General features: G+C 72.7%; 52 protein-coding genes and 1 pseudogene (1 of these 53 running past the window's edge). 30 read left to right on the forward strand and 23 right to left on the reverse strand.

Annotated elements, in window-relative coordinates; genetic code table 11:
• Positions 1-106: 106 nt before the first annotated feature.
• Positions 107-457, reverse strand: a pseudogene (locus ACGF3H_RS13315) (YbjQ family protein); the annotation flags it as partial.
• Positions 458-590: 133 nt separating this feature from the next.
• Between ACGF3H_RS13315 and ACGF3H_RS13320 the strand changes: the two are divergent.
• The gene (locus ACGF3H_RS13320; protein ID WP_362490246.1) at positions 591-1,520 is read left to right on the forward strand and encodes a VTT domain-containing protein; all 930 of its coding nucleotides are present in this window, start codon (positions 591-593) and stop codon (positions 1,518-1,520) included.
• Positions 1,521-1,604: 84 nt separating this feature from the next.
• Here the strand turns inward: ACGF3H_RS13320 and ACGF3H_RS13325 are convergent, their stop codons facing one another.
• Together ACGF3H_RS13325 and ACGF3H_RS13330 are read right to left on the reverse strand one after the other, a co-directional pair.
• A complete protein-coding gene (locus ACGF3H_RS13325) occupies positions 1,605-3,317 on the reverse strand; it encodes a threonine/serine exporter family protein (protein WP_362490248.1) in 1,713 nt (570 codons plus the stop codon).
• A gap of 113 nt (positions 3,318-3,430) precedes the next feature.
• The gene (locus tag ACGF3H_RS13330; RefSeq protein WP_007452023.1) at positions 3,431-3,922 is read right to left on the reverse strand and encodes an inorganic diphosphatase; all 492 of its coding nucleotides are present in this window, start codon (positions 3,920-3,922) and stop codon (positions 3,431-3,433) included.
• A 79-nt stretch (positions 3,923-4,001) separates the two neighbouring features.
• Here ACGF3H_RS13330 and dacB point away from each other — a divergent pair, with 79 nt between their 5' ends.
• From dacB to folE, 6 genes are all read left to right on the forward strand, one after another.
• Positions 4,002-5,600: a D-alanyl-D-alanine carboxypeptidase/D-alanyl-D-alanine-endopeptidase gene (dacB, locus tag ACGF3H_RS13335; RefSeq protein WP_362490249.1), complete on the forward strand. Its 1,599-nt coding sequence runs from the start codon at positions 4,002-4,004 to the stop codon at positions 5,598-5,600.
• 108 nt (positions 5,601-5,708) lie between these two features.
• Positions 5,709-6,836, forward strand: coding sequence for a zinc-dependent metalloprotease (locus ACGF3H_RS13340; protein WP_362490252.1), 1,128 nt, complete (start codon positions 5,709-5,711; stop codon positions 6,834-6,836).
• 191 nt (positions 6,837-7,027) lie between these two features.
• Positions 7,028-8,074: a tRNA lysidine(34) synthetase TilS gene (gene tilS / locus ACGF3H_RS13345; RefSeq protein ID WP_362490255.1), complete on the forward strand. Its 1,047-nt coding sequence runs from the start codon at positions 7,028-7,030 to the stop codon at positions 8,072-8,074.
• 94 nt (positions 8,075-8,168) lie between these two features.
• Positions 8,169-8,708, forward strand: a complete 540-nt coding sequence (gene hpt / locus ACGF3H_RS13350) for a hypoxanthine phosphoribosyltransferase (protein ID WP_362490503.1) — start codon at positions 8,169-8,171, stop codon at positions 8,706-8,708.
• A gap of 174 nt (positions 8,709-8,882) precedes the next feature.
• The gene (gene ftsH / locus ACGF3H_RS13355) at positions 8,883-10,922 is read left to right on the forward strand and encodes an ATP-dependent zinc metalloprotease FtsH (RefSeq protein ID WP_362490505.1); all 2,040 of its coding nucleotides are present in this window, start codon (positions 8,883-8,885) and stop codon (positions 10,920-10,922) included.
• A gap of 121 nt (positions 10,923-11,043) precedes the next feature.
• The gene (gene folE / locus ACGF3H_RS13360; protein WP_362490258.1) at positions 11,044-11,649 is read left to right on the forward strand and encodes a GTP cyclohydrolase I FolE; all 606 of its coding nucleotides are present in this window, start codon (positions 11,044-11,046) and stop codon (positions 11,647-11,649) included.
• A 24-nt stretch (positions 11,650-11,673) separates the two neighbouring features.
• Here folE and ACGF3H_RS13365 read toward each other — a convergent pair whose 3' ends face one another.
• From ACGF3H_RS13365 to ACGF3H_RS13390, 6 genes are all read right to left on the reverse strand, one after another.
• On the reverse strand, positions 11,674-12,159 hold the full coding sequence (locus ACGF3H_RS13365) for a DUF3180 domain-containing protein (RefSeq protein WP_362490261.1): 486 nt from the start codon (positions 12,157-12,159) through the stop codon (positions 11,674-11,676).
• A gap of 102 nt (positions 12,160-12,261) precedes the next feature.
• Positions 12,262-12,873 carry a 2-amino-4-hydroxy-6-hydroxymethyldihydropteridine diphosphokinase gene (folK, locus tag ACGF3H_RS13370; RefSeq protein WP_359400411.1) on the reverse strand — a complete coding sequence of 204 codons (612 nt, stop codon included), beginning with the start codon at positions 12,871-12,873 and terminating at the stop codon, positions 12,262-12,264.
• Positions 12,870-13,229, reverse strand: coding sequence for a dihydroneopterin aldolase (gene folB, locus ACGF3H_RS13375; RefSeq protein WP_189229916.1), 360 nt, complete (start codon positions 13,227-13,229; stop codon positions 12,870-12,872). The genes folK and folB overlap by 4 nt, the downstream gene beginning before the upstream one ends.
• A gap of 237 nt (positions 13,230-13,466) precedes the next feature.
• Complete coding sequence (locus ACGF3H_RS13380) at positions 13,467-13,979, reverse strand: nuclear transport factor 2 family protein (protein WP_362490264.1); 513 nt, start codon at positions 13,977-13,979, stop codon at positions 13,467-13,469.
• A complete protein-coding gene (gene folP, locus ACGF3H_RS13385; protein ID WP_362490268.1) occupies positions 13,976-14,914 on the reverse strand; it encodes a dihydropteroate synthase in 939 nt (312 codons plus the stop codon). The genes ACGF3H_RS13380 and folP overlap by 4 nt, the downstream gene beginning before the upstream one ends.
• A 592-nt stretch (positions 14,915-15,506) precedes the next feature.
• On the reverse strand, positions 15,507-17,336 hold the full coding sequence (locus tag ACGF3H_RS13390; RefSeq protein ID WP_362490271.1) for a phosphatidylglycerol lysyltransferase domain-containing protein: 1,830 nt from the start codon (positions 17,334-17,336) through the stop codon (positions 15,507-15,509).
• A gap of 231 nt (positions 17,337-17,567) precedes the next feature.
• On the opposite strand from ACGF3H_RS13390, the gene ACGF3H_RS13395 reads away from it, so the two are divergent.
• Positions 17,568-18,689: an alpha/beta hydrolase-fold protein gene (locus ACGF3H_RS13395; RefSeq protein WP_362490273.1), complete on the forward strand. Its 1,122-nt coding sequence runs from the start codon at positions 17,568-17,570 to the stop codon at positions 18,687-18,689.
• Positions 18,690-18,868: 179 nt separating this feature from the next.
• The gene (locus ACGF3H_RS13400; RefSeq protein WP_362490275.1) at positions 18,869-20,104 is read left to right on the forward strand and encodes a hypothetical protein; all 1,236 of its coding nucleotides are present in this window, start codon (positions 18,869-18,871) and stop codon (positions 20,102-20,104) included.
• Between the two features lie 24 nt (positions 20,105-20,128).
• On the opposite strand, the gene ACGF3H_RS13405 is transcribed toward ACGF3H_RS13400, so the two are convergent.
• Both ACGF3H_RS13405 and ACGF3H_RS13410 read right to left on the reverse strand, forming a co-directional pair.
• Positions 20,129-21,454: a PH domain-containing protein gene (locus ACGF3H_RS13405; RefSeq protein WP_362490278.1), complete on the reverse strand. Its 1,326-nt coding sequence runs from the start codon at positions 21,452-21,454 to the stop codon at positions 20,129-20,131.
• Complete coding sequence (locus ACGF3H_RS13410; protein ID WP_362490281.1) at positions 21,451-22,002, reverse strand: PH domain-containing protein; 552 nt, start codon at positions 22,000-22,002, stop codon at positions 21,451-21,453. Before ACGF3H_RS13410 ends, ACGF3H_RS13405 begins: the two co-directional genes overlap by 4 nt.
• 31 nt (positions 22,003-22,033) lie before the next feature.
• Here ACGF3H_RS13410 and ACGF3H_RS13415 point away from each other — a divergent pair, with 31 nt between their 5' ends.
• The gene (locus ACGF3H_RS13415; RefSeq protein ID WP_362490284.1) at positions 22,034-23,185 is read left to right on the forward strand and encodes an NADH-quinone oxidoreductase subunit D; all 1,152 of its coding nucleotides are present in this window, start codon (positions 22,034-22,036) and stop codon (positions 23,183-23,185) included.
• Here ACGF3H_RS13415 and ACGF3H_RS13420 read toward each other — a convergent pair.
• The gene (locus ACGF3H_RS13420; protein WP_362490287.1) at positions 23,150-24,508 is read right to left on the reverse strand and encodes an SAM-dependent methyltransferase; all 1,359 of its coding nucleotides are present in this window, start codon (positions 24,506-24,508) and stop codon (positions 23,150-23,152) included. The two genes, ACGF3H_RS13415 and ACGF3H_RS13420, sit on opposite strands and share 36 nt — an antisense overlap.
• A 118-nt stretch (positions 24,509-24,626) precedes the next feature.
• On the opposite strand from ACGF3H_RS13420, the gene ACGF3H_RS13425 reads away from it, so the two are divergent.
• The 3 genes from ACGF3H_RS13425 (at position 24,627) to ACGF3H_RS13435 (ending at position 27,262) form a co-directional block, all read left to right on the forward strand.
• Positions 24,627-25,829, forward strand: a complete 1,203-nt coding sequence (locus ACGF3H_RS13425; protein WP_362490290.1) for a sensor histidine kinase — start codon at positions 24,627-24,629, stop codon at positions 25,827-25,829.
• Positions 25,830-25,912: 83 nt separating this feature from the next.
• Complete coding sequence (locus tag ACGF3H_RS13430; protein WP_359399550.1) at positions 25,913-26,587, forward strand: response regulator transcription factor; 675 nt, start codon at positions 25,913-25,915, stop codon at positions 26,585-26,587.
• Between the two features lie 42 nt (positions 26,588-26,629).
• Entirely contained in the window at positions 26,630-27,262 is a 633-nt protein-coding gene (locus tag ACGF3H_RS13435) for an AAA family ATPase (RefSeq protein ID WP_362490293.1), read from the forward strand.
• A gap of 19 nt (positions 27,263-27,281) precedes the next feature.
• Here the strand turns inward: ACGF3H_RS13435 and ACGF3H_RS13440 are convergent, their stop codons facing one another.
• Positions 27,282-28,388: a DUF5937 family protein gene (locus tag ACGF3H_RS13440; protein WP_362490296.1), complete on the reverse strand. Its 1,107-nt coding sequence runs from the start codon at positions 28,386-28,388 to the stop codon at positions 27,282-27,284.
• Positions 28,389-28,549: 161 nt separating this feature from the next.
• Between ACGF3H_RS13440 and ACGF3H_RS13445 the strand changes: the two genes are divergently transcribed.
• Positions 28,550-28,765 carry a hypothetical protein gene (locus tag ACGF3H_RS13445; RefSeq protein ID WP_362490299.1) on the forward strand — a complete coding sequence of 72 codons (216 nt, stop codon included), beginning with the start codon at positions 28,550-28,552 and terminating at the stop codon, positions 28,763-28,765.
• Positions 28,766-28,786: 21 nt separating this feature from the next.
• Here the strand turns inward: ACGF3H_RS13445 and ACGF3H_RS13450 are convergent, their stop codons facing one another.
• Positions 28,787-29,980, reverse strand: a complete 1,194-nt coding sequence (locus ACGF3H_RS13450) for a beta-eliminating lyase-related protein (protein WP_362490301.1) — start codon at positions 29,978-29,980, stop codon at positions 28,787-28,789.
• Between the two features lie 211 nt (positions 29,981-30,191).
• On the opposite strand from ACGF3H_RS13450, the gene ACGF3H_RS13455 reads away from it, so the two are divergent.
• The 10 genes from ACGF3H_RS13455 to ACGF3H_RS13500 all read left to right on the forward strand — a co-directional run bounded on the left by ACGF3H_RS13455 (position 30,192) and on the right by ACGF3H_RS13500 (position 38,905).
• A complete protein-coding gene (locus ACGF3H_RS13455; protein ID WP_362490304.1) occupies positions 30,192-31,157 on the forward strand; it encodes a DUF2520 domain-containing protein in 966 nt (321 codons plus the stop codon).
• Positions 31,154-32,146: a pantoate--beta-alanine ligase gene (panC, locus tag ACGF3H_RS13460; RefSeq protein ID WP_362490307.1), complete on the forward strand. Its 993-nt coding sequence runs from the start codon at positions 31,154-31,156 to the stop codon at positions 32,144-32,146. Before ACGF3H_RS13455 ends, panC begins: the two co-directional genes overlap by 4 nt.
• Positions 32,143-33,876 (forward strand): L-aspartate oxidase, encoded by a 1,734-nt coding sequence (locus ACGF3H_RS13465; RefSeq protein WP_362490310.1) that lies wholly within the window; start codon positions 32,143-32,145, stop codon positions 33,874-33,876. Before panC ends, ACGF3H_RS13465 begins: the two co-directional genes overlap by 4 nt.
• 5 nt (positions 33,877-33,881) lie before the next feature.
• Positions 33,882-34,862 (forward strand): carboxylating nicotinate-nucleotide diphosphorylase, encoded by a 981-nt coding sequence (gene nadC / locus ACGF3H_RS13470; protein WP_362490508.1) that lies wholly within the window; start codon positions 33,882-33,884, stop codon positions 34,860-34,862.
• Positions 34,863-34,866: 4 nt separating this feature from the next.
• On the forward strand, positions 34,867-35,664 hold the full coding sequence (locus ACGF3H_RS13475) for a type III pantothenate kinase (protein WP_189229900.1): 798 nt from the start codon (positions 34,867-34,869) through the stop codon (positions 35,662-35,664).
• Between the two features lie 645 nt (positions 35,665-36,309).
• Positions 36,310-36,942 (forward strand): hypothetical protein, encoded by a 633-nt coding sequence (locus tag ACGF3H_RS13480; protein WP_362490314.1) that lies wholly within the window; start codon positions 36,310-36,312, stop codon positions 36,940-36,942.
• Between the two features lie 23 nt (positions 36,943-36,965).
• Positions 36,966-37,145 carry a hypothetical protein gene (locus ACGF3H_RS13485; RefSeq protein ID WP_362490316.1) on the forward strand — a complete coding sequence of 60 codons (180 nt, stop codon included), beginning with the start codon at positions 36,966-36,968 and terminating at the stop codon, positions 37,143-37,145.
• Between the two features lie 182 nt (positions 37,146-37,327).
• Positions 37,328-37,726: a BlaI/MecI/CopY family transcriptional regulator gene (locus ACGF3H_RS13490; protein ID WP_362490319.1), complete on the forward strand. Its 399-nt coding sequence runs from the start codon at positions 37,328-37,330 to the stop codon at positions 37,724-37,726.
• A 9-nt stretch (positions 37,727-37,735) separates the two neighbouring features.
• On the forward strand, positions 37,736-38,245 hold the full coding sequence (locus tag ACGF3H_RS13495; RefSeq protein ID WP_362490322.1) for an amino-acid N-acetyltransferase: 510 nt from the start codon (positions 37,736-37,738) through the stop codon (positions 38,243-38,245).
• Between the two features lie 324 nt (positions 38,246-38,569).
• Positions 38,570-38,905, forward strand: coding sequence for an Lsr2 family protein (locus tag ACGF3H_RS13500; protein WP_359399530.1), 336 nt, complete (start codon positions 38,570-38,572; stop codon positions 38,903-38,905).
• Positions 38,906-38,970: 65 nt separating this feature from the next.
• Here ACGF3H_RS13500 and ACGF3H_RS13505 read toward each other — a convergent pair whose 3' ends face one another.
• Positions 38,971-39,570 carry an SCO3374 family protein gene (locus tag ACGF3H_RS13505; protein ID WP_362490325.1) on the reverse strand — a complete coding sequence of 200 codons (600 nt, stop codon included), beginning with the start codon at positions 39,568-39,570 and terminating at the stop codon, positions 38,971-38,973.
• 431 nt (positions 39,571-40,001) lie between these two features.
• Here ACGF3H_RS13505 and ACGF3H_RS13510 point away from each other — a divergent pair, with 431 nt between their 5' ends.
• A complete protein-coding gene (locus tag ACGF3H_RS13510; RefSeq protein WP_362490328.1) occupies positions 40,002-42,527 on the forward strand; it encodes an ATP-dependent Clp protease ATP-binding subunit in 2,526 nt (841 codons plus the stop codon).
• Between the two features lie 68 nt (positions 42,528-42,595).
• Here the strand turns inward: ACGF3H_RS13510 and ACGF3H_RS13515 are convergent, their stop codons facing one another.
• The gene (locus ACGF3H_RS13515) at positions 42,596-45,640 is read right to left on the reverse strand and encodes an NACHT domain-containing protein (protein WP_362490331.1); all 3,045 of its coding nucleotides are present in this window, start codon (positions 45,638-45,640) and stop codon (positions 42,596-42,598) included.
• Between the two features lie 47 nt (positions 45,641-45,687).
• On the reverse strand, positions 45,688-46,365 hold the full coding sequence (locus ACGF3H_RS13520; protein ID WP_362490333.1) for an HAD family acid phosphatase: 678 nt from the start codon (positions 46,363-46,365) through the stop codon (positions 45,688-45,690).
• Between the two features lie 545 nt (positions 46,366-46,910).
• Here ACGF3H_RS13520 and ACGF3H_RS13525 point away from each other — a divergent pair.
• Complete coding sequence (locus ACGF3H_RS13525; protein ID WP_362490336.1) at positions 46,911-47,582, forward strand: M23 family metallopeptidase; 672 nt, start codon at positions 46,911-46,913, stop codon at positions 47,580-47,582.
• Between the two features lie 62 nt (positions 47,583-47,644).
• On the opposite strand, the gene ACGF3H_RS13530 is transcribed toward ACGF3H_RS13525, so the two are convergent.
• Positions 47,645-48,244 (reverse strand): TetR/AcrR family transcriptional regulator, encoded by a 600-nt coding sequence (locus ACGF3H_RS13530; RefSeq protein WP_362490339.1) that lies wholly within the window; start codon positions 48,242-48,244, stop codon positions 47,645-47,647.
• 147 nt (positions 48,245-48,391) lie between these two features.
• Here ACGF3H_RS13530 and ACGF3H_RS13535 point away from each other — a divergent pair, with 147 nt between their 5' ends.
• From ACGF3H_RS13535 to ACGF3H_RS13545, 3 genes are all read left to right on the forward strand, one after another.
• On the forward strand, positions 48,392-49,987 hold the full coding sequence (locus ACGF3H_RS13535; RefSeq protein ID WP_362490340.1) for an MDR family MFS transporter: 1,596 nt from the start codon (positions 48,392-48,394) through the stop codon (positions 49,985-49,987).
• Between the two features lie 191 nt (positions 49,988-50,178).
• The gene (locus tag ACGF3H_RS13540; protein WP_362490343.1) at positions 50,179-51,018 is read left to right on the forward strand and encodes a helix-turn-helix transcriptional regulator; all 840 of its coding nucleotides are present in this window, start codon (positions 50,179-50,181) and stop codon (positions 51,016-51,018) included.
• Complete coding sequence (locus tag ACGF3H_RS13545) at positions 50,987-51,256, forward strand: DUF397 domain-containing protein (protein ID WP_362490346.1); 270 nt, start codon at positions 50,987-50,989, stop codon at positions 51,254-51,256. Before ACGF3H_RS13540 ends, ACGF3H_RS13545 begins: the two co-directional genes overlap by 32 nt.
• 19 nt (positions 51,257-51,275) lie before the next feature.
• Here the strand turns inward: ACGF3H_RS13545 and cseC are convergent, their stop codons facing one another.
• The 5 genes from cseC to ACGF3H_RS13570 all read right to left on the reverse strand — a co-directional run bounded on the left by cseC (position 51,276) and on the right by ACGF3H_RS13570 (position 55,991).
• Positions 51,276-52,643 (reverse strand): two-component system sensor histidine kinase CseC, encoded by a 1,368-nt coding sequence (cseC, locus tag ACGF3H_RS13550; protein ID WP_362490349.1) that lies wholly within the window; start codon positions 52,641-52,643, stop codon positions 51,276-51,278.
• Positions 52,644-52,650: 7 nt separating this feature from the next.
• Positions 52,651-53,355: a two-component system response regulator CseB gene (gene cseB / locus ACGF3H_RS13555; RefSeq protein ID WP_362490352.1), complete on the reverse strand. Its 705-nt coding sequence runs from the start codon at positions 53,353-53,355 to the stop codon at positions 52,651-52,653.
• 157 nt (positions 53,356-53,512) lie between these two features.
• Complete coding sequence (locus ACGF3H_RS13560) at positions 53,513-54,178, reverse strand: hypothetical protein (RefSeq protein WP_393590353.1); 666 nt, start codon at positions 54,176-54,178, stop codon at positions 53,513-53,515.
• Positions 54,166-54,705, reverse strand: a complete 540-nt coding sequence (locus tag ACGF3H_RS13565; protein ID WP_161166322.1) for a SigE family RNA polymerase sigma factor — start codon at positions 54,703-54,705, stop codon at positions 54,166-54,168. The genes ACGF3H_RS13560 and ACGF3H_RS13565 overlap by 13 nt, the downstream gene beginning before the upstream one ends.
• A 305-nt stretch (positions 54,706-55,010) precedes the next feature.
• The gene (locus ACGF3H_RS13570) at positions 55,011-55,991 is read right to left on the reverse strand and encodes an A/G-specific adenine glycosylase (protein ID WP_362490357.1); all 981 of its coding nucleotides are present in this window, start codon (positions 55,989-55,991) and stop codon (positions 55,011-55,013) included.
• Positions 55,992-56,109: 118 nt separating this feature from the next.
• Between ACGF3H_RS13570 and ACGF3H_RS13575 the strand changes: the two genes are divergently transcribed.
• A protein-coding gene (locus ACGF3H_RS13575) for a histidine kinase (RefSeq protein ID WP_362490360.1) crosses the window boundary here: on the forward strand, positions 56,110-56,407 show its 5' portion. 1,592 nt of this gene lie beyond the right edge of the window; only the first 298 of its 1,890 coding nucleotides appear in the window; its start codon is at positions 56,110-56,112; the stop codon falls past the right edge of the window.

The raw sequence follows: 56,407 nt of genomic DNA on the forward strand, positions 1-56,407 counted from the left end.
GGGGGGGGGGCGCGGCGGGGGGGGGGTGGGGGCGGGGCCCCCCCCCCCCCCCCCCCCCCCCCCCGGGGGGGGGGGGGGGGGGGGGGGCGCCCCCCCCCCCCCCCCCCACCACCGCCGTCCCGTACGCGCACACCTCGGTGCCCACGTCCGCGGCCTCGGTCACGTCGAAGCGGAACGACAGCACCGCGTTGGCGCCACGCGCGCGTGCCTGCTCCACGAGCCGCTCCATGGCCTGGTTGCGGGTCTCGACGAGGGTCTTGGTGAGCCCGCGCAGCTCACCGCCGACCAGTGACTTCAGCCCGGCACCGATCTGGCTCCCCAGGTGCCGGGAGCGTACGGTCAGTCCGAAGACCTCCCCGAGCACCTCCTGCACACGGTGTCCGGGCAGGTCGTTCGTGGTCACGACGAGTACGTCGGGCTGAGGGCCCTGTCCGCCGCCGTATTCTTCAATGCCCATGGTTCACAGGGTTCCCCGGCCGGGCGCACAGCGCACCCCTGGGACGTCCGTGGAACCTGGGCCCCGACGGCCGCGTTGATACGTTGGGGCAGCCAAGCCCCAGCCCGCCCCCCAGTGCAGGAGCCACAATCCCGTGACCACGCTTGCGCTCGGCCCCGAGTGGCTGAGCCCGGACTACCTGATCGAGACCTTCAGTCTGGCCGGCATCCTGCTGATCGTCTTCGCCGAGTCCGGTCTCTTCGCGTTCCTGCCCGGCGACTCGCTGCTGTTCACGGCGGGCCTGTTCGTCGCCCAGGGGCAGTACATCAGTCAGCCGCTGTGGCTGGTGTGCGCCCTGATCGTGGCCGCCGCCGTCCTCGGTGACCAAGTGGGCTACATGATCGGCAAGTTCTTCGGTCCCAAGCTCTTCAGCCGGCCCAACTCCAGACTCTTCAAGCAGGAGAACCTGGAGAAGGCCCACGAGTTCATGGAGAAGTACGGCCCCAAGGCGATCGTCCTGGCCCGCTTCGTGCCGATCGTGCGCACCTTCGCCCCCATCGTGGCGGGCGCCGGCCGTATGAAGTACCGCACGTTCCTCACGTTCAACGTCATCGGCGGTGTGGCCTGGGGCACGGGCGTCACCCTCGCGGGCTACTGGCTCGGCCAGATCGAGTTGATCCGCACCAACGTCGAGGCGATCCTCGTCCTGATCGTCCTGGTCTCGGTCGTCCCGATCGGCATCGAGTACCTGCGCGAGCGCGGGAAGAAGAAGCGCGCCGCGGCGGCCGAGCCGGTGCGTCCGGCGGCCCAGCAGCAGCACCGACAGCCGCAGTACCCGGCCATGGACGACGCGACGACCCAGCTCCGCCGCGTCGACCCGTACCAGCAGCCCCAGCAGCCCCAGCAGCCGCAGTACGACCAGGGCTACGGGAACCAGCCCTACGGCGACCAGGGCCAGGGCTACGGCAACGAGGGCTACGGCAACCAGCAGCAGCCGTACGCCCAGCAGTACCCGCAGACCTACGGACAGCAGCCCTACGGCGAGCAGCAGGGCGGCCAGTACCCGTACGACCAGGGCCACTGAAGCTCCCCGCAGGGGCGCGGGGCACTGCGCGAGACGCCATGACGGACCCGCACTCGCCGCCGCCCCCCCGCCCCGCTGGGCGCCCTAGAAACCCCGGGTCCGTTTGGCCGCCCGCCTGCCGGCGGCACTCGCCGCGCCCGGCACCTTGAGGAACAGCCGCGAGATCTCGCCACCGAGGTTCACCCCGATGGCGATGGCCATGGCGAGCGCCACCGCCTTCGACAGCGACAGCAGCCCCGCGTCCACCTCGCTCTGCGCGATCGCCAGCAGCCCGAAGTACGTCGCCGAACCGGGCAGCAGCGGCCCGATCGCCGCGGTCGTGTACGGCAGGGCCGACGCGAACCGGTACCGGGACATCAGCTGCCCGAACAGGCCCACCAGCCCCGCCGCCGCGGCCGTGGAGGCCACCGGCGAGATCCCACCGGTGTAGTGCATGGCGCCGTACACGCACCAGGCGACGCCGCCGTTCAGGGTCACCGCCAGCACCGTCGCCCGCTCCTGCTGGAGCAGGATCGCGAAGGCCAGCGACAGCAGCATCGACGCGCAGATCTGCACGACCGGCTGGTCGCCCGTGCCCAGCGCGGCGTCCGGGTTCAGCTCGGCGCCCAGCTGGACGCCGAAGTACAGCACCACCAGCACTCCGGCGACGATGCTGACGAAGAAGTACATGACCTCCAGCAGACGCGCGGCGGCGGTGATGTAGAAGCCGGTCAGACCGTCCTGCACGCCCGCGACCAGCGCCCGCCCCGGGAGCAGGGCGAACAGGCCACCGGTGATGACCGCGGACGCCTTTACGTCGACGTGGGTCAGCGTCAGCGCGATCCCTATCGCGGCCGGCGGCATCGCGGCCACCGCGAACTGGTAGAACTCCGGCAGTCCGCGCCCCGCGCACAGCCATGCCAGCCGGTCGCCGAGCATCGCGCCGAACAGGGCCGCGAAGAACACGATCACGTCACCGCCGACGAGCAGCGAGGCCGCACCGGCCAGTGATCCGCTCGCCGCGGTCAGGACCCAGGTCGGGTACGGGTGCCGGTTGCGGCGGATCTCCGCGAGGCGCCGGTAGGCCTCCTCCAGGGAGATGTGCGTGTCCGGGTCGCTGAGGTCGTCCACCAGCTGGAACACGGCCGCGAGCCGCGTGTAGTCGGTGCCCCGGCGGCGCACGGTCCGCGACGCCGTCACCGGGTCCTCGACCAGGGACGGCTGGTGGGAGATCGACAGCAACGTGAAGGTGACGTTCGGCTCGCAGCGGTCCAGGCCGTAGGAACGGCAGACCGCGAACATCGCCGCCTCCACGTCCTCGGCGCCCTCACCGCCCGCCAGCAGCAGCTCCCCGATACGCAGCGTCAGGTCGAGCACGCGCGGCACGGCGGGCCCGGTGTCGTCGTCGTGCCGCTGCGCCGTCTCCGGCGCGGGCCGCTCGGCCACCGGCATGCGCAGCATCGCGCGCATCCGGTCCTGCCACGGCACGTCCTTGGTCAGGTTCACCAGCGGGACGCCGCTCGCCGGGGTGAACGCGGCCGGCGCGGTCCACGCGCTGTAGGTGCTCGGCGTGCTGAACGCCGACCCCTCCGACTCGGCGGCCGTCGCCGGGGGCACGTCCAGCCCCTCCGGCAGCGCGAACTCCGAGGTCGTCTCGGACTCCGAGCCCGCGGTCCGGGCGACGGCCAGCCCTTGCGGGATCTCGAACTCGGACGTCGTCGACGACTCGCCGTCGGCCGACGCCGCGACCCCTTGCGGCTGCCGGAAGGCGCTGTGCGCCTCGTCCGACTGCGGTTTGCGGTCCTCCGCCTCCGTCACGTGCGTTGTGCTCCCTGGGTACGACACACCCTCCTCTAACCCTCAGTATGCGCACCCAAACGTCGACGGGCCGCACGCGTCGGCGTGCGGCCCGTCACGGGAGGGGCTCCTGCTCAGTGGCCGCCCTGGTCCTTGAAGCGCTTGTAGGACCGCTCGATCTCGGCCTCGGCGTCGGTGCGGCCGACCCAGTCGGCGCCCTCGACGGACTTGCCGGGCTCCAGGTCCTTGTAGACCTCGAAGAAGTGCTGGATCTCCAGGCGGTCGAACTCCGACACGTGGTGGATGTCACGCAGGTGCTCCACACGCGGGTCCGTGGACGGCACGCACAGCAGCTTGTCGTCACCGCCGGCCTCGTCCGTCATGCGGAACATGCCGATCGCGCGGCAGCGGATGAGGCAGCCCGGGAAGGTCGGCTCGTCCAAGATGACCAGGGCGTCCAGCGGGTCGCCGTCCTCGCCGAGGGTGTTCTCGACGAAGCCGTAGTCGGTCGGGTAGGCGGTCGACGTGAACAGGCGACGGTCCAGGCGGATACGACCGGTCTCGTGGTCCACCTCGTACTTGTTCCGCGAACCCTTCGGGATCTCGATCGTGACGTCGAACTCCACCGGACGCTCCTCCATGATCAGCACATAGTTCTGGTGGTTAAGTGTCCCTCACGCAGGTGTGTGATCGCGAAAGGGGCTGGTGGTAGTGCCAGAGCTGAGGCCTTGGCGGGCCGCGAGACCGCACGTGGTGCGGGCCGCGGGCGCCGTACGACCGCGTCTCGCACGCGCCGCCCGGGCCGCCCGGCCGCGTCTGACGCGGCTCGCGCGGGCCACGACACCGCAGCTCACCCGCAGGCCGAAGACCTGGCAGTACACCGCCGGCGCCGCCACCGCCGGGCTGGCACTGGCCGCCGGTGTGGTGACCGCCGCCGGCCCCTGGGACTCCACGGGTCAGCGTACGGCCGAGCGGGACCGGGCAGTCGCCCTGGAACGCACGGGTGGCGCAGATCACGGATCCTCCGGCGCCGCCGCGGCCTCCGGCGGGAAGCCCCGGCCCGCCCCCAGCGCCGCGTCCGTCCTGACCGCGCTCGCCGGCACCGCCGGCACCGCACCCGGCGGCGTCAAGGCGGCACCGCGCGGCAAGGCCCTCGCCGACGCCCTCGGGCCCCTCCTCGACGACCCCGCGCTCGGCACCCGGCGCGGGGCGGCGGTCGTCGACCTGACCACCGGCGAACGGCTGTACGGCGCAGGCGCCGGCACCGCGCTGACCCCCGCCTCCACCACCAAGATCGCCACCGCGGTCGCCGCCCTGGCCGCCCTCGGCCCCGACCACCGCCTCACCACCCGCACGGCCCTGGAGTCCGACACGGGTGAACTCGTCCTCGTCGGCGGCGGCGACCCGACCCTCACCGCCCGCGCCCGCGCCGGCGGCCTGGCGAGCCTGCGCACCCTGGCCGAGAAGACCGCCGCGGCCCTGAAGAAGCGGGGCGTGCGCGAGGTGACGCTGTCGTACGACACGACCCTCTTCGCCGGTACGGAAATGCACCCGATCGGGGTCAACGAGAACCTCGCCCGCGTCACCGCCCTGATGGCCGACGAGGCCCGCACGAACGACTCCACCAGCGGCACGGCCCGGCGCGCGGAGGACCCGGCGGCGGACGCGGCCCGCGCCTTCGCCGGCTTCCTGAAGGCTCACGGCATCAAGACGTCGGCCCCGGGCCCCTCCAAGGCCACGGCCCGCTCCACCACCCTCGCCACCGTCTCCTCGCCTCCGCTGTCCGCGCTGGTCGAGCGGATGCTGACCAACAGCGACAACGACCTCGCCGAGGCACTGGCCCGCCACACGGCCCTGGCGAGCGGGCAGCGCGCGGACTTCGACGGTGTCTCCGCCGCCCTCACCGCCCGGCTGAAGCAGCTCGGCCTGCCCGTGCAGGGCGCGGTGTTCCACGACGGCAGCGGCCTGGACCGCACCGACCGGATCACCGCCGACCTCCTGACGGCCCTGCTCGCCAAGGCGGCCGACCCGGCCCGGCCCGAGCTCCGCCCGGTCCTCACCGGACTGCCCATCGCCGGCTTCACCGGCACGCTGAGCAGCCGCTACGCGGACGGCGCGGCCGGCCTCGTCCGCGCCAAGACCGGCACGCTGAGCGGCGTGAACACCCTCGCCGGCACCGTCGCCACGCCCGACGGCCGCCTGCTGGCCTTCGCCTTCCTGGCCCACGGCACGGACAGCGCGGAGGCAGCCCAGAGGGCCCTGGACAGAGCGGCGACGTCCCTGGCCCCGCAGCCGTCGTCGTAGCCGCGGGCCCACTCCCGGTCGGCCCCAGCCCCGTTCACCCACGAGCCCGCCCACCCCACCGCCCCGCACAGCCTGCCCCCAGCGGCAGCGCTCACGTACCGTTGAGGAATGACGAGCATCGGCGCATCTTCCGGCATGGTCGACTGGAATCTCGCGGTGGCGACCGCGACCCGGCTCGTACGACCGGGCCCCGAGGTGAGCCGCGACGAGGCCCGGGCCGTAGTCGCGGAGCTCCGCCGCCACGCCAAAGCCTCGGAGGAACACGTCCGGGGCTTCACTCGTATGGCCACCGACGAGGCCCACGACACCCCCGTCCTCGTCGTCGACCGGCCCGGCTGGGTCCGGGCGAACGTCGCGGGGTTCCGGGAGATCCTCAAGCCCCTCCTGGAGAAGATGGAGGAGCGCCGCGGAGGCTCCCCCGGCAGCGCCGTCCTCGGCGCCGTCGGCGGCAAGGTCACCGGCGTGGAGCTGGGCATGCTGCTGTCGTTCCTGTCCTCCCGCGTCCTCGGCCAGTACGAGACCTTCGCCCCGGCCGGCCGCGACCTCCCCGCCGGGGCGAACGGCGGCGGCCGGCTGCTGCTCGTCGCGCCGAACATCGTCCACGTAGAGCGCGAACTCGACGTCGAACCCCACGACTTCCGCCTGTGGGTGTGCCTGCACGAGGAGACCCACCGGACTCAGTTCACCGCCGTGCCCTGGCTGCGCGACCACCTCGAGGGCGAAATCCAGTCGTTCCTCGCGGAGACCGACGTCGACCCCATGACGGTGCTGGAGCGCGTCCGCGAGGCCGCCCAGACGCTCGCCGGCGGACGCCCCGAGGGCGAGGAGGACGACGGCGGCCGGTCGCTCGTCGAGCTGGTGCAGACCCCCGCCCAGCGGGAGGTCCTCGGCCGTCTCACCGCGGTGATGTCCCTGCTGGAGGGGCACGCCGACTTCGTGATGGACGGGGTCGGCCCCGCGGTCGTGCCGAGCGTCGGGGAGATCCGCGAGAAGTTCCAGCAGCGCCGCGCCAAGGGCGCATCCCGCCTCGACATGGCCCTGCGCAAGCTGCTCGGCCTGGACGCCAAGCTCCGCCAGTACCGGGACGGCGAACGCTTCGTCCGGGCCGTCGTCGACGAGTGCGGCATGGACGGCTTCAATCGCGTGTGGACCTCGCCCAACACCCTCCCCACCAAGTCGGAGATCGCCAAACCGGCGGACTGGATCGCGCGGGTGCACCGCAAGCCGGAGTCGTGAGCCCGGCGGACAGGCCGTGAACGATTCCGGCCGACGGCAGGCAAACGCCTCTTCAATCACCCGTCCGAGGGACCGTGAGCCCTCGGCAGGCGTGCGATGCTCGGGGAACGGCCCGTTTCTGTCACCATCTAGGCACTCTGCGTGACCAAACTCGGGCTCACCCCCCGAAAACTTCATGAAGGGCACCGGACATGGGTCCCCATCCTGCGGTCGCGGCGATACGCCTGGCGGTCCGCCGCGTCCTCCACGACATCCTCACCGAACTGAACACCACGGCCGGCGTCCCCGCCGGGACGGCCGCCGAGCGCGCCCCCGAGCGTCCGCCGTCGCCGCTCGTGCTCGTGGCGTGCTCCGGCGGCGCCGACTCGATGGCGCTCGCCTCCGCCCTCGCCTTCGAGGCCCCCCGGCTCGGCATCCGCGCCGGCGGCGTCACCGTCGACCACGGCCTGCAGAACGGCTCCGACCTGCGCGCCGAAGAAGTCGTCCTGCGCCTGCGCGAACTCGGCCTCGACCCCGTCGAGGCGACCGCCGTGACCGTCGGCCGCGCCGGCGGCCCCGAGGCGGCCGCCCGCGACGCACGCTACGCCGCCCTGGACGACGCCGCCGCCCGGCACGGCGCCGCGGCCGTCCTCCTCGGCCACACCCGCGACGACCAGGCCGAGACCGTGCTGCTGGGCCTCGCCCGCGGCTCCGGGATCCGCTCCCTGTCGGGCATGGCCGCGGTCTCGGGGGCCGGCGGCCGTTACCGGCGCCCCTTCCTGCAGCTGGACCGCCAGACCGCCCGCAAGGCCTGCATGGTCCAGTCCCTGCCCGTCTGGGACGACCCCCACAACGCCGACCCGGCGTACACCCGCTCCCGGCTGCGCCACGAGGGTCTGCCCGCCCTCGAGAAGGCCCTGGGCAAGGGCGTCGTCGAGGCCCTCGCCCGCACGGCCCAGCTCTCCCGGGACGACGCCGACGCCCTCGACACCTGGGCCCGCCAGGCCGAGGCCGGCGTCCGTGACGCCACCGGCGTCCTGGAGTGCGCCAAGCTCTACGCCCTGCCGCCCGCCGTGCGGCGCAGGATCCTGCGCCGCGCCGCCATCGACGCAGGGGCCCCGGCCGGTGCGCTGTTCGCCCGCCACATCGAGGAAGTCGACCGGCTGATCACCGGCTGGCGCGGTCAGGGAGCCATCAACCTCCCCGGCAAAGTCGTCGCCCGGCGGCAGGGTGGCAGACTGGTGATTCGGCAAGGCTGAATCCGGACCCTCCCACCGACCCGACCGGGGTCACCAGGGTGATCCGGAGTGGCCGGTGGGACGACCGAAAGTGATGCGGGTGGACGCGAACGACATGGGTGCCGACCTCGAGAAGGTACTCATCACCAAGGAAGAGATCGACGCGAAGCTGGCCGAGCTGGCCGCGAAGATCGACGCGGAGTACGAGGGCAAGGACCTGCTCATCATCGGCGTCCTCAAGGGCGCCGTGATGGTCATGGCCGACCTCGCCCGGTCGCTGTCCACCCCCGTCACCATGGACTGGATGGCGGTGTCCTCGTACGGCGCGGGCACCCAGTCCTCCGGGGTGGTCCGCATCCTCAAGGACCTCGACACCGACATCAAGGGCAAGCACGTCCTGATCGTCGAGGACATCATCGACTCCGGCCTGACCCTGTCCTGGCTGATCTCCAACCTCGGCTCGCGGGAGCCCGCCTCCCTCAAGGTGTGCACGCTGCTGCGCAAGCCCGACGCCGCCAAGGTCGCCATCGACGTCGAGTGGGTCGGTTTCGACATCCCCAACGAGTTCGTCGTCGGCTACGGGCTCGACTACGCCGAGAAGTACCGGAACCTGCCGTTCGTCGGTACGCTCGCGCCCCACGTCTACGGCGGCTAGCACAGCCCCGTAGCGAGGAACGGGAACCCCGGCGGCCCCCGCGCCGTTGGAGCATGCAGACGGGACGTCGGCCGTCCTGTGCGGCTTCGGGCCACCAGGCTGGGGTACCGTCAGAAGAACTGTCTTATCAAACTCACTATGGCAGGAGGGACGGGGCGGCACCGCTCCGTGTGGATGGACGTGAAGCGATACTTCCGTGGGCCGGTCATGTGGATCGTGCTGGCCGTCCTTGCCGTGGTCGTGTTGATGCAGGTCGTCGGCTCGTCCGGCGGCTACAAGACGGTGGACACCGGCCAGGTCGTCCAGGCGATCAACGACAACAAGGTCGAGTCGGCCAAGCTCACCACCGGTGACGAGCAGACCATCAAGGTCCAGCTCAAGGACGGCGAGAAGATCAAGGGCAGCTCGAAGATCCAGGCGAGCTACATCGGCGACCAGGGCGTGACCATCGCCGGCACCCTGCAGAACAAGTACCAGGACAAGCAGATCCCCGACGGCTACACCGTGTCGCCGTCCAAGCAGAACGCGTTCGTCGGCATTCTGCTGTCCCTGCTGCCGTTCGTCCTGATCGTGGTCGTCTTCCTGTTCCTGATGAATCAGATGCAGGGCGGCGGCTCCCGGGTCATGAACTTCGGCAAGTCCAAGGCGAAGCTCATCACCAAGGACACCCCGAAGACGACGTTCTCCGACGTCGCCGGGTCGGACGAGGCCGTCGAGGAGCTCCACGAGATCAAGGAGTTCCTCCAGGAGCCGGCGAAGTTCCAGGCCGTCGGCGCCAAGATCCCCAAGGGCGTGCTGCTGTACGGCCCGCCCGGAACCGGCAAGACGCTGCTCGCGCGTGCCGTCGCGGGCGAGGCGGGCGTGCCGTTCTACTCGATCTCCGGTTCCGACTTCGTCGAGATGTTCGTCGGTGTCGGTGCCTCCCGAGTGCGCGACCTGTTCGAGCAGGCCAAGGCGAACGCCCCGGCCATCGTCTTCGTCGACGAGATCGACGCGGTCGGCCGCCACCGCGGCGCCGGCCTGGGCGGCGGTCACGACGAGCGCGAGCAGACGCTGAACCAGCTGCTCGTCGAGATGGACGGCTTCGACGTCAAGGGCGGCGTGATCCTCATCGCCGCGACGAACCGGCCCGACATCCTCGACCCGGCGCTGCTGCGCCCGGGCCGCTTCGACCGGCAGATCGCGGTCGACCGGCCGGACATGCAGGGCCGTCTGGAGATCCTCAAGGTCCACCAGAAGGGCAAGCCGGTCGCCCCGGACGTCGACCTGTCGGCCGTCGCCCGCCGCACGCCCGGCATGACCGGTGCCGATCTGGCCAACGTGCTGAACGAGGCCGCCCTGCTGACGGCCCGCAGCGACCAGAAGCTGATCGACAACCACATGCTGGACGAGGCGATCGACCGTGTGGTCGCGGGCCCGCAGAAGCGGACCCGGATCATGTCGGACAAGGAGAAGAAGATCACCGCGTACCACGAGGGCGGTCACGCCCTGGTCGCGGCGGCCTCACCGAACTCCGACCCGGTCCACAAGATCACGATCCTCTCCCGCGGCCGTGCCCTCGGTTACACGATGGTGCTCCCGGACGAGGACAAATACTCGACCACGCGCAACGAGATGCTCGACCAGCTCGCCTACATGCTGGGCGGCCGCGCGGCCGAGGAACTGGTCTTCCACGACCCGACCACGGGTGCCGCCAACGACATCGAGAAGGCCACCGGTGTGGCCCGCGCGATGGTCACGCAGTACGGCATGACCGAGCGTCTCGGCGCGATCAAGTTCGGTGGCGACAACACCGAGCCCTTCCTCGGCCGTGAGATGGCGCACCAGCGCGACTACTCGGAAGAGGTCGCCGCGCTGGTCGACGAAGAGGTCAAGAAGCTGATCGAGACGGCGCACAACGAGGCCTGGGAGATCCTGGTCGAGAACCGCGACGTCCTCGACAACCTCGTCCTCGCCCTGCTGGAGAAGGAGACGCTGGGCAAGGAGGAGATCGCCGAGATCTTCGCCCCGATCGTCAAGCGTCCGCCCCGGCCCGCCTGGACCGGTTCCTCCCGCCGCACCCCCTCGACCCGTCCGCCGGTGCTCTCCCCCAAGGAGCTCGCGCTGACGAACGGGGCGAACGGTGCGACGGCGGCGATCTCCACCGCCAAGAGCACCACGGCGGAGCCCGCCCCGGCACCGGAGCGAGCCCCGGAGGACCGCCCGGAGAGCTGACCCTGGCCCTCCCCGCGGGCCCGACAGGCCCGGAATGTATGCCGCGCCCTCCAGGTTCTAGCCTTGGGGGGCGCGGCATTTCCGTATGCCGGCACGCGAGAAGACAGGAACGAGGCATCCGATGACCGACCCCGTGACGCTGGACGGCCGGGACCCGATCGGCGAGTTCGACGAGAAGCGCGCCGAGAACGCCGTACGCGAACTGCTGATCGCGGTCGGCGAGGACCCGGACCGCGAGGGTCTGCAGGAGACGCCGGCGCGGGTGGCGCGGGCGTACAAGGAGATATTCGCGGGGCTGTGGCAGCGTCCGGGGGACGTGCTGACCACGACGTTCGACATCGGCCACGACGAGATGGTCCTGGTGAAGGACATCGAGGTGTACTCGACGTGCGAGCACCACCTGGTCCCCTTCCGGGGTGTCGCTCACGTCGGGTACATCCCGTCCACCAGCGGGAAGATCACCGGCCTGTCGAAGCTCGCCCGCCTCGTCGACGTCTACGCCCGCCGACCGCAGGTGCAGGAACGTCTCACCACGCAGATCGCGGACTCCCTGATGGAGATCCTGGAACCGCGCGGCGTGATCGTCGTCATCGAGTGCGAGCACATGTGCATGTCGATGCGCGGTATCCGCAAGCCCGGCGCGAAGACCCTCACCTCGGCCGTGCGCGGTCAGCTGCGCGACTCCGCCACCCGCAACGAGGCGATGAGCCTGATCATGGCGCGCTGAGCCCGCCCGGGCAGCTGTCGCGGGTCAGGTCGTGGGGGCCGCGCCCGAGTGGTCGTCGTCGTCCTCCGGGAGCTTGCAGACCCGCTCGAGGAACACGGCGGCCGCTATGACGCCGACGCCGGTGAGGACCGAGAAGCCGGCGTAGATGGCCTGGTCACGGCGGGCGGGAATGTCGAGGTACTCCAGGAGGAAGACGCCCGTGCCGCCGTACATGCCGGCGACCAGGGCGGCCACCAGGGCGCTGGCCTGGCCGAAGACGACCGCGCGGGCCGCCATCAGCGGGTCGACGCCCTTGGCGCCGGGGACGCGGTCGCGCTGGGCCTTCAGGCGGGCGCGGATCGACAGCGCCGTGGCCAGCAGGATCACGGCGATCACCGCGAGCACGATGGGGGCGGCGAGGGGGACGCTCGGGAGGGTCCCGATCGAGTTCCACAGGCGGGCGCCCGCCCAGGACAGGACTGCGGCGACGACGAACACGCCGGCCAGCATCCTGATGCGCAACTCTTTCACGGTGCCCCTTCGCTCCCCCGGATGTCCGGCTCAGGCGCCGGCTGCCGCACGCCCGGACGGTGGGCGTCCGGCGGCGGACTTCGGTCGTCTCGACCTTAACGACTACTCGGGCAGGTGGAGTTCCAGGTCGGCCCGGGGCGCGACACCCTCGCGCGTCACCGCGTCCAGCAGGCCGGCGACCGGGCCGTGGCCGGGCAACTGGGCCTCGGGGTCCACGTCGTGCCACGGGGCGAGGACGAAGGCGCGCTGGTGGGCGCGCGGGTGGGGCAGGGTGAGGTGCGGGTCGTCGGAGACCACGTCGGCGTAGGCGACGATGTCGACGTCCAGGGTGCGCGGGCCCCAGCGCTCGTCCCGGACGCGGTGGAAGGCCTCCTCGACGGCGTGCGCCCGCTCCAGGAGCGAGGACGGCGGCAGCGTGGTCTTCAGGACCACGACCGCGTTGAAGTACGACGGCTGGGTGCCGGGCTCGACGCCCCACGGCTCGGTCTCGTAGACCGGCGAGACGCCCTTGATCCGCACGCCGGGTGTCTCCTCCAGGGCGTCGATGGCGCCCTGGAGGGTCTCCAGGCGGTTGCCGAGGTTGGCGCCTAGGGCGATCACGGCGCGTTTGGGGTTGGACAGCGTGCTGTCGGCCGCGTCCACCCTCTCGACGACCGATGCGGGCACCGGCTGGACGGTCGGGTCGCTGGGACCGTTGGTGAACGGGACACTCATACACGGCTCCGGATGATGGTGACGGTCACGTCGTCGAAAGGCACCGTGATCGGCGCGTCCGGCTTGTGGACGCAGACCTCGACCTCCTCGACCCCCTCGTGCTTCAGGCAGACCTGGGCGATGCGCTCCGCGAGCGTCTCGACCAGGTTGACGGGCTCGCCCTCGACGACGGCCACGACCTCCTCGGCCACGATGCCGTAGTGCACGGTCTTCGCCAGGTCGTCGTCGGCCGCGGCCGGTCGGGTGTCCAGGCCCAGGACGATGTCCACGAGGAAGGTCTGGCCCTCCTCGCGCTCCTTGGGGAACACACCGTGGTGCCCGCGGGCCTTCAGGCCGCGCAGCGCGACACGATCCACACGAATCACTCCTGCAGTCGTCGGTCACGGCCGGTGCGCACCGCGTGCGGGCGGTGCGCCGGCCTCACTCGAATCTACCCGCGGGCACTGACAGCGCCGGGCCGCGGGTGGTGCGGGTCCGCGCGGACGTCCGGAGCTTTCACCCCGCGTTCGCCCTGGCGGACCCGGTGGATCACGGGCTGGTAGCCGCCCATACCCGGCGGTCCGTGATTCCAACCACTTCTTGCTCCTGGCGGCTCAGGAGGGTGTGTCATCGGCCTCCGGGCCGCCCTCGTCCTCGCTCTCCGTCAGCACGGGCGAGGCGTGGTGCGACCAGAGTTTCCAGCCCGTGGACGTGCGGCGGTAGGCGTTGGTGGCGACGACGAGCTGGCCGACGAGCGGTCCCAGCTCGTCGTCGCCCTCGGGGGCGGGGCCGCCGCTGAGGATGTTCTCCGTGCAGGTCACCAGGGCGGTGTCGCCGGTCACGGAGACGTGCACGTCGGTGAGGAAGAACTGGATGTAGTCGGTGTTCGCCATGATCAGGGCGTAGGAGCGGAGGACCTCGCCGCGGCCGGTGAGGACCGGCCAGCCCGGGTGCACGCAGGAGACCACGCCGGCGTCGGCCGGGTCGTGGTACGTCTCGTCGATGCCCAGGTCGGACGGGGTGAGCCAGAGCTCGGACACCTTCTCGAAGTCGCCCTGTTCGAGGGCCTCGTAGAAGGCGGTGTTGGTCGCCTCGACCTCTTCGACGTCGATGTGAGGGGCGTTCACCGGGCTCCTTCCCGGCCGCCTCTGTCCGACGCCGTCGCCTCCGGCCGGGTCGGGGGCTGGGGGTGGGGCCGGGGGGCCCGTGCTTCCTCCACCGCTCGGGCGACCCGCACCGCGTCCGCCGTCGCGCGCACCTCGTGCACGCGCACCGCCCATGCGCCGGCGTGCGCCGCGAGCGCGGAGACGGCGGCCGTGGCGGCGTCGCGCTCGCGCGCGGGAGGCGGGGCGGCCTGGGGGCCGGCGAGGACGCGGCCGAGGAAGCGCTTGCGGGAGGCGGCGACGAGGAGGGGGTGGCCGAGGGTGAGGAGGCGGTCGAGGTGGGCGAGGAGGACGAGGTCGTGCTCGGCGTTCTTGGAGAAGCCGAGGCCGGGGTCGACGACGATGCGGTCGGGGGCGATGCCGCCCTCCAGGACCGCCTCCACGCGGGCGTGCAGCTCGTCGACGACCTCGGTGACGACGTCGGCGTAATCGCCGCGGACGTTGCCGCCCTCCAGGAAGCCGCGCCAGTGCATGACGACGAAGGGGGCGTCGGCGTCGGCCACGACCGGGATCATCCGGGGGTCGGCGAGGCCGCCGCTGACGTCGTTGACGAGGGCGGCGCCGGCGGCGAGGGCCTGCTCGGCGACCGAGGCGCGCATCGTGTCGACGGAGATCGTGACGCCCTCGGAGGCCAGGCCGCGCACGACCGGGACGACCCGGCGGAGTTCCTCGTCCTCGTCGACGCGGGTGGCACCGGGGCGGGTGGACTCGCCGCCGACGTCCACCAGGTCGGCACCCTCGGCGACGAGGTCGAGGCCGTGCTTGATGGCGGCCGTGGTGTCGAAGAAGCGACCGCCGTCGGAGAAGGAGTCGGGGGTCACGTTGACGACCCCCATGACCGCACAGCGGTCCCATGCGGTCAGTCCCGCCAGGTGGCGGCGGCCGGTCTGCTTGCTCATGTGTTCAGCCTAGGCCCAGCGGGGGCGGGTGCCTCCGGCGGTGGTGCGGGGTGCCGGGTGCCTCCGGCGGGTGGTGCGGGGTGCCTGCGGCGGCCTGTGCGGGTTCGGTGGGGGTGCGCGTAGCGCCTTCGGTGGTGTGTGGGTCGGGGCCGCGCCGGGGGGTGTCCGTCCTCGGAACGGCGCGGAATCGGTTCTTTCCAGCAGGCGGGGCGTTGACGCGCCAACCGCTGCGGGCGGACACCCCCCGACACGTCCCCTTCCCGCCGTACGCGTCTGACCGCCGTCCCCCCATTCGGCTGCGGTCCGGTCCGCCGTCCCGCCCCAGCTGCGGGCTGCCGCCCGTGCCGCCCTAGCTGCGGGCAGTCGTGCCGCTGGGGCGGCACGGGTGGGCGCAGCGGCACCCCGGCAGCGCCGGGCACCGCGACCCACCCCCGGCCCGCACCCGCGCCGGGCACCCCGGCAGCGCCGGGCCACGCGGCCCACCCCCCCCGGCCCGCATCCGCGCCGGGCGCCCCGGCAGAGCCGGGCCGCGCGACCCACCCGGGCCCGCATCCACGCGACCCACCCGGGCCCGCATCCACGCCGCGTGCCCTCACGCCGCGCGTGCCTCCCGCTCCGGGACTCCGTGCACGCACGGCCGCCGTACGGCCGCCCGGCGGCGCAGGAAGCGGGGGAGCGGGGGCGTCAGCGTCACGAAGCCCTCCGCCTGCATCGCGGCGAAGCCGATGCGGGGCAGGTCGGCGGAGGCGCGGTAGACGACGAAGCGGGGCTCCCAGCGGGGCCGGAACTTCGCGTTGAACTTGTACAGCGACTCGATCTGGAACCAGCGCGACAGGAACACCAGCAGACCGCGCCACGCACGGAGCACCGGCCCCGCGCCGATCTTCTCGCCGCGCGCGAGCGCCGCGCGGAACATGGCGAAGTTCAGGGAGACCCGTGCGATGCCCAGCTTCGGGGCGGCCTGCAGCGCGGCCACGATCAGCAGTTCGTTCATGCCGGGATCGGCCGAGCGGTCGCGGCGCATGAGGTCGAGGGAGACGCCGTCGGTGCCCCACGGCACGAAGTGCAGGATCGCCTTGAGGTCGCCGTACTCGCCGGGCTCGGCGTCCTGCTTGTGCGCGGTCGCTATCAGGCAGTCCCCGTCGGCGGGGTCGCCGATGCGGCCGAGGGCCATGGAGAAGCCGCGCTCGGTGTCCGTGCCGCGCCAGTCGTCGGCGGCGCGGCGGACGCGGTCCAGCTCGGCGTCGCCGAGGTCAGCCACGCGCCGTACCCGGGTCTCGTAACCGGCGCGCTCGATGCGCTTGACCATCTGGCGCACGTTGCGCATCGCGCGGCCGGCCAGGGAGAAATCCGCGACGTCCACCACCGCCTCGTCGCCCAGTTCGAGGGCGTCGAGCCCCGTCTCGCGGGTCCACACCTCGCCGCCGGTCTCGGAGCAGCCCATCACGGCGGGCGTCCAGGAGTGGGCGCGGGCCTCGTCCATGAAGCGCTCGATGGCACCCGGCCACGCCTCGACGTCGCCGATCGGGTCGCCGCTGGCCAGCATCACGCCGGAGACGACGCGGTAGGTGACGGCGGCCTTGCCGCTGGGGGAGAAGACGACGGCCTTGTCCCGGCGCAGCGCGAAGTGGCCGAGGGAGTCGCGGCTGCCGTGCTTGGCCAGCAGGGCGCGCAGGCGCGTCTCGTCGTCCTCCGTCAGGCGCGCGGCCGGGTGTTCGGGCCGGAAGGCCAGGTAGATGGTGGTGACGGCGGTGAGCAGGCCGAGGGCGCCGAGGGAGAAGGCGACCGTCCAGGAGGTGTTGCCCCGGTAGTCGACCGGCCCCTCGAAGCCGAACAGGCCGTACAGCACGTGTGCGATGCGGTCGGCCAGGCTCGGGTCGCCGACCATGCGGTGCGGGTGGACACTGACGATGACCAGGCCGAGGGCGAGCGAACCGGCGCCCATGAGGACGAAGTTGGCGAGCGCCTTCCAGCGGCTGCGCGGGTCCGGCAGCGCGGCGAACTGGTCGCGGTGGCGCAGCAGCGGAGCGAGCAGCATCAGGGAGATGAGGACCCCGGCGAGGGAATGACGGTAGGTGAACTGTGCGAGGGCGCCCAGCGGGAGCAGGGCCACGGCGGCCCGCCAGGCCCGGCGCTTGCGGCGCTTGAGCCCGTGCGCGAGGAGCAGGAGCAGGACGCCCGCGCTGAGCGAGAGAGCCGCGGCGAACGGGCCGAACGCGCCGGGCAGTACCTCGGCGAGGGCGTGCATACGGCTGTGCCGGAAGCGCGGGAAGACGCCCGCGGCGACGTTCAGCAGGCCGACCAGCGTGCAGGCTCTGCCGACGAGGACGGGCACGGACTCCGGACGCGGGCCGCGCAGCACCCGGCCCGCGCGCGTGGGGCCGGCGGTCTTGGGGGCGGCCCCCGGAACCGCACCCGACATTTCCTCATCTGTCTTGACAGACATCGCACCCGTAGTTCTGCGAGAGACCGTGGATCCGGGCCCGTTTCGGGCATCCGGCGACATTGCGCCCTCTAGGACGGTGTCTTGGGGAGAGAGGTTCACTCCCCTTCTCAAAGCCGGGTCACAGGTTGAGGAAGTTACGGGACAACCCCTCGCGAACCCGACGGGGGGCCGGGCACCCCGTGGGAAAGCGTAGGCAGGTAGCGAGGCATGGGTCTGACAAGCAACAAGGTGCTGGCACTGGCGGTTGCGTCCGGCGTGCTGCTGTTCGTCGGCACGGTGTGGCTGTGGCCACGCCTGGCCGGGCGGAACTGGCGCGCCGTCACGGGCCGGATAGGCCTGCTGTTCGCCACCCAGCTGGCGGTCTTCGCCGCGGTCGGTCTCGCCGCCAACCAGTCCTTCGGCTTCTACGCGAGCTGGGCCGACCTGTTCGGGCGGGAGACCGGCCAGGGTGTGGTGGTCGACCACTCGGCGGGCGGCGGGGGACCGCTCCGGGTGGTCGGCACGGCGCGGGTGAAGCAGGCGGGCGGGGCCCGGCCGGAGGTCGGCGGCCAGATCCAGCACGTGAAGATCGTCGGCCGTACGACGCACATCGCCACGCCCGCCGAGGTGTACCTGCCTCCCGAGTACTTCCAGCCGCGGTACCGCACCCGTACGTTCCCCGCGGCCGTCGTCCTGACCGGTTACCCGGGGACGACCGAGGCGCTGGTGACCAAGCTCCACTATCCGCGCACGGCGCTGGACCTGGCCAAGGACGGCCGCATGCAGCCGATGGTGCTGGTGATGCTGCGGCCCACGGTGGCGCCGCCGCGCGACACGGAGTGCGTGGACGTCCCGGGCGGCCCGCGGACGGAGTCGTTCTTCGCCGAGGACCTGCCCGAGGCCGTCCTCGCCCGGTACCGGGTGGGCCGGAAACCGGGCAGCTGGGGCATCGTCGGCAACTCGACCGGGGGTTACTGCGCGCTGAAGCTCGCCCTGCACCACCCCGGCGTCTACGCCGCCGGAGCGGGTCTGTCCGCGTACTACGACGCCCCCAGCGACCCGACCACGGGCGACCTCTTCCACGGCGACGAGGAACTGCGTGATCGCGCCAACCTCTGGTGGTACGTCAAGCACATGCCGGCGCCCGCCACTTCGCTGCTCGTCACCAGCAGCAAGTCCGGGGAGACGAACTACAAGGACACGCTGAAGTTCATTGAGCGGGTGAAGGAGAAGAAGCCGACCCGGATCTCGTCGATCATCCTCGAAAGCGGCGGGCACAACTTCAATACCTGGCGGCGCGAGATCCCCGCGACGCTGCAGTGGCTGAGCGGGCGGCTGAGCGCCCGCTGACGGGTGGCCACTGACCAGCGGCCGGGTGTCCCAGAAATGATCTTGAGTTAATGATCTTGCGTTAATTCCCGCCGCTCGTGGGCAAGTGGAATGCCGACGCCGTGTGAACGCGGCGGAGAAGGCCGTGTTTTCACGGGGTGGGGCGCCAAGATTCGCCTACGCGCGGTAAGTTTCTGGCCATGCCACGTGGACGTCACCGCCATTCCCCGCCTCTGCACAGGCTGCTTCCTCCGTCGGCGATCGCAGGCGTATCGGTCGTCTGCGCAGCCGGCCCCTGGGTGTTCAGTGAGGCCGTGATCCTCCGCGCGCTCGCGGCGGCCGCCGCGGTGACGGCGGTCGTGGGTGCGGTCGTCATGCGTCACTGGGACGCCCAGGCGGGCAAGCGCGTCGCCGACCTCACGCGCGCGCGGGCGAGCGACGAGTGGCGTTACGAGGAGCGGGTCGCCGAACTGGAGTCCGATCTGGAGGAGTCGCGCGAGCTGCGCATGAAGCTGGAGCACCGCCTGCGCGCCAAGCGCACGGAGCTGGCGGGGCTGCGCAACGAGCACGCCGCCCTGCTGCGCCGGTACGCCACCGCGGAGACCGAGCGCGCCAGCGCGCTCGAGGGCCGCCGGCTGCTGGAGATCGAGGCCGCCCCGACGACCCCCGCGCTGCCCGCGGCCCGGCCGGTGCCGGCCCGGGAGACGCCCGCGCCGGAGACCGGGGCCTCGAAGGCCGACGCGGCCGAGGAGACGCCCGGGACGCCCGCCGTCTTCTCCCCGGCCGGCTCACGACTGTTCCTGCGGGCGAGCGCCGCACTGGCACGTTTCGAGGACGAGGCGCCCGCCGGTGCGGTCGGTGAGACCCTCGGCGGCGACGACGGCAGCGGTGACGACGGCGGCGACGACGGTGACGGCGGCGGCAACGGCGGCGGTGAGAGTGCCGCGGTCGCCGAGCCCGCGCAGGACGACGAGGTCCAGGGGCGGCCCGAGGCGGCCGACGGGCACGAGGCCGCGCCCACCACCGCGCCCAGCCGGACCGGCGACCGGCCCGATCCGTCGGCGCCGCAGCCCGGTCAGTCGCCCGAGCAGCGGTCCACGCGGCAGCCCGCCGGGCACTACGCGGTGCCGACCGCGGTGGCCGTCGTGCCGGCCGCTCCCGCGCGGCGCCCGGTGGTCGAGGGCGGTTTCGACTTCTTCGGCACGAAGAACGCCAAGGACGGGACGGCGTCGCCCGCCGCCCTGGAGGCCGTCCAGAACGAGGACCTCGCCGACGTCGTCGGCCAGGAGGCCCTCGCCCTGCACAAGGCCGAGACGGAGGCCGCCTTCAAGCCCGCCGGCGAGGAGTCCCGGGGAGTGGGCCAGGTGATCGACCTGACCGCCCACGACGAGACCGAGCAGATCGACGTGCAGGGGCTGCGCAGCGCGGTGTCCTGACCCGCACGGCGCCGGCGGACGGCGTCAGGCCATCCACCGGTCCGGCAACGCGTCCCGGCGCCCCGTGCGGGAGCGCTCCGCCTGGCCGCGCAGCAGCTCCGCCGCCTCGCCGGCGTCCCGCAGCCGCGCGGACACGGTTCTGTTCGCCCCCGTGTCCACCCGCACGTCGGCGACCCGCCGGGCCCGCATCCAGGGGCCCTGGGTCAGCCGGACGCTCTGCACCTTGGCGTGCGGCACCAGCGCCAGGCGCCGCCGCAGCAGCCCGCGGCGGGCGGCGAACACCGCGTCGGTGACCGCCAGCCCGTGGCCGCGCCACCACAGCGGCAGGCACCACCGGGACCGCCGCGGCGGGCGCGACAGCGCCGTCGGCGCCGGCACGGTCACCCCGGGCAGCACGCGCCCCACCACCGATTCCGCGATCTCGCGCGGGGCGACCGGCAGCAGCACGGAGTTCGACGACCCGGCCACGTCCAGCTCCACCCGGACCCAGCCGAGCCGGCGCCACAGCAGCGGCTCCACGATCCGCACCGTCTGCACCCGGCCCGGCGGCACCGTCTCGTGGGCCCGGTCCAGCAGCCCGTGGTCGATGCGCAGCCCGTCCGGCGACTCGGCCACCGTCCAGTCGTACTCCCCGACGAACCGCCCCACGCTGCTCGCACCGGCCGCGCCCAGCAGCGGAACGACGGTCGCCAGGACCGTCCACAGGCTGTGGGTGGCCGACCACAGCAGCGTCGGCACGACCACCGCGGCGGCCAGCGTCCCCCAGGTCGCGCCGGTCAGCAGCAGGGAGACGGCGAGGACACCGGGCGGCACGCGCAGCAGGTGCCGGGAGGGCGCCTCACCGACCTCGTGCGCCGTCTCGGGCGCGAAACCCGCCGCGCGCGCGAGCAGCTCGGCCCGCAGCGCACGCGCCTCGGCGGCGCCGAGGAAGGCCAGCTCGTCCTTCTTCGCGGCGCCGATGACGTCGAGTTTCAGCTTGGCCACCCCGGCGACGCGGGCGAGCAGCGGCTGGGTGACGTCGATGGCCTGGATGCGTTCGAGCCGGATGTGCGCCGTGCGCCGGAACAGCAGGCCGGTACGGATGCGCAGCTCGGCGTCCGTCACCGCGAAGTGGGTGAACCACCAGGTCAGGAAGCCGTACAGGGCGGCGGCCGGGATCAGGACGGCGAGGCCGATCAGCAGCGTGGTCGTGGTCAGCCTCGTCAGCTGGCGCTGCGCCTGGTCCGGGTCGTGGACGGCCCACCCGACGATCACGGCGACCGGCGCCCAGGCCCGGCGCAGGGGGGTGACGGGGTGCAGCCGGCGCTCGGTCACCGCCTCCCGGGCCTCCTGGGCCTCGGCGGCGCTCACAGCCCCGCCGATCGGGCCTCGCCCAGCTCGGTGAGCCGGTCGCGCAGGCGCTCCGCCTCGGCCGGGTCCAGGCCCGGGACGGTCGCGTCGGTCGCCGCGGCGGCCGTGTGCAGCTGCACGCTGGCCAGCCCGAAGTACCGCTCGACGGGCCCGGAGGTCACCTCGACCAACTGCATCCGGCCGTACGGCACGACGGTCTCCTCCCGCCACAGCACGCCCCGGCTGATCAGCAGGTCGTCGGCACGCTCGGCGTACCGCCAGGAACGCCAGTTGCGCTCCAGCATCACCCAGCCCCAGGCCAGCACGGCCAGGGGCAGCAGTGCGAAGAGCGCCCAGGCAGGGCCGAAGAACAGTGCGGGCAGGACACCGGCGGCGACGGCGAGCAGCCCCAGCCACACCACCAGCAACAACCGCCGCATCCGCAGCAGGCCCGGCGGCAGCCCGGTCCACACCGGTTCGCCCGTCGCCGTGCCGGTCCCGGCCCCCGCCGCCCCTGCCGTGCCCGCCGCCCCTGCCGTGCCCGTGTGGTCAGGGCTCCCCGTCTCCATGGACCCAGCGTACGTAGGGGAGACTGGGCGCATGACTCCCAAGACGGAGACCATGGTCGGTATCGGCGGCGCCGCGGAGAGTACCGACATGGTGCTCAACATCGGCCCCCAGCACCCGTCCACGCACGGCGTGCTGCGGCTGCGGCTCGTGCTGGACGGCGAGCGCATCACGAGCGCGGAGCCCGTGATCGGCTACATGCACCGCGGCGCGGAGAAGCTGTTCGAGGCGCGTGACTACCGTCAGATCATCGTGCTGGCCAACCGGCACGACTGGCTGTCCGCCTTCTCCAACGAACTGGGCGTCGTCCTCGCCGTCGAGCGCATGCTCGGCATGGAGGTCCCCCCGCGCGCGGTGTGGACGCGGACGCTGCTCGCGGAGCTGAACCGGGTGCTGAACCACCTGATGTTCCTCGGGTCGTACCCCCTGGAGCTGGGCGGCATCACGCCCGTCTTCTACGCCTTCCGGGAGCGGGAGGTCCTCCAGAACGTCATGGAGGAGGTCTCCGGCGGGCGCATGCACTACATGTTCAACCGCGTCGGCGGCCTCAAGGAGGACCTGCCGTCGGGCTGGGCGGCACGCGCGCGCGGTGCCGTCGCCGCCGTGCGCTCGCGCATGGACGTCTTCGACGACCTGGTGCTCGGCAACGAGATCTTCCGGGGACGGACGCGCGGGGTGGGCGTCCTGAGCGCCGGGGCGGTGCACGCGTACGGCGTCAGCGGGCCGATCGCGCGCGCGTCCGGCGTCGACTTCGACCTGCGCCGCGACGAGCCGTACCTCGCCTACGGCGAGCTCCGGGACACCCTGAAGGTCGTCACCCGTACCGAGGGCGACTGCCTCGCCCGCTTCGAGTGCCTCCTGGAGCAGACGCACAACGCCCTCGACCTCGCCGACGCCTGCCTGGACCGGCTGGCCGAGCTGGATCCCGGGCCGGTCAACCAGCGGCTCCCGAAGGTGCTGAAGGCGCCCGAGGGACACACGTACGCGTGGACCGAGAACCCGCTCGGCATCAACGGCTACTACCTGGTCAGCAAGGGCGAGAAGACCCCGTACCGGCTGAAGCTGCGCTCGGCCTCGTACAACAACATCCAGGCGCTGACGGAGCTGCTGCCCGGGACGCTGGTCGCGGACATGGTGGCGATCCTCGGGTCACTGTTCTTCGTCGTCGGGGACATCGACAAGTAGCCGCGCGACGTCGACGGGCCCGGCCGACTGGAGCAGCCACACGAAGTCGCCGAGCCCGCCGGACGCGGTCAGTTCGGCGGCCTCGGAGGCGCTCGCGAGGGCGCGCACGTACGCCGCCGGGTCGGCGGAGGCGAGCGCGAGCGGGGGACGCGCGCCGACGACACCGAGGGCGCGCAGGGCGTCGCGCTGGGGGAGCAACCGCGTGCCGGAGGGCGTACACACCGGCTCGCACGCCGCCCCACCCGAGGCGTGCATCGCCCCGGATCCGGTGCCGCCCGTCTCGGATCCGGTGCCGCCCGTCTCGGGTCGGGTGCCGACCGTTTCGGGTCGGGTGCCGCCCGTCTGGGGTCCGGTGCTGCCCGTCGCGGGCCCCGTACTGCCCGCCTTGCGTCCGGTACCGCCCGCGTCCCGCTCCACGCTGCTCGTGCCGCCGCCCGTGCCGCCGGCTGCCCTGCCCGCGTCGTCCTCCGCGCCCTCCGCGCCCTCCGCGCCCTCCGCGCCGCCCCTCGCGTCGCCGGCTGCCGCGCACGCGTCCAGGGCGACGTGGGCCGTGATGTCGCACGAACCGTCCGGTACCGGGGCTGTCTCCCGGCCCTCCCGGAAGCCCGTGAGCGTTCCGAAGGGCGGGCGGGTGTCCAGGGCGTGGGCGTAGTCCGCGGCCACGGCCAGTCCCCGGTCGAGCGTGGCGACGGCGGACGCCCACGCGGTGTCCCGGGGGAGCCCGATCTCGGCCCGCAGCCCCTCCTCGCCCGGCAGCGGCCACCAGCGTGCCAGCCACTCGGCGTCCGCCCCGCTCACCGGCTCCCCGAGCCGCTCCGTCCCGTCGCCCCGCACGAGCACCTGCCGTGCCACGCCGTCGGTGTCCACTTCCGCCACGTCCACCGGCACGTTGTCCAGCCACTCGTTGGCGAACAGCAGCCCCGTCACCCCGCGCGGCGGCTCGGCCAGCCACTCGACCCGCCCGTCGAGCCCGTCGGGCCGGCCGGCGACCTCCACGGCGTACGCGCGCGTGCGGGCGGCCACGTCCGCGGGCAGCGCGGCCAGCACGCCCGTGACCAGCTCGCCCCGCCCCGCGGCCAGGTCCACGAAGGCCAGCGACGCGGGCCGGCCCAGCGCCTCGTCGACCCGGCACAGCAGCCGCGCCACGGCTCCGGCGAACAGCGGCGACGCGTGCACGGAGGTGCGGAAGTGCCCGGCGGGCCCCTCGGGCCCCCGGTAGAACCCCGCCGGCCCGTACAGGGCCTCCGTCGTGGCCTCCCGCCAGCCACGCCATGCGTCACCCGTCCCGTGGGCCGCTGCCGCCCCCGCCGTCCTCGCCGTCACGGGACCAGGCTAGGCGCACAGGCGAACGGAGCCTCCACCTTGCGGAGTATGCGGGGCAGACGCGGATCGGCCCTCCGGTTGACCCCTGCACCTATTCCGCTTCCCTACTCTGGGTTACGTGCAGCGCCTCTACGACTTCCTCCGCAGACACCCGACCGGGGTCGACTGTGTCTGGGCCCTTGTCCTGCTCGTGATCTCCGCGATGTCCGTGACCACGCAGCAGGAGGCCCACGGAAAGGACGTCACGGCGCTGGTCGTCCCGATCGTGGTGCTGCTGAGCGCGGTGATCGCGCTGCGCCGGCGCATGCCGGAGAGGATGCTGCTGCTGGCCGTCGCGCTCGGGGCGTGCCAGCTGGTGCTGGACGTCCCCACGATGTCCGCCGACTTCGCCCTGCTGGTGATCGTCTACACGGTCGCCGCGACCGGCGCGCGCTGGGCCTCCCGGGTCGCGCTCACCACCGGCCTGTGCGCCGCGCCCCTCGCGCAGGTGCGCTGGCCCAGTGAGAACACCGGCATAGCGGGCAACATCGCCATAACGGTCTTCCAGGCGGTGCCGTTCGCCCTCGCCTGGGTGCTCGGCGACTCCATCCGCACCCGCCGCGCCTACTTCGCGCAGCTGGAGGAGCGCAACGCCCGGCTGGAGAAGGAGCGCGAGGCACAGGCCAAGGTCGCGGTCGCCGCCGAGCGGGCCCGCATCGCCCGGGAACTGCACGACGTCGTGGCGCACAACGTCTCGGTCATGGTGGTGCAGGCCGACGGCGCCGCCTACGTCCTGGACACCGCCCCCGACCAGGCGAAGAAGGCCCTGGAGACCATCTCCTCCACCGGCCGGCAGGCCCTCGCCGAGATGCGCCGCCTGCTCGGCGTGCTGCGCACCGGCGAGCACCAGGAGGCCGGCGAGTACGTCCCGCAGCCCGACGTCCAGCAGATCGAGGAGCTGGTCGAGCAGTGCCGCACCTCCGGGCTGCCCGTCGACTTCAAGGTCGAGGGCACCCCGCGCCCGCTGCCCAGCGGCGTCGAGCTGACCGCGTACCGGATCGTGCAGGAGGCGCTCACCAACACCCGCAAGCACGGCGGCCCCAACGCGGGCGCGAGCGTGCGCCTCGTCTACTTCGACGACGGGCTCGGCCTGCTCGTCGAGGACGATGGCAAGGGCGCCCCCCACGAGCTGTACGAGGAGGGCGGCTTCGACGGCCAGGGCCACGGACTGATCGGCATGCGGGAACGGATCGGCATGGTCGGTGGCACCCTGGACGCGGGTCCGCGGCCCGGCGGAGGGTTCCGCATCAGTGCGCTGCTGCCGCTGAAACCCGCACACTGACAACCACGCCCGTACGCACGTATGGCGTTGACACCTGTAACGACCCCCGGCCCGGTCCCCGGACGGAGAACGGAAGAGCCCCGATGACGATCCGCGTGATGCTCGTCGACGACCAGGTGCTGCTGCGCACCGGGTTCCGGATGGTGCTCGCGGCCCAGCCGGACATGGAGGTCGTCGCGGAGGCGGGCGACGGCGTCGAGGCCCTTCAGGTGCTGCGCTCGACCGCCGTGGACGTCGTCCTGATGGACGTTCGCATGCCCAAGCTCGACGGGGTGGAGACCACCAGCCGGATCTGCGTGGACCCGAACGCGCCGAAGGTGCTGATCCTGACCACCTTCGACCTGGACGAGTACGCCTTCTCGGCGCTGAAGGCGGGCGCCTCCGGCTTCATGCTGAAGGACGTGCCGCCCGGCGAGCTGCTCGCGGCGATCCGCTCCGTGCACAGCGGCGACGCGGTGGTGGCCCCGTCGACCACCCGCAGGCTGCTCGACCGGTTCGCGCCGATGCTGCCGGCCACCGGCCAGGAGCCGCGGCACACGGAGCTCCAGCGGCTCACCGAGCGCGAGCGCGAGGTGATGGTGCTGGTCGCGCAGGGCCTGTCCAACGGGGAGATCGCGGCGCGGCTCGTGCTGTCCGAGGCGACCGTGAAGACGCACGTCGGCCGCATCCTGACCAAGCTCGGCCTGCGCGACCGGGTGCAGGTCGTGGTCCTGGCCTACGAGACCGGGCTGGTGCGGGCCGGCGGCGGACACGGCTGACCGCCCCCCCGGCGCGGGAGCGGCGTCGGTAGGGTGCGGCGCATGCTTCTGTGGATCAACGGCCCCTTCGGGGGAGGCAAGACACAGACCGCACACGAGATACGGCGCCGGCTGCCCGGCAGTGTCGTCTGCGACCCCGAACACGCCGGTTTCGGCCTGCGGCGCATGCTGCCGCCCGGACTGCGCGGTGACTTCCAGGACCTGGTGTCCTGGCGGCAGGGCGTGGTGGAGGTCCTCGACCTGGCCCTCGCCCGGCACGACGGCGTCGTCATCGCCCCCATGACGGTCACCGACCCGCGGTACTTCGCGGAGACCGTCGGCCGGCTGCGCGAACTCGGCCACGACGTCCACCACTTCACGCTCCTCGCCGAACGCGAGACCGTGCTGCGGCGGCTGCGCGAGCGGGGCTTCGGGCATCTCCTGCAACGCGTCACCGGGAAGAACGCCGGGCTGCGCCGCGAGAGCTGGGCCGTGGAGCGGCTCGACCACTGTCTGGAGCGGCTGCGCGAGCCGGAGTTCGCCGAGCACCTGTGGACGGACCGCACGACCGTCCCGAAGACCGCCGACCGGATCGCCGTCCTCGCCGGGATCGCCCTGGAACCCAACGACGAGGGCGCGCTGCGCACCCGCCTGCGGCAGGCGGGCGTGGGGCTGCGGCACATCCGCCTCGACTGACCGCCGGACGGGCGCCGGATCACCTCAGGAGGCCCTCCAGGAAGTCGCTGCCGAGCCGGGCCACCACCGTCACGTCCAGCTGGTGCAGCACGTACCGGCCGCGGCGGCGCGTCGTGATCAGGCCCGCCTTCTTCAGCACCCCCAGGTGCCGGGATATCTCCGGGGCCGTCACGCCGTGCGCCTGCGCCAGCTCGCTCGTGGTGTACGCGCTGCGGGCCAGGTGGCGGCAGATCCGCATGCGCACCGGGTGGGACAGCGCGGACATCCGCAGCGTGAGCTGCTCGACCGAGGGCGGGGAGACCGGCTCGGCGGCGCCGACGGGGTAGTGCAGGACGGGTTGCCAGCCGTACCGGTGCAGGACCGACAGGTGCGGCCAGCCGAAGCTGGTGGGCAGGAGCAGCAGGCCGCCGTCCCCGGTGGCCGTACGGCCGTCGCCCAGCTTGTCGACCGTGATCACGGCGGCCGTCTCGTCCAGCGCCACCGCCGGGGACACCGCGGCCAGCGCCTCGGCCAGGCCCCGGCGCCGCAGCAGCTCCGTCTTGTGGCGGGCGTCGGCCGCGAGCTGGTGGCGCAGCCGGGACCAGGCGTCCGCGAAGAACGCCTCGTCGCAGTCGTGCAGGAACTGGCGCAGCCAGGCCCGGATCCGGGGCGGGTCGGCCAGCAGCCGCTCACTGAACCGCAGTTGCTGCGGCCCCCGCGCGGCGGCCAGGTCCAGGGCGCGCCGCCGCACCACGGCGTCCGCGAGCACGGAGGCGCCCTCGGCGCCGTACGGCATGGCGCAGGTGAACTCCAGCGCCGCGTCCACGAACTGCTCGTCCGACAGCTTGTCCAGCAGGTCCAGGTCCTCGGCGAGGGTGGCGCCGGGCAGTGTGCTGCGGCCGGGGATGCCGGCGAACGGCAGGAACAGGTCCGAGAACGTCGTCCGCCACAGGAAGTCGGCCTCGCACATCCGGTCGGCCAGGTGCGAGTCGAGCCGGGCGGCGACACCGGTCACCCAGCCCTGGAGCCCCGGGTGGTGGCCCGGCTCGGACAGCGCGTGCAGCGCCATGCACAGCTCGGCCAGGGGCGAGGGCACGACGGCGACCCTCTCCGGCCGCAGCCCCGCGATGTCGATGCGCACGCTCATGCCCCCATGGTGCACGCCGCCACCGACAACGCCGTCGCCGATTGACCGCCGTCGTCAATCGGCGCGACGACGCCGGACCCGCCGGAGCAGTCTGGAGCCACCGGGGCAGCCGCGGAGCCCGCGCACCGCCCCGTCGGCCTTGCCCCGAGAGGTGATCCGCCATGAGCATCACGCAGCAGTACCTCCTCGACACCTACCGCGCCCGGCTGCTCGGCGAGCCCGCGCCGCCCGCGCCCGGCACCCACGACCGGCAGGCCGTGCGCGCGTGGCGCGACCGCCGCCGGTTCCGCCGGGTCGTGCGCGGCCGTCCGGCGCACGGCCGCCTGCGGCGGGCCCTGCGCAGGTGGCGGGCCCCGCGGCGGCGCGCCGTGGACTGAGCGCGCCGGCCGGCGGACCGGTCAGCGCGGCAGCCGGGCGACGAAGTCCGCGACCGCCGCCCCGACGTCGTCGGCCGTCCACTCCAGGCCGTCCGCCTCCACCCCGACCTCGGTGACGGCGACGCCCGGACCGGCCTCGTCCCAGGGCCGCCCGAAGAGCAGGGTCCCCGTCTCCTCGCCCTGCCGTATCGCGACCTCGCCGACGGCATCGGCGTCGTACGGCAGCCAGACCTGGAACTCGTGCGTGTGCGGCACCTCGGGGTGCACCCGCGCCCACGGCAGCCCGGCCGCCGCGAAGCCCTCGCGCAGCGCGGCGGCCACCACGCGCGCGTGCGTCGCGTACTCGGCCAGCCGGGGCAGCTCGCGCTCCAGGCCGGCCAGCGCCGACAGGGCCGTGGGGAACTGCTGGAACACGTTGCCGCCGTACCGGTGCCGCCAGACCCTGGCCTCCTCCACCAGCGTCCGGGGGCCGGCCAGGGCGGCGCCGCCGTAGCCCTTGAGCGACTTGTAGAACGAGACGTACACGCTGTCCGCGAGGCCCGCGATCTCGTCCAGCGGGCGGCCGAAGTGCACGGTGGACTCCCACAGGCGCGCCCCGTCGAAGTGCACCACCGCGTCGCGCTCCCGAGCCGCCCCGACCACCTCGGTCAGCTCCTCCCACGTGGGCAGCAGATAACCGGCGTCCCGGAGCGGCAGCTCCAGCATCAGCGCCCCGAACGGCTCCCCGAGGTCACGCACCTCGTCGGCGGTCGGCTGCCGGGGCTCGCCGGTCAGCCGGACCGGACGCAGGCCGCTGACCCTGCTGAAGGCGTTCCGCTCGTGCACCTCGGGGTGGCCGAGCCCGTGCAGGGCGACGACCGGATTGCCGGTGCGGCCCGCCCAGCAGCGCAGCGCCACCTGCTGGGCCATGGTGCCGGTCGGGAAGAAGGCCGCGGCCTCGTGGCCGAGCAGGGCGGCCGTCCGCTCCTCCAGCGCCGTCACGACGCCGTTGCCGTACACGTCCGACGGCTCGTCGAGGTCGTAGAGCTCCCCGGCCCCGTCGAGCAGGCCGATCCGCTCCCGGAGGGTGGTGCCGTAGCCCGGGCGCGCGAGCAGGCGCTTCGCGCTGCGGTGGACGGCCACTCGCCGCTCCCGCATGCGCCTGTGCCGCTCCTCCTGCTGCTCCGGTGGCTGCGTCGTCCCCGCCTGTTCCGCGTTTTCCCCTGTGCCGGTCATGCCGGGATCATGCCGTGCGGCGACCGGCCGGGGCACCAGGGTTTCCGTCCGCGCCGCGTACGCACCCGGAGCGGGCGGGCGCCGGGGTGCCGGGCGGGTGGGGAAACCCACAGCCTGTGGACAACCCGGACACCCGCGGAACCAATCGCGTTAACATGACGAGAAATCGTCCGGTACCCCGAGCGGACTGGAACGGGAAGGCCGCCGTCGCGTGAACACAACCCCACAGCCAGACCCCAAGGACCGCCCCGCGCGGCTCACCGTAGGCGTCGTCGGCGCCGGCCGGGTGGGCCCCGCGCTGGCCGCGGCCCTCCAGCTCGCCGGGCACCGCCCGGTGGCCGTCTCCGGGGTGTCCGACGCCTCCAGGCGGCGTGCCGCCGCACTGCTCCCCGACGTGCCGCTGATGGCGCCCGCCGAGGTCCTCCAGCACGCCGAACTGGTGCTGCTGACCGTCCCCGACGACGCGCTGCCCGGCCTGGTGACCGGGCTCGCCGAGACCGGCGCGGTGCGCCCGGGCCAGCTCCTCGCGCACACCTCCGGGCGCTACGGCGCCAAGGTCCTGGACCCCGCCCTGCGCGCCGGGGCCCTGCCGCTCGCCCTGCACCCGGCGATGACCTTCACCGGCAGCCCCGTCGACGTCCAGCGCCTGGCCGGCTGCTCCTTCGGCGTCACCGCGCCCGAGGAACTGCGGCTGGCCGCCGAGGCCCTGGTCATCGAGATGGGCGGCGAGCCGGAGTGGATCGCCGAGGACAAGCGCCCGCTGTACCACGCGGCGCTCGCCCTCGGCGCGAACCACCTGGTCACCCTCGTCGCCCAGTCCCTGGAACTGCTGCGCACCGCCGGCGTCGAGGCCCCCGACCGGATGCTCGGCCCGCTGCTGGGCGCCGCCCTCGACAACGCCCTGCGCTCCGGCGACGCGGCGCTGACCGGCCCCGTCGCGCGCGGGGACGCGGGCACGGTCGCCGCGCACATCGTGGAACTGCGCACGCACGCCCCGCAGGCCGTCGCCGGTTACGTGGCGATGGCCCGCGCGACGGCCGACCGCGCCCTGGACCACGGGATGCTCAAGCCCGAACTCGCCGAGGACCTCCTCGGGGTGCTCGCCGATGGAGGCAGCCGGACCGGCGGCACCGGCAGGACAGAGGGAACCGACGGCACCGAGGGAGACGCCCGATGACCACCACCCTGCTGCGCACCGCGGACGAGCTGCACGCGCGCGTACGGCACGGACGCCGGGCCGTCGTGATGACCATGGGCGCCCTGCACGAGGGCCACGCCACCCTGATCCGCACGGCACGGCGCATCGCGGGCCCGGACGGCGAAGTGGTCGTCACCGTCTTCGTCAACCCGCTCCAGTTCGGCGCCGGGGAGGACCTGGACCGCTACCCGCGCACCCTGGACGCCGACCTGAAGATCGCCGAGCAGGCGGGCGCGGACGCCGTCTTCGCCCCGTCCGTCGACGAGGTCTACCCGGGCGGCGAGCCCCAGGTCCGCGTCACGGCGGGCCCGATGGGCGAACGCCTGGAGGGCGCCTCCCGCCCCGGCCACTTCGACGGCATGCTCACCGTCGTGGCCAAGCTGCTCCACCTCACCCGCCCCGACCTGGCCCTGTACGGCCAGAAGGACGCCCAGCAGCTCGCCCTGATCCGCCGCATGGTCCGCGACCTGAACTTCGGTGTGGAGATCGTCGGCGTGCCCACCGTGCGCGAGGACGACGGCCTGGCCCTCTCCAGCCGCAACCGCTACCTCTCGCCCCAGGAGCGCCGCACCGCCCTCGCGCTCTCCCAGGCCCTGTTCGCCGGCCTGGACCGGCACGCCGCCCAGGAGGCGCTGCGCGCGCGGGCCCGCGAAGTGCCCGCCTCACGCGCGCGTGCCGAGGCCCTCAACGCCCTCGGCGAGTCCCGCGCCGCGGCCGACGCGCACGCCGTCGCCACGTCCGCGCCGGGCGCCGCCACGGCCGTCCGCGCCGCCGCCCGCCTGGTCCTGGACGACGCCGCCCGCCTCGACCCGCCGCTCCGGCTGGACTACCTCGCCCTGGTCGACCCGTCCGACTTCACCGAGATCGGCGACGACCACACCGGCGAGGCCGTCCTCGCCGTCGCCGCCCGGGTCGGCGCGACCCGGCTGATCGACAACGTCCCCCTCACCTTCGGAGCCGCCTCGTGACCAGCACAGGCATACGACTGCACGCACCCGCGCCCGGCTGGGCCCTCACGGCGGACGTGGTGGTCGTCGGCTCCGGCGTCGCCGGCCTCACCGCCGCGCTGCGCTGCGAGGCCGCCGGCCTGACCACGGTCGTCGTCACCAAGGCCCGCCTCGACGACGGCTCCACCCGCTGGGCCCAGGGCGGCATCGCCGCCGCCCTCGGCGAGGGCGACACCCCGGAGCAGCACCTCGACGACACCCTGGTGGCCGGCGCGGGCCTGTGCGACCCGGAGGCCGTCCGCATCCTCGTCACCGAGGGCCCCGGCGCCGTACGCCGGCTCATCGCGACCGGCGCGCACTTCGACGAGTCGTCCGAGGGCGGACTCGCCCTCACCCGCGAGGGCGGCCACCACCGCCGCCGCATCGCCCACGCGGGCGGCGACGCCACGGGCGCGGAGATCTCCCGGGCCCTGGTCGAGGCGGTCCGCGCGCGCGGGATCCGCACGGTCGAGAACGCCCTCGTCCTCGACCTCCTCACGGACGCCGACGGCCGCACCGCCGGTGTCACCCTGCACGTCATGGGCGAGGGCCAGCACGACGGCGTCGGCGCCGTCCACGCGCCCGCCGTGGTCCTGGCGACCGGCGGCATGGGCCAGGTCTTCTCGGCGACGACGAACCCGTCCGTCTCCACGGGCGACGGCGTCGCGCTCGCCCTGCGCGCCGGCGCCGAGGTGAGCGACCTCGAATTCGTCCAGTTCCACCCCACGGTCCTCTTCCTCGGCCGGGACGCGGAGGGCCAGCAGCCCCTGGTCTCCGAGGCGGTACGCGGCGAGGGCGCCCACCTGGTGGACGCCGACGGCGTGCGCTTCATGCAGGGTCGGCACGAACTGGCCGAACTGGCGCCCCGGGACATCGTCGCCAAGGGCATCACGCGCCGCATGCAGGAGCGGGGCACCGACCACATGTACCTCGACGCACGCCACTTCGGCGCCGAGATGTGGGAGCACCGCTTCCCGACGATCCTCGCCGCCTGCCGTGCGCACGGCATCGACCCGGTCACCGAGCCGATCCCGGTCGCACCGGCCGCCCACTACGCCTCCGGCGGCGTCCGCACCGACGCCTCGGGCCGCACCACGGTCCCCGGCCTGTACGCGTGCGGCGAGGTCGCCTGCACGGGCGTGCACGGCGCCAACCGCCTGGCGTCGAACTCCCTCCTCGAAGGCCTGGTCTACGCCGAACGCATCGCCGCCGACGTCGCGGCGATGCACGCCGACGGCACGCTCCACGCGCGCGTGCCCGCACCGCTCTCCCCGGAGGCCCGCCCGGCGCACCCCCTCCTGCCGCCGGAGGCCCGCTTCGCCATCCAGCGGATCATGACCGAGGGCGCCGGTGTGCTGCGCTCGGCCGACTCTCTGACCCGCGCCGCCGACGAGCTCGACCACCTGCACACCGAGGCCCGCGACGCCCTGCAGGAGAACGGCAAGACGGCCGAGCCCGGCGTCGACACGTGGGAGGCGACGAACCTCCTGTGCGTGGCCCGCGTCCTGGTGGCCGCGGCGGCACGGCGCGAGGAGACGCGGGGCTGCCACTGGCGCGAGGACCGCGCGGACCGCGACGACACGACGTGGCGCCGCCACATCGTCGTACGCCTGAACCCGGACCGAACCCTCGCCGCGCACACCACGGACACGCCAGAATTCCCCCCGACCACCCTGAGCCCCCAGCCGGCGCAGCGCCCCCAGGAGCAGTGACGACAGTGAACACCCCCGACCTTCCCCTCGCCTCCGGCGGAGGCTGCGGCGACGGCTGCGCCTGCGGCGCGGACACCGACGCAGAGGCGTACCTGGAGTGCGGCCTCGACCCCGCGCTCGCCGCCCTCCTGCTCGACTCCGGCCTCGACCCCGTGGAGGTCGAGGACATCGCGAACGTGGCCCTCCAGGAGGACCTGGCCCACGGCGTGGACGTGACGACGGTCGCGACCATCCCCGAGGACGCCGTCGCCACCGCCGACTTCACCGCGCGCGAGGCGGGCGTCGTGGCGGGCCTCAGGGTCGCCGAGGCGGTCCTGTCGATCGTCGCGACGGACGAGTTCGAAGTGGAACGCCACGTGGCGGACGGCGACCGGGTGGAGCCCGGCCAGAAGCTCCTGACGGTCACCACCCGCACCCGCGACCTCCTCACCGCCGAGCGCAGCGCGCTCAACCTCCTGTGCCGCCTGTCGGGCATCGCCACCGCCACGCGCGCGTGGGAGGACGTCCTGGAGGGCACCGGGACCCGGGTGCGGGACACCCGCAAGACCACCCCGGGCCTGCGCTCCCTGGAGAAGTTCGCGGTCCGCTGCGGCGGCGGCGTCAACCACCGCATGTCCCTGTCGGACGCGGCCCTGGTCAAGGACAACCACGTGGTCGCCGCGGGCGGCGTGGCGGCGGCCTTCCAGGCGGTCCGGGAACGCTTCCCGGACGTCCCCATCGAGGTCGAGGTCGACACGCTGCACCAGCTCCGCGAGGTCCTGGACGCCGGTGCCGACCTGATCCTGCTGGACAACTTCACGCCGGGCGAGTGCGAGGAGGCGGTGGCCCTCGTCGACGGCCGCGCCGCCCTGGAGGCCTCCGGCCGCCTCACCCTCACCAACGCCAAGGCGTACGCCGACACGGGCGTGGACTACCTCGCGGTGGGCGCCCTCACCCACAGTTCTCCCATCCTGGACATCGGCCTCGACCTGCGGGAAGCGGAGTAGAGGCATGCTGCTGACGATCGACGTAGGCAACACGCACACCGTCCTGGGCCTCTTCGACGGCGAGGACATCGTCGAGCACTGGCGCATCTCCACGGACTCGCGCCGCACGGCCGACGAACTGGCGGTCCTCCTCCAGGGCCTGATGGGCATGCACCCGCTCCTCGGCGACGAGCTGGGCGACGGCATCGACGGCATCGCCATCTGCGCGACCGTCCCGTCGGTCCTGCACGAGCTCCGCGAGGTCACCCGCCGCTACTACGGCGACGTCCCCGCGGTCCTGGTCGAACCGGGCGTCAAGACCGGCGTCCCGATCCTCACCGACCACCCCAAGGAGGTCGGCGCCGACCGCATCATCAACGCGGTCGCCGCGGTCGAGCTCTACGGCGGCCCGGCGATCGTCGTCGACTTCGGCACGGCGACGACGTTCGACGCGGTGAGCGCGCGCGGGGAGTACATCGGCGGGGTCATCGCCCCCGGCATCGAGATCTCCGTCGAGGCACTCGGCGTCAAGGGCGCGCAGCTCCGCAAGATCGAGGTGGCGCGTCCGCGCAGCGTGATCGGCAAGAACACGGTCGAGGCGATGCAGTCCGGGATCATCTACGGCTTCGCGGGCCAGGTCGACGGGGTCGTCAACCGCATGGCCCGCGAGCTGGCCACGGACCCCGACGACGTGACGGTCATCGCGACGGGCGGGCTGGCGCCGATGGTGCTGGGCGAGTCCTCGGTCATCGACGAGCACGAGCCGTGGCTGACGCTGATGGGGCTGAGGCTGGTCTACGAACGCAACGTGTCCCGCATGTAGGGGGGCGGCCGGCGCGGGTGCGGGCCGGGGGTGGGCCGCGTGGCCCGGCGCTGCCGGGGTGCCCGGCGCGGGTGTGGGCCGGGGGTCGGTGGCGTGGCCCGGCGCTGTCGGGGTGCCGCTGCGCCCACCCGTGCCGCCCCAGCGGCACGACTGCCCGCAGCTACGGCGATACTGGCGGCAGCCTGCAGCTGGGGCGGGACGACGGACCGGACCGCAGCCGGATGGGGTGACGGCGGTCAGACGCGTACGGCGGGAAGGGGACGTGTCGGGGGGTGTCCGCCCGCAGCGGTTGGCGCGTCAACGCCCCGCCTGCTGGAAAGGGACCGATTCCGCGCCGTTCCGAGGACGGACACCCCCCGGCGCGGCCCCGACCCCCACACCACCGAAGGCGCTACGCGCACCCCCACCGAACCCGCACAGGCCGCCGCAGGCACCCTGCACGCGGCACCACCGCCGGAGGCACCCGGCACCCGCACCGAACCCGCACAGGCCGCCGCAGGCACCCTGCACGCGGCACCACCGCCGGAGGCACCCGGCACCCCGCACCACCCGCCGGGCAGGCACCGCCCCCGCATACGAGTGGCCCCCCGACGCCACACCCGTCCGCTATGCCAAGTTTGTCCGATTAGCGCGTATCGTCGCCGCATGCCCACGCCATACGGATCCCGAGGCGGCATGGCGTTCGGCGCTCAGGAGCTGCGTGTGCTCCGGCGCGCCCTCGCCCTCGCCCTGAACCCCAGCCCCGCCTCGGCCGAGGACGTCCAGGACTGTCTCCGCCTCGCGGAGTCGCTCGACGAGGCGATGGAGGAGAGCGCCCGCCTGCGCGACTTCCTGATGGCCGACCTCGCCCGGTACCGCGACGCCCTCCCCGGCAGCATCACCGGCTACCTCTCCCTCCTCGACGAGGCCCTGAGCGCCGGCCACCGCCCCGCCGCGGACGACCTCGCCGCCCTCCGGGCACTGCGCGGCAACCCCACCGCCGCCGCCCTCCTGGCCCGCTGCGCACCCCCGGCGGCCACCGTCACCGTCAAGGTCACCGTCCCCGCCGCGCGCACCCACCTCCACGCGCTCCCCGGCGGCCGCTGCGCGGGCGGTCAGGACACCGCCGCCCGCCCCGGCGCGAAGCCCCCGCGGAAGCCGGCGCCCAGCCCCGCCCCGGCCGGCCCCGGCAGCCCGGCCGCCCCGAAACGCCCCGTCCCCACCCCCGGCGAGGTCTTCCCCCGCCGCAAGCCGACCCCGCCCCCCGCCGGTTCCCGGCACCACCTCGCCGCCGGCTGACCCGGCCTGGCTACCCTGGATCCATGGACTACGTCTCCGCGCTCCTCCCCCCGGCCGTCATGGCGGCCTTCTTTATCGGCGTCGTCAGGGTGATCGTGAAGACCCAGGGCGGAGCCAGCAAGACCAAGGAGGACGCGGCCGTGGACGCCGCCCTCGCACGGGCGGAGGGCGCCCGCCAGGCGTCGGCGCAACCAGAGGCCTGACCTCCCCGGGGCCCACCCGCGCCCCGCATCACGGCACCACCCCCGTACGGCTCCTCCGCGCACCCGCGCCGACGAGCCGTACGCCCTTTTTGCCCCTTCTCGACCATGAAAGCGGGCGAAAGCGCACGTCCGGCACGCGATCGACCTGATTCCCCACTATTGTCGTGAGGGTGCCTCGCCCATTGGGAGAACTCGAAGACGCGGTCATGACGCGGGTGTGGAAGTGGAACCGCCCGGTGACCGTTCGAGAAGTCCTGGAAGATCTCCAACAGGAACGGTCGATCGCGTACACCACCGTCATGACCGTCCTGGACAATCTTCATCAGAAGGGCTGGGTGCGCCGCGAGTCGGAAGGCCGCGCCTATCGATATGAGGCGGTCTCCACCCGCGCCGCCTACGCCGCCGCGCTGATGAACGACGCGTGGTCGCAGAGCGACAACCCCGCCGCCGCTCTCATCGCCTTCTTCGGCATGATGAGCGAGGAACAGCGCCAGGCACTCAGGGACGCCATCCGCATCGTGCAGGGCCCGGAAACACTCGCGCCGGGACCCGGCTCGGTCGCGGACACCGGCGAGCGATAGCGTCCCCACATGCCAATTGCCATCACCGTCCGGCGGGCCCGCACCGGCGATGTCCCGGCCGTACGCGGGCTCCTCGACGAGTACGTCCGCGACCGCATCCTGCTCGACAAAGCGATGGTGACGCTTTACGAGAGCATCCAGGAGTTCTGGGTCGCGGAACGGGACGACAACGGCGAGGTGGTCGGCTGCGGTGCCCTGCACGTGATGTGGGAAGACCTCGCGGAAGTCCGCACTCTCGCGGTGAAGCCCGGCCTGAAGGGCGCCGGCGTCGGACATCGGCTGCTGGAGAAGTTGCTGGAGACCGCACGCCGGCTGGGTGTTCGCCGCGTTTTCTGTCTCACCTTCGAAGTGGACTTCTTCGGCAAGCACGGCTTCGTGGAGATCGGAGAGACGCCCGTGGACACGGATGTCTACGCCGAGCTGCTGCGTTCCTATGACGAGGGCGTGGCGGAGTTCCTGGGCCTCGAACGAGTGAAACCGAACACCCTCGGCAACAGCCGCATGCTTCTGCATCTGTGATCGGCCGCCGAGAGCCGCCGAGAGCCGCCGAGAGCCGCCGAGAGGCGACCCGCCGCAGAACCGCATCCGCATCCACATCCGCCACCGCATCCGCAACCCGTCGTCAGGTTATTCCACCCGCGGACCGTACGCGGGTGCCCTATGTCCGAAACGCGTATCTTTCCGGGCCGGAGGGGTGCTACGGGTTCCCGCCGGGGGTTTGTGTTTTTCCGGCAAAAGCGGTTTGCTTTCCGGCGTACTGCAGTACTGCATATAACAAGGGGCGGCGATACGGCGGACGCCGGCGGACCTCCGGCCCTCACGTTATCTAGGAAAGGAAATCCGGTGGCACAGAAGGTTCAGGTCCTTCTTGTCGATGACCTCGACGGCGGCGAGGCGGACGAGACGGTGACGTTCGCGCTGGACGGCAAGACGTACGAGATCGATCTCACCACCGCCAATGCGGACAAGCTCCGTGGTCTTCTCGATCCTTATGTGAAGGGTGGCCGCCGGACCGGAGGCCGCGCTTCGGGTGGTCGCGGCAAGACGCGCGCTTCCTCGGGCGGCAGCCAGGACACCGCGGCGATCCGCGCGTGGGCGAAGGCGAACGGTCACGACGTCAACGACCGCGGCCGTGTCCCCGCCGCGATCCGGCAGGCGTACGAAGAGGCCAACGGCTGATCGCGGCCCACGTCACCGACCCGGCCAGCACACTCCCGGTCCGCACGCCCGCGGCCCGCACGCCCTCAGCGCGTCGTCCGGGAGAGCCGGAGCCGGTGGCACTGCGTCGCCAGCGTGTGCACCAGCCGTGCGAGATCGGGGGCGGTACCGCCACCCCCCAGGGCCGACAGTGTCGGCAGCGAGGCCTCGACCTCGCTGCCCGTCCCGGGGGGCCGCAGCCAGACGGCGGCCCCCTGCGAAGCGCCGTGCCCCGCGGGCGACCGCGAGGGCCCGACCGCTCGGGACCGCGCGAGCAGGGGCGCGTCCACGAGACCGCCGGCGCCGACCGCACGCAGGTCGATCGCCAGGGAGCCCCACTCCAGCCACTCCAGCAGCCCGGGCAGCTCGTCCGCGCCGCCCACGGCCACGAGCAGCAGCATCCGCTCACCCCGGAGCGCCACCGGGAAGCCGCCCGCCCGGCGCCGCAGCGCCGCGTGACCCGCCTCGGCCGGGACGTCGAGGATGTCGAAGCGAACGCCCACGTGGAGCCGTACGGGGGTCCCCGGGGCCGTCGGCCAGCCGAGCCCGCTCTCGTACCACGACCGCACCCGCTCCCACGGCCCGCTCCCTTCGGGCGGGCGACGGGGGAACGGCACTGTGGGGGTCAGGGGCAGGGCGCCGGCCATGTTCGGTGCAACCGTCGAAAAGCCCACCGGGTTACGCTGGGTGCCCGGGAGATTGCGCTGAGTACGGCACTGAGGGGGCGCGCGGGGGTGCGGGGAGGCGCAAGGTTGTTCGCCCGTAGCGGAGGGAACCGGTGCGCGCGGCATGGAGTGTCAGTCCCAGCGGGTAAGACATCCCTAGTGGGAGGGGGCGACACGCAGAACGGGCCGTCTCACGTTCGCCATCGGCGTACTGGCGAGCGGGGTAAGTGCCTGGCCTGCGGGAACATCGTCTCGCACCATCGGGTTGTGGCAGATGTCGGCGTCAGGGGTCAGGAGGCCATCGACGGTGTCGGCAGTTGGAATGAGCGGTCCCCGCTTGCGGGACTAAGCTGCGGAAGGACAGGGAGGGGAAGTTCCCCTTACTGCCTGACCGCTCTGAGGAGCGATTAACGATGTTCGAGAGGTTCACCGACCGCGCGCGGCGGGTTGTCGTCCTGGCTCAGGAAGAAGCCCGGATGCTCAACCACAACTACATCGGCACCGAGCACATCCTCCTGGGCCTGATCCACGAGGGTGAGGGTGTCGCCGCCAAGGCCCTTGAGAGCCTCGGGATTTCGCTCGAGGCGGTCCGCCAGCAGGTGGAGGAGATCATCGGGCAGGGCCAGCAGGCCCCGTCGGGTCACATTCCCTTCACCCCCCGTGCCAAGAAGGTCCTGGAGCTGTCGCTCCGCGAGGCCCTTCAGCTGGGTCACAACTACATCGGCACGGAGCACATCCTGCTCGGCCTGATCCGCGAGGGCGAGGGCGTCGCCGCCCAGGTCCTCGTCAAGCTGGGCGCAGATCTGAACCGGGTGCGGCAGCAGGTCATCCAGCTGCTCTCCGGTTACCAGGGCAAGGAGACCGCCACCGCCGGCGGGCCTGCCGAGGGCACCCCCTCGACGTCCCTGGTCCTCGACCAGTTCGGCCGGAACCTCACCCAGGCCGCTCGTGAGTCCAAGCTCGACCCGGTCATCGGGCGCGAGAAGGAGATCGAGCGGGTCATGCAGGTGCTGTCCCGCCGTACCAAGAACAACCCGGTGCTGATCGGTGAGCCCGGCGTCGGCAAGACCGCCGTCGTCGAGGGCCTCGCGCAGGCCATCGTCAAGGGCGAGGTGCCCGAGACCCTCAAGGACAAGCACCTCTACACCCTGGACCTCGGCGCGCTGGTGGCCGGCTCCCGCTACCGCGGTGACTTCGAGGAGCGCCTGAAGAAGGTGCTCAAGGAGATCCGCACCCGCGGCGACATCATCCTGTTCATCGACGAGCTGCACACGCTGGTCGGTGCGGGTGCCGCCGAGGGCGCCATCGACGCCGCGAGCATCCTCAAGCCGATGCTGGCCCGCGGTGAGCTGCAGACCATCGGTGCGACCACGCTGGACGAGTACCGCAAGCACCTGGAGAAGGACGCGGCCCTCGAGCGCCGCTTCCAGCCGATCCAGGTCGCGGAGCCGTCGCTGCCGCACACGATCGAGATCCTCAAGGGCCTGCGCGACCGCTACGAGGCGCACCACCGCGTCTCCATCACGGACGAGGCACTGGTCCAGGCCGCCACCCTGGCCGACCGGTACATCTCCGACCGCTTCCTGCCGGACAAGGCGATCGACCTGATCGACGAGGCCGGTTCCCGGATGCGCATCCGCCGGATGACCGCGCCGCCGGACCTCCGCGAGTTCGACGAGAAGATCGCCGGCGTCCGCCGCGACAAGGAGTCCGCGATCGACTCGCAGGACTTCGAGAAGGCCGCCTCCCTGCGCGACAAGGAGAAGCAGCTCCTGGCCGCCAAGGCCAAGCGGGAGAAGGAGTGGAAGGCCGGCGACATGGACGTCGTCGCCGAGGTCGACGGCGAGCTGATCGCCGAGGTCCTCGCGACCGCCACCGGCATCCCGGTCTTCAAGCTCACGGAGGAGGAGTCGTCCCGCCTGCTGCGCATGGAGGACGAGCTCCACAAGCGGGTCATCGGCCAGAAGGACGCCGTCAAGGCGCTCTCGAAGGCGATCCGCCGTACGCGTGCCGGTCTGAAGGACCCGAAGCGTCCGGGTGGCTCGTTCATCTTCGCCGGCCCGTCCGGTGTCGGTAAGACCGAGCTGTCCAAGGCGCTCGCCGAGTTCCTCTTCGGTGACGAGGACGCGCTGATCTCCCTCGACATGTCGGAGTTCAGCGAGAAGCACACGGTCTCCCGTCTCTTCGGTTCGCCCCCCGGTTACGTGGGCTACGAGGAGGGCGGTCAGCTGACGGAGAAGGTGCGCCGCAAGCCGTTCTCGGTCGTCCTCTTCGACGAGGTCGAGAAGGCCCACCCGGACATCTTCAACTCGCTGCTGCAGATCCTGGAGGACGGTCGCCTGACCGACTCCCAGGGCCGGGTCGTGGACTTCAAGAACACGGTCATCATCATGACGACCAACCTCGGCACCCGGGACATCTCCAAGGGCTTCAACCTGGGCTTCGCCGCCGCGGGCGACACGAAGACCAACTACGAGCGCATGAAGAACAAGGTGTCGGACGAGCTCAAGCAGCACTTCCGCCCCGAGTTCCTCAACCGCGTCGACGACGTGGTCGTCTTCCCGCAGCTGACCCAGGACGACATCCTCGCGATCGTCGACCTGATGATCGGCAAGGTGGACGAGCGCCTGAAGGACCGGGACATGGGCATCGAGCTCTCCCAGTCCGCCAAGGAGCTGCTGTCCAAGAAGGGCTACGACCCCGTGCTGGGCGCCCGGCCGCTGCGCCGGACCATCCAGCGGGAGATCGAGGACTCGCTGTCGGAGAAGATCCTCTTCGGCGAGCTGCGTCCCGGTCACATCGTGGTCGTCGACACCGAGGGCGAGGGCGACACCAAGACCTTCACCTTCCGGGGTGAGGAGAAGTCGGCCCTCCCCGACGTCCCGCCGATCGAGCAGGCCGCCGGCGGCGCGGGCCCGAACCTGAGCAAGGAGGCGTAGCCCTGCGGGGGTGAGCCTCTGAAGGGGCCGTGCAGGGACTTCGGTCCCGGCACGGCCCCTTCGCCGTGTCAGCGGTCGCCCACGGTCACCTCGGCACCGGGGAACAGGGCCGTGAGGACGGTGGCGTCCGGACAGAGCCCGGGAACGCCCCGGACGTCGACGACGCGGACGCCGGGCAGACGCGCGGGCAGCGCGGAGAGGTCCTCGCCGCCCCGGATCTCGGCCAGGCGCAGCTCGGTGATCCCGGAAAGGACCGGCATGGGTCCCAGCCCGTCCGGGAGGAGCCGGGCGTTCAGCTGGAGCCGGGTCAGCAGCGGCAGCCGGGCGATCTCGGCCCAGTCGTCCGCGGTGAGCGGCGCGGTGGGGGACAGGCTGAGCACCTTCAGGCCGGGCCAGTGGGACAGGTCGCGCAGCCCGGTCTCCTCGGTCGTGCCGCGCCCCAGGAACAGGAACTCCAGGGGAGCGGCGGCCGGCAGGACGTCCGTCAGACGCGTGCCGGTCAGTGGGTGCGTCAGCGACAGCAGACGGAGCGAGCCCAGTCGTCGCAGGCCGTCCACGTCGGCGACACGGCCGACGACGAGCTGCCGCAGTGGCAGCTCCGCGAGCCGGCCGAACCCGTGGGCGTTCTCGCAGTCGATCACCACCAGCCGCCGCAGGGAGGGGAAGGCCGTGAGCGGCTCGAGGCCGCCCGCTGCCGGGTTGTAGAGCAGGCGCAGTGTCTCGACGCGGTCCGGGCCCGTCACGGCGGCGGTGACGCCCGCGAGGCCGTGCGGCCCCCGGAACTCCAGGCGGTGCCACGGGCGCAGGCCGGCCGTGGTCGCGCGCTGGGCGTCGGTGGCACAGGTCAGTGTCAGGTCCGTCCGGTCCAGGTGGTCCAGCACCTCGACCGCGTACTCCCGCGCCTCGAACCGCTCCCACGTGCCCACCAGCTGCCGGCGCACATCGAGCGACGCATGTCCCCGGAAGCGGCGCAGCACCGCCAGCGCCCCGGTCGGCTCGTGCGTGGCCAGCAGCGAGGCCGTCACCGTCACGCCGTGGGCCTCCGCGTCCGTCAGCCCCTCGGGGCCCGGCAGCAGCTCGAGGACCAGCGGTCCCGCCGCCGCCAGCGTCTTCGCGTCCTGCGTCGACCCCGGAGGGATCAGTGCCCCCGCCCGCGTCTCCACCTCCGTCCGCACCGCCGGGTCCAGGGCCGTCGCGTGCTCCAGGCAGGCCAGGGCCAGCAGGGTCAGCCGAGGGGTGTCCTCCGCCAGCAGCCGCCGCAGGAGCGTCGCCCGCTCGCCGGGCCGGGCGTGGGCCACCGCCATGCGGACGACGTCCTCCCACTGGGTGTCGCCCGCGCGGCCCGCGATGACGTCGAGGTGGCCTTCCTCGACCGCGTACCGGGCACCGAGGTAGTCCTGGAACGTGCGGTGCACGAAGTCCAGGGTGCCGTCGCCGGGCCGCCGGAGCAGCCCGCTGCGCAGCACCAGCGCCCGCAGCACCGTCGCCGCGTCACCCTGTCCCGCCGCCGAGGCGACCGACGGCAGCGCGCGCTCCACGATGCCCTCGGCCGTCTCCACGGCCATCTCCGTGCGCCCGCTCAGCACCAGCGCGTACGCCAGCCGCTGGAGCAGTTCCAGCTGTGCCTCCTCGCCCAGTTCCACGGCCTCCATGCCCCGTTCCCGGTCCCGGCGGGCGAGCAGCATCGTCAGGGCGGCGTCGTACAACTCCTTGCGGCCCGTGGGGAGGTAGCACCGCCGCTCACGGTGCAGGGCGCAGATCAGGCCGCACATCAGGGGGTTGGTGGCGAGGCGGGCCAAGTCGCGTTTGGTGCGCAGGGAGTCGAGCAGTCGGGCCTCGTACTCGGGGGCGTCGGCCGCCGTGTGCCAGCGTCGGACGAAGGTCGCGACGTCGTCCTGGCGCATCGGGGCCAGCGCCAGCTCCCGGAAGCCCTCGGCGGCCAGCCAGTCGGGGCGTACGGCGGTGGGGCGGGAAGTGAGCAGCCAGCGGTTGCCGGGGAAGGCGCGGATCAGGGCGAGGAGCCAGTCGCGGGCGCGGTGCCGGTCCGGGGCGGGGATCTCGTCCATGCCGTCGACGAGGACCAGGCCCCGGCCCGCCAGGAGGACGCGCTCGGCCCAGCCCTCGGGCGGCGTGAGCGGGCAGCCCACCGCCGTGAGGAAGGCGGCGGGCGCCGGCAGGGTGCCGGCCCGGACGAGCGTGCGCAGCGGCAGCACGTAGGGGATCCGGTCGCCGTCCCGGGCGGCGGTCACTGCCAGCCACTGCACCAGCGTCGTCTTCCCGGAGCCCGCGTCGCCGCGCAGCAGGACGCGGTCGTGGGCGGCCGACGCCGCCTCGGCGGGGACGCGGACGGTGCGTTCCGTCTCGGCGGGCTCCCCCGGGTGCGCTCGGCGGTCCTCCTCCGTGGTCGCCTCCAGGCTCAGGTAGGCGACTTCGAGGGGCCAGCGGTCGGGGGAGTCGCGCAGGTCGATGCCGTAGATGGTGACGCGGTTGTGCTGCTCGGCGACGTGCGGGAGGTAGCGCCGCTCGAACGCCGTGTCCCGGGCGTCGGGCCTGGGCACGCGGGTGATCAGCTCGTCGACCTTGGCGATGAGCTCGGCCTGGCCGCGGGTCTGGGCCACCAGGGTGCGGGCGACGAAGGTGGACCGCCGGGTGAAGAACTCCAGGACGTGCAGGCAGGCCCACTCGGTCGCCGTGTCGAGGAAGTAGCCCGCGTCGGCGGACAGACCGGTCCCGGACCCCGCCCCGGAGGCCTGCCGCCGCAGGCGCGCGGCCAGCTCCCGGTGCCCCAGCCGTACCGCCTGCACGTCGTCCATGTCGAGGTCGCCGAGGGCGAGCAGCCGGGCGGCCAGGGCGTCGGCGACGGCCGTCTCCTCGTCGCGCGGGAAGGGCGGCTCGCCGGGGGAGTCCAGGGAGCCCGCCACCAGCGTCCCGGCGAGCCCCCGCACCTCCTTCTCGCCCAGCGTCCGCCGCTCGCCGCGGAAGGACACCAGGCGGGTCAGCCGGACCGGCCGGTCGACCAGTCCGGCGCCGGGGCCGCCCGTCACGAACAGTTTCTTCACCAGAGGGGCGACCAGAGCGGACGCCAACTTCCCGCCGAGTACCGCCGGTTCCATGTGCCACCCCCGTGGTCGGCCGTCGTCCACGGGAGCCTATCCGTCCGTCAGGACAACTGGCCGTCGTAGTCCGGGAGCTTGAACGCCTTCTCGGCGTGGCCGCCCGACAGGTCGGTGGCGCTGTTGCCGATGTTCGCGATGATCGTGAAGCCCTTCGACTCGATGCGGGCCCGCTGCGCGGTCTTGTACTCGGCGACGTCGCGGAAGAGGTCGAGGAAGCCGCGGACGTAGAGGCCGGAGGACTGGTAGCCGGCGTGGTCGAGGTTCCACTCGGTCGGCGCCCCGACGATGCCGGGCCGGGCGGTCACGAAGAAGAGGGCGACACCGTGCTCCTGGGCGTACCGGGCGGCCTCCAGGACCGGACGGTTGGCGGGCTGCGGGTAACTGAAGCCGAAGTCGGTCTCCAGGGAGGTGTTGTCGATGTCGAGGACGACCGCCTGCTTCTCGCCGGGGGCGGCGCCGGCGATCCGTTCCTTCAGGTACGGCAGGGCCTGGTCCATCACGGCCCGGCAGTCCCGCTGCCAGGTGGCGTAGTCGACGTCGGCGGCGGCCGCGGTGGCCGTGGCGGGGGCGGTGGCGGGGGCCGCGTCGGCCGGTGCGACGTTCACCGTGAGCGCGGCCGCGGTGACGGCGGCGATGCCGAGCGCCCGCTTCCAGGCGCTTCCGGACCGTCTCGCCCGGCCGTCCTGCCCTTGCTGTCCGGTCTGTCCGTTCTGTTCGGTCATGGGGGGTGGGGTCCTCTCATGCCTGCGCGGATGCCTGACGGCACAAAATTGACGCGTGCATGCTCGCGGGGACAAGTGGCGGGAGGGCAACGATTGGGTTACCGGCGAGTAGTGGCATGTCAGGGGCCTGATCTGTGTGGCCTCGGCCACGATCGGAGGCGCCTGAACTGCCTTGTGCGAGGGGGGCGTCAGCCGTGGACGGAGTAGCCCGGGTCACATCCGGGAGCCTCTCGATCATGGTTCCCGGTGATGTGCCGCACAGGCGATTCGCGGGGTACTACGCGGAATAGTCGACGCCCCAAGAACTACGAAAACGGACAGATCGCCCTGGAGGTCCTGCCTGTATGCAGGGCTCTGAGCTGGTTTTGTCTGAAATGGCTGCTCTGTCAAGACTCGGGAAGTTTCGCGCTGAAGTACTAGATCGGGTCGTAGATCACACCTTTGTGCGGTTACGGCCCGGCGCGTTACCAATGTGGAGCCCGCCCGGTGAGTGCCTGTGCATCCGCCGAAGGGCGTTCCTGTGTTCCCGTCCCCATGAGGTTCGAATGTTCTCGCGTGTCACGTCCCGTTCTTCCCGTACGACCACCGTCCGCACCCGCGCCGCCGTGATGGCCGCCGGCCTCGGAGCCTCGGTCGCGCTGGGAGCAGGGGTCGCGGCCGCCAGCGGCAGCACGGCGGCCTCCGGTACCTCCACCGTCGCGAACGCCGTCGAGGCCCAGGCCGCGGCGCAGGCGAAGGCGGCGAAGGCCCAGAAGGCCGCCGCGAGCGCCAAGAAGGTCGCCGCCAAGAAGAAGGCGGCCTCCTGGGTGGACCCGGTCAAGAAGTACGCGCTCAGCGCCAAGTTCGCCCAGAACGGTGGCATGTGGGCGCACAAGCACAGCGGCCAGGACTTCGCCGTGCCGCTCGGCACCAACGTCATGGCCGCCCACGGCGGCACCGTCGTCAAGGCCGGCGGCAACGGCGCCGGTGACGGCCCCGCCTACGGCAACGCCATCGTCATCAAGCACGGCAACGGCACGTACTCCCAGTACGCCCACCTGTCGCGGATCGACGTGAAGATCGGCCAGGTCGTGAAGACCGGCCAGCACATCGCCAAGTCCGGCAACACCGGTAACTCCAGCGGTCCGCACCTGCACTTCGAGATCCGCACGACCCCGAACTACGGCTCCGCCGTCGACCCGGTCGCCTTCCTGCATGCGCACGGCGTGACCGTTTGAGCATGACGCGACGCGCCCTGCCGGTCAGGACCCTGCCGTCCTGACCGGCGGAACGTGGCCGGTCAGGGGCCCCCGGCTCCCCGGTGCGCCTGGGCCACCAGGTCGGTGGCGACCTCGAGCACGGCCTCGCGCCTCTTCTCGGGGTCGCCCTCCATGTCCTGGAGGACGAACATCCCGGCGTGCAACGTGAACATCGCACTGACGCAGCGGACCTGGTCGACCAGGTCCGCTTCCGGGTCTATGAGGATGTCCCGCAGGCCCAGCATGCGGGTCTTGAACATCTCCCCGATGCGCAGTTCCCGGACCGCGGCCTGGTTCTCCTGCATGAAGCGGAACAGCGGCGCCGCGCCCGCCAGCACCTCGCTGTAGCGGCGGACGATCTCCTGCTTGGTCTCCAGGGTGTGCGGCTGGAGCCGGCCCCACTCGATCAGGTCCTCGATCGGCCGCGAGAGATCCTCGAAGATGCTGACGAGGATCTCTTCCTTGGTCTTGAAGTGGTAGTAGAGCGCCGCCTTGGTGACGTCCAGGCGCTCGGCGATCTCGCGGAGCGAGGTCTTCTCGTAGCCCTGCTCGGCGAAGAGCCCGAGCGCCACGTCCTGGATGCGCTGGCGGGTGTCCCCGCGGCGTCGCTGCTGCTTGGTGCTGTCCATCGTGCCGCCCATCCTCCTACGCACCTCCTGCTCCGCGCCACGTTCCGGAAAACTTACTTGACGCCCGGCTAGTTACGCGTCTACCTTCCCGAGTGTAGTCAGCTTGCCGGGCGGCAAGTAAGTAGCGGATGCACAGCAGTGGCTGGGGGAGTGGCAGCGATGGCGGACACACCGGCGGACAGGGCCGTCGACACCGACGCAGGGAAACAGCCCAAGAGTGTGCGGGTGGTCCTGCTCGCCCTCATGATCGCGATGATGCTCGCGATGCTCGACAACATGATCATCGGAACGGCGATGCCGACGATCGTCGGTGAGCTGGGCGGTCTGGAGCACCTGTCCTGGGTGGTGACCGCCTACACCCTCGCCACCGCCGCGTCCACGCCGCTGTGGGGCAAGATCGGCGACATGTACGGGCGCAAGGGCTCGTTCATGAGCTCCATCGTGATCTTCCTGGCGGGCTCGGCCCTCAGCGGCATGGCCCAGGACATGGGGCAGCTCATCGGGTTCCGCGCCGTCCAGGGCCTCGGCGCCGGCGGACTGATGGTCGGCGTCATGGCGATCATCGGGGACCTGATCCCGCCGCGGGAGCGCGGCAAGTACCAGGGCATGATGGCCGGCGTCATGGCGCTGGCGATGATCGGCGGACCGCTGGTCGGCGGCACCATCACCGACCACTGGGGCTGGCGCTGGGCCTTCTACATCAACCTGCCGCTCGGCGCGGTCGCGCTGGCCGCCGTCGGTGCCGTCCTGCACCTGCCGAAGAAGCGCAGCGACGCGCGCATCGACTACCTGGGCGCCGCCCTGCTGACCGTCGGCATCACCGCCATCGTCCTCGTGACCACCTGGGGCGGCACGGAGTACGCCTGGACCTCGGCGCGCATCATGGAGCTGATCGGCATCGGGATCGCCGCGCTGGTCGGGTTCGTGTTCTGGCAGACCAGGGCCGCCGAGCCGGTCGTGCCGCTGCACATCTTCCGCAGCCGCAACTTCACGCTGATGTCCCTCATCGGCTTCGTCACCGGCTTCGTGATGTTCGGTGCCACCCTCTTCCTGCCGCTGTACCAGCAGGCGGTGCAGGGGGCCTCCGCCACCAACTCCGGGCTGCTCCTGCTGCCGATGCTGGGCGCGATGCTCGTCACGTCCATGGTCGCCGGCCGGGTGACCACCAGCACCGGCCGCTACAAGATCTTCCCCGTGGCCGGTGGCGCGCTGATGACCGTCGGACTGTTCCTGCTGTCGCTGATGGACACCGGCACGAGCCGCTTCACCTCCGGCCTGTTCATGGCCGTCGTCGGTCTCGGCATGGGCTGTCTGATGCAGATCACCATGCTGGTGGCGCAGAACAGCGTGGAGATGAAGGACATGGGCGTCGCGTCCTCGTCCACCACTCTCTTCCGCACCCTCGGCTCGTCCTTCGGTGTCGCGATCATGGGCGCCCTGTTCAACCACCGGGTCCAGGACGTCATGGCCGAGAAGGCCGGTGCGCTGGGCTCCAAGGTGACCGAGCAGTCGGCGCAGCTCGACGCGGCGAGCCTGGCCAAGCTGCCGGAAGCGGCGCGCGAGGCCTACCAGCACGCCGTGTCCGCCGGCACGCACGGAGCGTTCCTGCTGGGCGCGGTGGTGGCCGTGTTCGCACTGGTCGCGGCCCTGTTCGTCAAGGAGGTCCCGCTCAAGGGGGCGGGACCCAAGGCGACGGACGGTCCGGCCGACGGCGGTGCCGCGACGGCGAAGGCGCCGGTGACCGAGGCGGTGTGACGCCCCTGCCCTGCCTGCGCGAGGCCCCCGGGTGGTTCCGGCCACCCGGGGGCCTTCGCCGTGGGCCGGTCCACGCCGTACCGCTCACAGGATTCCGGGCACGCTGTTGCGACGCACTGCGTACGCTCAGCTACGTACAGAGACGAACGCCGTGAGGTGTTGCCGTCCGGAGTCCGGAGTGAGGTGCCGCAGTGGCCAACATCCAGTCCCTCGACCCGACCGCTTCCCCGCTCGACTACTACGGCTGGGAACTGCGCCGCCAGCGCGAGGCCCACGGCCTCCGGCAGAGCCAGCTCGGCGAGATCATCTACTGCACCGGCTCCCTGGTCGGCCAGATCGAGACGACGAAGAAGGTCCCGACCCGCGACTTCTCCGAGCGGGTGGACGCCGCGCTGGGCACGGACGGCCTGTTCTCCCGCCTGATCGGTCTGGTCCTGCGCAGCCAACTCCCCACCTGGTTCCAGCCGTACGCGGAGATGGAGGCGAAGGCGGCGTACATCTCGACGTATCAGGCGCAACTGGTCTATGGGCTGCTGCAGACCGAGGAGTACGCGCGGGCGGTGCTCGATGTGGAGCACCGTGGCAACGTGGACGAGATGGTGGCCGCCCGGATGGAACGCCAGCGCATCCTCCGGCGTGACCAGCCGCCGGCCCTGTGGGTCGTCCTGGACGAGGCCGCCCTGCTCCGGGAGATCGGCGGGCGGGACGTCATGCGGAGGCAGCTCGCCCACTTGGCGACCTTCGCGGCCGACCCCTGGGTCCAGGTCCAGGTCCTGCCGCTTGCCGCAGGCCAACACGCGGCCATGATGGGTACGTTCACTCTCCTGCGGTTCGACGCCGACCCGGACCTCTTCTACATGGACGGCTACGACCATGGGCACATGACCGCCAGTCCGGACGTGATCAAGGAACGCTCGTTCGGCTACGCTCGACTGCAAGCCTCAGCCCTCTCCCCCGAGGACTCGGTGAGACTGATCACCCGCTTGATGGAGGAACGCTATGCGGCCCCGCACGGCAACGAGCAACGTTGAGTGGCGCAAGTCCAGTTACAGCGGAAGCAACGGCGGCGAATGCGTCGAGTGCACCCTCACCGGCGGCGCCGCCTGGCGCACCTCCTCGTACAGCGGAAACACCGGCGGTGACTGCGTGGAGGTCGCCGACGACTGCCCCGCCGGCGCCGTCCCCGTGCGGGACAGCAAGAACCCGGCCGGTCCGGTCGTCACCGTCGGGGCCACCGCCTGGCAGGCGTTCGTCGACGGACTGCGCTAGCCGCCGGCCGCCCCGTCCGTCAGGACACGCCCTGCGACGACCGGTCCGGCAGCATCGGATGGCTCCCGGTGTTCGTCGGCGCGTGTTCCGGCAGCCACAGCACCGCCACCGCGCCCTCGGCCGGTATGTGCTCGGGCGCCCCGGCGGGCCGGACGTTGCGGAAGGTGAGCCGGGCGCCGAGCACCCTGGCCTGCCCGGCCGCGATGGTCAGCCCCAGCCCGTGCCCGCGGCCCGCCCGGTCCGCGCTGCCGGTGCGGAAGCGGCTCGGGCCGTCGGCGAGCAGGTCCTCGGGGAAGCCGGGCCCGTGGTCGCGCACCCGGATCACCCGGCCCTCGACGCTGACCTCGATGGGCGGTCTGCCGTGCCGGGCGGCGTTGGCGAGCAGGTTGAACAGGACGCGCTCCAGGCGGCGCGGGTCGGTCGTGACCTCCGACTCGTGCACCACCAGCACCCGCACACCCGGGTCCTTGGCCGCCACCCGCCGGCGGACGAAGTCGCCCAGCATGATGTCCTGCAGCTCGGCGCGCTCCGAGGCGCCGTCCAGCCGGGCCACCTCCAGGACGTCCTCCACCAGTGTGCGCATGGCCTTCGCCCGGTCCAGCACCAGCTCCGTGGGCCGGCCAGGCGGCAGCAGCTCCGCGGCGGTCAGCAGCCCGGTCACGGGGGTGCGCAGCTCGTGCGCGATGTCCGCGGTGACCCTGCGCTCTGCCTCCAGCCGCTGCTGGAGGGCGTCCGCCATCGCGTCCACGGCGCTCGCGAGGTCATCCGTCTCGTCCCGGACGACGCCGCCGATGGCGTCCCGGACGCGGACGTCCGGCTCGCCCTTGGCGACCTGGTTCGCGGCGGTCGCGGCCTTGCGCAGCCGCCGCGACAGCTGTCCGCCGATGAGCACGCCGAGCGCGCTGCCGCCGAGGACGACCGCGATGGAGCCGATGACCAGCGCCTGGTCGAGGTCCTTGAGGATGTCGGCGCTGCGATCGGTGAATCCGGAGTGCAGGGACATCACGTGCCCGTCCTTGAGCGGCACGGCGGCCCAGATGTCCGTCACCCCGTTCTCCCGCTCGGAGACGTAGGTCGCTCTGCGCCCGTCCTCGACCTTCTTCCGCAGCCCGGCCGGCAGCTCGGGGTCGTCGATCTGGGCGTTCGGGAAATTCAGGCGTCCGGAGAGCTCGTAGTTGCGCTGGGCGATCAGGACGCGGTCGTCCGCGAGGTCGCGCGCGTTGTCCAGCATCGACACCCGCGCCGCGTTGTGCACGACCAGGCTCAGCGCCACCGCGACCAGCGCGCCGACCAGCGCGATCGCCGCGCTGAGCTTCCACCGCAGCCCCGTACGGATGCCCGTGCGCCGCAGGAGCGAGGCGGTCAGGCGTCGGATGAACCCCCGCATGTCCCGCTCAGGCCTTCAACTTGTAGCCGAAGCCGCGGACCGTCTCGATGCGGTCCTGGCCGATCTTCGTGCGCAGCCGCTGCACATGGACGTCGACGACCCGGGTGTCACCACCCCAGCCGTAGTCCCAGACGCGCTCCAGGAGCTTGTCGCGGGAGAGCACCGTGCCCGGCGCGGAGGAGAACTCGAGCAGCAGCCGCATCTCGGTCGGGGTGAGCGCCACCGGGTGCCCGGCCCGCCGCACCTCCATGCCGTCGGTGTCGACCACCAGCTCGCCGAACGTGAGCACGCCGCCGGTGTCCGCGGTGGCCCCGCCGTCGGTCCGGTCGCCGCCGCCGGCGTGGCCGAAGCGGCGCAGCACCGCGCGGATGCGGGCCACCAGGACGGCACCGTCGAACGGCTTGGTGACGTAGTCGTCGGCGCCCGCCTCCAGGCCCAGCACGACGTCGATGGAGTCCGCCCGGGCCGACAGCATGATCACGGGCACGGTGGACGCGTCCCGGATCCGGCGGCACAGGCTGACGCCGTCGAGGCCGGGGAGCATGACGTCCAGCAGCGCGATGTCCGGGCGGTCGGCGCGGAACGCCTCCAGGCCCGACAGCCCGTCGGGCATCGCGGTGACCGCGAAGCCGTCCCGCTCCAGGGCGAGCTGCGTGGCCTCGCGGATGACGTCGTCGTCCTCGACGAACAGGACGTGGGTCTGCTCTGCCATCCCGGTGCTCTCAGTCCTCGTTGTCATGGTCGGTGTCATGGTCGGGCGCGGTCGCGGTCGCCGGACACATGTGCGGTCACTAGGCAGACGCGGAGATCGCGCACCGCGTTCATTTCTCCATCGGTCCGAGCGGCCCGATCGGTTCACCCGCCGCGCGTCAGCTGTCCGGGGCGGGAGTCGGCGCGGCCCCGACGGAATTGCTGTAGTCGGTATGCGTGCGGAAGGCCTCGGTGAAGCGGCCCGCGGACCAGCGGTACGTGATCACGTTCTCGCTGGACGGGCTCGACACCGGGTCGCCCTTCTCGTAGACCTGCTTGCTCACCACCAGGTCGCCGCGGTCGATCTCCGCGTAGACCGGGGGCTCCTCGGCCTGGAACACGTTCTGGTACCCGCCGTCCTTCTCGCGGTACACGTAACTCCCCACGCCGACGCCGTCACCGCAGGTCAGCACGTTGACGACGACGTCCTCGGCGGTGCCCGCGGTCAGCTCCCCGTAGGACACGTCGACGGGGTACTCGTCGGCGACGCACGGCTTCAGCTCGCGCTTGACCTCTTCGGAGACCTTGGGGTCGGCCTTGACGAGCCGGACCGCGTCCACCTGGTCGGGGGTCCTGGACGGGGAGGCCACGGGCGTAGGGGAGGCGGAGGCGGCACCGCCGACCACGTCCGCGTGGGCCGGCCCCTCGTCGCGTGCGCCGGTGCCGCCGGCGGCACAGCCGGAGAGGGAAACGCCGACGGCGACGAACGCGGCCACCGCCGCGCTCGTCGCCCACAAGCTCCTCCGGGTGTCCCCGGGTGTCCGACCGTCGGTCAGGCCGCGCAACGCTCCCGCTCCTCACGCTCCAGCGCCCGTGCGTCCAGATCGCGGGCGACCAGCTCCTCGCGGAGCCGGGCGAGCGCCCGGTGCAGCGTGCTCTTGACCGTTCCGGCCGACATGCCGAGGGCGGCGGCCGTCTCCTCCGTTGACATCTGCTCCCAGTGTCGCAGCACCACGACGCTGCGCTGCTTCGGGGCGAGCACCTTCATGACGTCCATCAGCAGGGCGCGGTCCGCGTGCTGCTCGGTGGAGTCGTCCACGCACGACTCCGGGAGCTGCTCGGTCGGCACCTCCTCCAGCTTCCGCGCCCGCCACCACTCGGTCCGGGTGTTGATCATCACCCGGCGCAGGTAGGCGTCCGCCAGCCGCTTGTCCTCGATGGTCTCCCAGCGGCCGTACGTCCGTGCCAGCGCGGTCTGGAGAAGGTCCTGGGCATCGACGGGGTCGGGGACCAGGCGTCGCGCGCTGCGCAGCAGCGCGTCCTGCCGGGTGCGGACGTACTCCTCGAACTCGAGCACCTCGCCCTGCGCCATGGTCAACCGCCTTCCGATCCCCGTTTACCGGCGGTTGGTCACCCGCCGGCCTACTGCCTGTGGTCCTTGGTCGTGCCGTGCCCTCGGGCACGGGAACGAAGGTAGGGAAGCGTTGTCACGGCGCTGTGCGAAGCAGCCTGCGGCTGACCCTCGGCTGTCCGTCGGTTGTGTAACAGGCCTGGGAACAGGGCGCCGCAGTAGGCGACTTGAGTGCGGTAAAGGGTGATTTGTCCGGCGTTGGCACGGTGACGGTGACCGCACCGGCGGCGGTCGCCGAGACCCGTCCGCTGTGCCCCCGCTGTGCGTCAGCCCAGCGGCAGCCGGTACATCCCGTCCGCCAGCGGCTCGACCAGGCCGTCGGCGACGAGGCCGTCCAGGGCGCGGGCGCGCTGGACCGGCTCGTGCCACACCCGGTCCAGCGCCGCCTGCGGCACCGGCCCGTGCGCCTCGCGCAGCACCGCGAGCAGCCGGCCGCGCACCTGCCGGTCGGTGCCCGCGTACGTCTGTCCGCGGCGCGGCGGCCCGTCGTGCTCGGGCTTGCCGGCGAGCCGCCAGGCGCACTGTCCGGCGATCGGGCAGCGGTGGCACGCCTCGTTGCGCGCCGTGCACACCAGCGCGCCCAGCTCCATGGAGGCGGCGGCCCAGCGGGCGGCCCTCGCCTCGTCGTCAGGCAGCAGCGCGCGCGCCAGCTTGCGCTCGGCGGCGGTGGTGGCGTTCGGCGGGTACTGCACACCGGTGACCGCCCGGGCGAAGACCCGGCGGACGTTGGTGTCCAGCACGGCGTGCCGCTTGCCGTAGGCGAAGGAGGCGACCGCCGCGGCCGTGTACTCGCCGATGCCGGGCAGCGCCAGCAGCTGGGCGTGGTCCGCCGGTACGTCCCCGCCGTGCCGTTCCGTTATGGCGGCGGCGGCGCCGTGCAGGCGCAGGGCGCGGCGCGGGTAGCCGAGCCGGCCCCAGGCGCGGACGGCCTCGCCGGGGGCCTCCGCGGCGAGGTCGGCCGGGCGCGGCCAGCGGGCCATCCATTGCTCGTACACGGGCAGGACCCGGTTGACCGGCGTCTGCTGGAGCATGAACTCACTGACCATCACGCCCCAGGCGCCGGCCTCCGGGCGCCGCCACGGCAGGTCGCGGGCGTGCTCGTCGAACCAGTCGATGACGGGGGAGTGCAGCGGTCCGCCGGACACGGCCGGGGCGGCGGCCCCGGAGACGGACGGGGCGGCGAGGGCCGAGGGGACGGCGGCGGGGTCGGTCGGGCCGTTGTGCGAGGGCTTCGTGGGCGCAGTCATGACCCTCCGATCCTGCCACGGGAGGAGGGCCCGGCGGGTGCACCGCCACCGACGGAGGCCACGGCACCTGACGATCGGCAGGGGCGCCGGCCCGCCCGCCGCTTGTAGCGTCGGACGCATGGAACGCCCTCGCCGGTCCCCCGAGCCCTCCGGCCGCACCGAGCCGGACGACGACCGCGCCGGGCGCGTCGACGGGCCCGGCCGCGCCGACGGCACCGGGCCGGAGGACAGCGCACGGCCCGACGACAGGGCCGCGTCCGGCGGGCACGGGGAGGCGGGCGGCCCCGCCGGGCCGGGCGGTGCGGGGTCCACCGGCCCTGCAGAACCCCACACCCTTGCGGGTGCCGGACGACGTAAGAGCACCGGTGACCGCCCGCGCACGGCCGGCCGCGCACCGTCCGTCGTCCTCGCCGGTG

The organism is Streptomyces sp. NPDC048185 (genome assembly GCF_043202495.1).
Lineage (GTDB): Bacteria > Actinomycetota > Actinomycetes > Streptomycetales > Streptomycetaceae > Streptomyces.

Coding starts and splice junctions, on each gene's coding strand:
- ACGF3H_RS13340 (WP_362490252.1), top strand. CDS start 5,709: ATGACGAGCATCGGCGCATCTTCCGGCATGGTCGACTGGAATCTCGCG.
- tilS (WP_362490255.1), top strand. CDS start 7,028: ATGGGTCCCCATCCTGCGGTCGCGGCGATACGCCTGGCGGTCCGCCGC.
- hpt (WP_362490503.1), top strand. CDS start 8,169: ATGGGTGCCGACCTCGAGAAGGTACTCATCACCAAGGAAGAGATCGAC.
- ftsH (WP_362490505.1), top strand. CDS start 8,883: ATGGACGTGAAGCGATACTTCCGTGGGCCGGTCATGTGGATCGTGCTG.
- folE (WP_362490258.1), top strand. CDS start 11,044: ATGACCGACCCCGTGACGCTGGACGGCCGGGACCCGATCGGCGAGTTC.
- folK (WP_359400411.1), bottom strand. CDS start 12,873: ATGAGTGTCCCGTTCACCAACGGTCCCAGCGACCCGACCGTCCAGCCG.
- folP (WP_362490268.1), bottom strand. CDS start 14,914: ATGAGCAAGCAGACCGGCCGCCGCCACCTGGCGGGACTGACCGCATGG.
- ACGF3H_RS13390 (WP_362490271.1), bottom strand. CDS start 17,336: ATGTCGGGTGCGGTTCCGGGGGCCGCCCCCAAGACCGCCGGCCCCACG.
- ACGF3H_RS13395 (WP_362490273.1), top strand. CDS start 17,568: ATGGGTCTGACAAGCAACAAGGTGCTGGCACTGGCGGTTGCGTCCGGC.
- ACGF3H_RS13400 (WP_362490275.1), top strand. CDS start 18,869: ATGCCACGTGGACGTCACCGCCATTCCCCGCCTCTGCACAGGCTGCTT.
- ACGF3H_RS13410 (WP_362490281.1), bottom strand. CDS start 22,002: ATGGAGACGGGGAGCCCTGACCACACGGGCACGGCAGGGGCGGCGGGC.
- ACGF3H_RS13415 (WP_362490284.1), top strand. CDS start 22,034: ATGACTCCCAAGACGGAGACCATGGTCGGTATCGGCGGCGCCGCGGAG.
- ACGF3H_RS13430 (WP_359399550.1), top strand. CDS start 25,913: ATGACGATCCGCGTGATGCTCGTCGACGACCAGGTGCTGCTGCGCACC.
- ACGF3H_RS13435 (WP_362490293.1), top strand. CDS start 26,630: ATGCTTCTGTGGATCAACGGCCCCTTCGGGGGAGGCAAGACACAGACC.
- ACGF3H_RS13440 (WP_362490296.1), bottom strand. CDS start 28,388: ATGAGCGTGCGCATCGACATCGCGGGGCTGCGGCCGGAGAGGGTCGCC.
- ACGF3H_RS13445 (WP_362490299.1), top strand. CDS start 28,550: ATGAGCATCACGCAGCAGTACCTCCTCGACACCTACCGCGCCCGGCTG.
- ACGF3H_RS13450 (WP_362490301.1), bottom strand. CDS start 29,980: ATGACCGGCACAGGGGAAAACGCGGAACAGGCGGGGACGACGCAGCCA.
- panC (WP_362490307.1), top strand. CDS start 31,154: ATGACCACCACCCTGCTGCGCACCGCGGACGAGCTGCACGCGCGCGTA.
- ACGF3H_RS13475 (WP_189229900.1), top strand. CDS start 34,867: ATGCTGCTGACGATCGACGTAGGCAACACGCACACCGTCCTGGGCCTC.
- ACGF3H_RS13480 (WP_362490314.1), top strand. CDS start 36,310: ATGCCCACGCCATACGGATCCCGAGGCGGCATGGCGTTCGGCGCTCAG.
- ACGF3H_RS13485 (WP_362490316.1), top strand. CDS start 36,966: ATGGACTACGTCTCCGCGCTCCTCCCCCCGGCCGTCATGGCGGCCTTC.
- ACGF3H_RS13495 (WP_362490322.1), top strand. CDS start 37,736: ATGCCAATTGCCATCACCGTCCGGCGGGCCCGCACCGGCGATGTCCCG.
- ACGF3H_RS13505 (WP_362490325.1), bottom strand. CDS start 39,570: ATGGCCGGCGCCCTGCCCCTGACCCCCACAGTGCCGTTCCCCCGTCGC.
- ACGF3H_RS13510 (WP_362490328.1), top strand. CDS start 40,002: ATGTTCGAGAGGTTCACCGACCGCGCGCGGCGGGTTGTCGTCCTGGCT.
- ACGF3H_RS13515 (WP_362490331.1), bottom strand. CDS start 45,640: ATGGAACCGGCGGTACTCGGCGGGAAGTTGGCGTCCGCTCTGGTCGCC.
- ACGF3H_RS13520 (WP_362490333.1), bottom strand. CDS start 46,365: ATGACCGAACAGAACGGACAGACCGGACAGCAAGGGCAGGACGGCCGG.
- ACGF3H_RS13525 (WP_362490336.1), top strand. CDS start 46,911: ATGTTCTCGCGTGTCACGTCCCGTTCTTCCCGTACGACCACCGTCCGC.
- ACGF3H_RS13530 (WP_362490339.1), bottom strand. CDS start 48,244: ATGGGCGGCACGATGGACAGCACCAAGCAGCAGCGACGCCGCGGGGAC.
- ACGF3H_RS13535 (WP_362490340.1), top strand. CDS start 48,392: ATGGCGGACACACCGGCGGACAGGGCCGTCGACACCGACGCAGGGAAA.
- ACGF3H_RS13545 (WP_362490346.1), top strand. CDS start 50,987: ATGCGGCCCCGCACGGCAACGAGCAACGTTGAGTGGCGCAAGTCCAGT.
- cseC (WP_362490349.1), bottom strand. CDS start 52,643: ATGCGGGGGTTCATCCGACGCCTGACCGCCTCGCTCCTGCGGCGCACG.
- cseB (WP_362490352.1), bottom strand. CDS start 53,355: ATGGCAGAGCAGACCCACGTCCTGTTCGTCGAGGACGACGACGTCATC.
- ACGF3H_RS13565 (WP_161166322.1), bottom strand. CDS start 54,705: ATGGCGCAGGGCGAGGTGCTCGAGTTCGAGGAGTACGTCCGCACCCGG.
- ACGF3H_RS13570 (WP_362490357.1), bottom strand. CDS start 55,991: ATGACTGCGCCCACGAAGCCCTCGCACAACGGCCCGACCGACCCCGCC.